60 protein-coding genes (1 of these 60 only partly in view) are annotated in these 57,671 nt (G+C 45.9%); 5 read left to right on the top strand and 55 right to left on the bottom strand.

Going from position 1 to position 57,671, the window contains the following annotated elements; genetic code table 11:
* A protein-coding gene (ulaG, locus tag IGJ26_RS00805) for an L-ascorbate 6-phosphate lactonase (RefSeq protein ID WP_005232716.1) crosses the window boundary here: on the bottom strand, positions 1-140 show its 5' end (the start). 925 nt of this gene lie to the left of the window's left edge; only the first 140 of its 1,065 coding nucleotides appear in the window; its start codon is at positions 138-140; the stop codon falls past the left edge of the window.
* 332 nt (positions 141-472) lie between these two features.
* Here ulaG and IGJ26_RS00800 point away from each other — a divergent pair, with 332 nt between their 5' ends.
* Positions 473-1,240 (top strand): DeoR/GlpR family DNA-binding transcription regulator, encoded by a 768-nt coding sequence (locus tag IGJ26_RS00800; RefSeq protein WP_005232717.1) that lies wholly within the window; start codon positions 473-475, stop codon positions 1,238-1,240.
* A gap of 165 nt (positions 1,241-1,405) precedes the next feature.
* On the opposite strand, the gene IGJ26_RS00795 is transcribed toward IGJ26_RS00800, so the two are convergent.
* The gene (locus IGJ26_RS00795) at positions 1,406-2,428 is read right to left on the bottom strand and encodes a YeiH family protein (protein WP_005232718.1); all 1,023 of its coding nucleotides are present in this window, start codon (positions 2,426-2,428) and stop codon (positions 1,406-1,408) included.
* A gap of 65 nt (positions 2,429-2,493) precedes the next feature.
* On the opposite strand from IGJ26_RS00795, the gene IGJ26_RS00790 reads away from it, so the two are divergent.
* Both IGJ26_RS00790 and uvrC read left to right on the top strand, forming a co-directional pair.
* Entirely contained in the window at positions 2,494-3,345 is an 852-nt protein-coding gene (locus tag IGJ26_RS00790; protein WP_194199371.1) for a LysR family transcriptional regulator, read from the top strand.
* Between the two features lie 232 nt (positions 3,346-3,577).
* Positions 3,578-5,368, top strand: coding sequence for an excinuclease ABC subunit UvrC (gene uvrC, locus IGJ26_RS00785; protein ID WP_194199372.1), 1,791 nt, complete (start codon positions 3,578-3,580; stop codon positions 5,366-5,368).
* A 74-nt stretch (positions 5,369-5,442) separates the two neighbouring features.
* Here uvrC and IGJ26_RS00780 read toward each other — a convergent pair whose 3' ends face one another.
* From IGJ26_RS00780 to IGJ26_RS00770, 3 genes are all read right to left on the bottom strand, one after another.
* Positions 5,443-6,183: a GntR family transcriptional regulator gene (locus tag IGJ26_RS00780; RefSeq protein ID WP_008376546.1), complete on the bottom strand. Its 741-nt coding sequence runs from the start codon at positions 6,181-6,183 to the stop codon at positions 5,443-5,445.
* Between the two features lie 186 nt (positions 6,184-6,369).
* Positions 6,370-7,650: a PTS sugar transporter subunit IIC gene (locus IGJ26_RS00775; RefSeq protein WP_005232725.1), complete on the bottom strand. Its 1,281-nt coding sequence runs from the start codon at positions 7,648-7,650 to the stop codon at positions 6,370-6,372.
* Between the two features lie 246 nt (positions 7,651-7,896).
* The gene (locus IGJ26_RS00770) at positions 7,897-9,285 is read right to left on the bottom strand and encodes a glycoside hydrolase family 1 protein (protein ID WP_371875328.1); all 1,389 of its coding nucleotides are present in this window, start codon (positions 9,283-9,285) and stop codon (positions 7,897-7,899) included.
* Positions 9,286-9,444: 159 nt separating this feature from the next.
* Here IGJ26_RS00770 and celB point away from each other — a divergent pair, with 159 nt between their 5' ends.
* Both celB and IGJ26_RS00760 read left to right on the top strand, forming a co-directional pair.
* Positions 9,445-10,716 carry a PTS cellobiose transporter subunit IIC gene (gene celB / locus IGJ26_RS00765; RefSeq protein WP_005226670.1) on the top strand — a complete coding sequence of 424 codons (1,272 nt, stop codon included), beginning with the start codon at positions 9,445-9,447 and terminating at the stop codon, positions 10,714-10,716.
* A 108-nt stretch (positions 10,717-10,824) separates the two neighbouring features.
* On the top strand, positions 10,825-11,541 hold the full coding sequence (locus IGJ26_RS00760) for a GntR family transcriptional regulator (RefSeq protein ID WP_005232731.1): 717 nt from the start codon (positions 10,825-10,827) through the stop codon (positions 11,539-11,541).
* A 73-nt stretch (positions 11,542-11,614) separates the two neighbouring features.
* Here the strand turns inward: IGJ26_RS00760 and IGJ26_RS00755 are convergent, their stop codons facing one another.
* From IGJ26_RS00755 to flgB, 50 genes are all read right to left on the bottom strand, one after another.
* On the bottom strand, positions 11,615-14,077 hold the full coding sequence (locus IGJ26_RS00755; protein ID WP_016619548.1) for a heavy metal translocating P-type ATPase: 2,463 nt from the start codon (positions 14,075-14,077) through the stop codon (positions 11,615-11,617).
* Between the two features lie 262 nt (positions 14,078-14,339).
* Positions 14,340-15,776 carry a glycoside hydrolase family 1 protein gene (locus tag IGJ26_RS00750; protein WP_005232733.1) on the bottom strand — a complete coding sequence of 479 codons (1,437 nt, stop codon included), beginning with the start codon at positions 15,774-15,776 and terminating at the stop codon, positions 14,340-14,342.
* Positions 15,777-15,943: 167 nt separating this feature from the next.
* The gene (locus IGJ26_RS00745; protein ID WP_194199373.1) at positions 15,944-17,710 is read right to left on the bottom strand and encodes an ABC transporter ATP-binding protein; all 1,767 of its coding nucleotides are present in this window, start codon (positions 17,708-17,710) and stop codon (positions 15,944-15,946) included.
* On the bottom strand, positions 17,676-19,418 hold the full coding sequence (locus IGJ26_RS00740; protein ID WP_430599789.1) for an ABC transporter ATP-binding protein: 1,743 nt from the start codon (positions 19,416-19,418) through the stop codon (positions 17,676-17,678). The genes IGJ26_RS00745 and IGJ26_RS00740 overlap by 35 nt, the downstream gene beginning before the upstream one ends.
* Positions 19,415-19,855, bottom strand: coding sequence for a MarR family winged helix-turn-helix transcriptional regulator (locus IGJ26_RS00735; RefSeq protein WP_016611594.1), 441 nt, complete (start codon positions 19,853-19,855; stop codon positions 19,415-19,417). The genes IGJ26_RS00740 and IGJ26_RS00735 overlap by 4 nt, the downstream gene beginning before the upstream one ends.
* 165 nt (positions 19,856-20,020) lie before the next feature.
* A complete protein-coding gene (locus IGJ26_RS00730) occupies positions 20,021-21,772 on the bottom strand; it encodes a hypothetical protein (protein ID WP_194199375.1) in 1,752 nt (583 codons plus the stop codon).
* A gap of 165 nt (positions 21,773-21,937) precedes the next feature.
* On the bottom strand, positions 21,938-22,306 hold the full coding sequence (gene fliS / locus IGJ26_RS00725; RefSeq protein ID WP_008376567.1) for a flagellar export chaperone FliS: 369 nt from the start codon (positions 22,304-22,306) through the stop codon (positions 21,938-21,940).
* A gap of 13 nt (positions 22,307-22,319) precedes the next feature.
* Positions 22,320-22,649: a hypothetical protein gene (locus IGJ26_RS00720; protein ID WP_086316749.1), complete on the bottom strand. Its 330-nt coding sequence runs from the start codon at positions 22,647-22,649 to the stop codon at positions 22,320-22,322.
* A gap of 74 nt (positions 22,650-22,723) precedes the next feature.
* Positions 22,724-24,145: a flagellar filament capping protein FliD gene (gene fliD, locus IGJ26_RS00715; RefSeq protein ID WP_016611598.1), complete on the bottom strand. Its 1,422-nt coding sequence runs from the start codon at positions 24,143-24,145 to the stop codon at positions 22,724-22,726.
* A gap of 4 nt (positions 24,146-24,149) precedes the next feature.
* Positions 24,150-24,563 (bottom strand): flagellar protein FlaG, encoded by a 414-nt coding sequence (locus tag IGJ26_RS00710; protein ID WP_016611599.1) that lies wholly within the window; start codon positions 24,561-24,563, stop codon positions 24,150-24,152.
* A gap of 102 nt (positions 24,564-24,665) precedes the next feature.
* Positions 24,666-25,748, bottom strand: coding sequence for a flagellin (locus IGJ26_RS00705; RefSeq protein ID WP_005226642.1), 1,083 nt, complete (start codon positions 25,746-25,748; stop codon positions 24,666-24,668).
* 136 nt (positions 25,749-25,884) lie between these two features.
* Positions 25,885-26,805 (bottom strand): flagellar hook-associated protein FlgL, encoded by a 921-nt coding sequence (flgL, locus tag IGJ26_RS00700; protein WP_005226641.1) that lies wholly within the window; start codon positions 26,803-26,805, stop codon positions 25,885-25,887.
* Between the two features lie 3 nt (positions 26,806-26,808).
* A complete protein-coding gene (gene flgK, locus IGJ26_RS00695; protein ID WP_016619540.1) occupies positions 26,809-28,332 on the bottom strand; it encodes a flagellar hook-associated protein FlgK in 1,524 nt (507 codons plus the stop codon).
* 11 nt (positions 28,333-28,343) lie between these two features.
* A complete protein-coding gene (locus IGJ26_RS00690) occupies positions 28,344-28,700 on the bottom strand; it encodes a hypothetical protein (protein WP_016609029.1) in 357 nt (118 codons plus the stop codon).
* Positions 28,701-28,976 (bottom strand): flagellar biosynthesis anti-sigma factor FlgM, encoded by a 276-nt coding sequence (gene flgM, locus IGJ26_RS00685; protein ID WP_016619539.1) that lies wholly within the window; start codon positions 28,974-28,976, stop codon positions 28,701-28,703.
* A 95-nt stretch (positions 28,977-29,071) separates the two neighbouring features.
* On the bottom strand, positions 29,072-30,130 hold the full coding sequence (fliY, locus tag IGJ26_RS00680; RefSeq protein ID WP_016619538.1) for a flagellar motor switch phosphatase FliY: 1,059 nt from the start codon (positions 30,128-30,130) through the stop codon (positions 29,072-29,074).
* Complete coding sequence (gene fliM / locus IGJ26_RS00675; RefSeq protein WP_005232756.1) at positions 30,127-31,137, bottom strand: flagellar motor switch protein FliM; 1,011 nt, start codon at positions 31,135-31,137, stop codon at positions 30,127-30,129. Before fliM ends, fliY begins: the two co-directional genes overlap by 4 nt.
* Positions 31,138-31,154: 17 nt before the next feature.
* Positions 31,155-31,544, bottom strand: a complete 390-nt coding sequence (locus tag IGJ26_RS00670; protein ID WP_005232757.1) for a chemotaxis protein CheW — start codon at positions 31,542-31,544, stop codon at positions 31,155-31,157.
* 19 nt (positions 31,545-31,563) lie between these two features.
* Positions 31,564-31,926 (bottom strand): response regulator, encoded by a 363-nt coding sequence (locus IGJ26_RS00665; RefSeq protein ID WP_003129084.1) that lies wholly within the window; start codon positions 31,924-31,926, stop codon positions 31,564-31,566.
* 14 nt (positions 31,927-31,940) lie between these two features.
* Complete coding sequence (locus IGJ26_RS00660; protein WP_005226634.1) at positions 31,941-32,528, bottom strand: chemotaxis protein CheC; 588 nt, start codon at positions 32,526-32,528, stop codon at positions 31,941-31,943.
* Positions 32,525-34,576 carry a chemotaxis protein CheA gene (locus IGJ26_RS00655; protein WP_194199376.1) on the bottom strand — a complete coding sequence of 684 codons (2,052 nt, stop codon included), beginning with the start codon at positions 34,574-34,576 and terminating at the stop codon, positions 32,525-32,527. Before IGJ26_RS00655 ends, IGJ26_RS00660 begins: the two co-directional genes overlap by 4 nt.
* Positions 34,577-34,597: 21 nt before the next feature.
* Entirely contained in the window at positions 34,598-35,371 is a 774-nt protein-coding gene (locus IGJ26_RS00650; protein ID WP_005226631.1) for a CheR family methyltransferase, read from the bottom strand.
* A gap of 5 nt (positions 35,372-35,376) precedes the next feature.
* On the bottom strand, positions 35,377-36,387 hold the full coding sequence (gene cheB, locus IGJ26_RS00645; RefSeq protein WP_008376604.1) for a chemotaxis-specific protein-glutamate methyltransferase CheB: 1,011 nt from the start codon (positions 36,385-36,387) through the stop codon (positions 35,377-35,379).
* 15 nt (positions 36,388-36,402) lie between these two features.
* On the bottom strand, positions 36,403-36,912 hold the full coding sequence (locus IGJ26_RS00640; protein ID WP_008376607.1) for a chemotaxis protein CheD: 510 nt from the start codon (positions 36,910-36,912) through the stop codon (positions 36,403-36,405).
* On the bottom strand, positions 36,884-37,387 hold the full coding sequence (locus IGJ26_RS00635; protein WP_005232772.1) for a chemotaxis protein CheW: 504 nt from the start codon (positions 37,385-37,387) through the stop codon (positions 36,884-36,886). The genes IGJ26_RS00640 and IGJ26_RS00635 overlap by 29 nt, the downstream gene beginning before the upstream one ends.
* 18 nt (positions 37,388-37,405) lie before the next feature.
* Positions 37,406-38,701 (bottom strand): methyl-accepting chemotaxis protein, encoded by a 1,296-nt coding sequence (locus tag IGJ26_RS00630; RefSeq protein ID WP_194199377.1) that lies wholly within the window; start codon positions 38,699-38,701, stop codon positions 37,406-37,408.
* A gap of 154 nt (positions 38,702-38,855) precedes the next feature.
* Entirely contained in the window at positions 38,856-39,566 is a 711-nt protein-coding gene (locus IGJ26_RS00625) for a cell division ATP-binding protein FtsE (protein ID WP_005232774.1), read from the bottom strand.
* Between the two features lie 12 nt (positions 39,567-39,578).
* Positions 39,579-40,361, bottom strand: a complete 783-nt coding sequence (locus IGJ26_RS00620) for a flagellar hook-basal body protein (protein WP_139959983.1) — start codon at positions 40,359-40,361, stop codon at positions 39,579-39,581.
* A 10-nt stretch (positions 40,362-40,371) separates the two neighbouring features.
* Positions 40,372-41,073 (bottom strand): flagellar hook-basal body protein, encoded by a 702-nt coding sequence (locus IGJ26_RS00615; protein ID WP_077453119.1) that lies wholly within the window; start codon positions 41,071-41,073, stop codon positions 40,372-40,374.
* Positions 41,070-41,777, bottom strand: a complete 708-nt coding sequence (locus IGJ26_RS00610; RefSeq protein WP_005226623.1) for a sigma-70 family RNA polymerase sigma factor — start codon at positions 41,775-41,777, stop codon at positions 41,070-41,072. The genes IGJ26_RS00615 and IGJ26_RS00610 overlap by 4 nt, the downstream gene beginning before the upstream one ends.
* 30 nt (positions 41,778-41,807) lie before the next feature.
* Positions 41,808-43,883, bottom strand: a complete 2,076-nt coding sequence (flhA, locus tag IGJ26_RS00605; protein WP_086372512.1) for a flagellar biosynthesis protein FlhA — start codon at positions 43,881-43,883, stop codon at positions 41,808-41,810.
* 34 nt (positions 43,884-43,917) lie between these two features.
* Positions 43,918-44,970 carry an EscU/YscU/HrcU family type III secretion system export apparatus switch protein gene (locus IGJ26_RS00600; RefSeq protein WP_430599786.1) on the bottom strand — a complete coding sequence of 351 codons (1,053 nt, stop codon included), beginning with the start codon at positions 44,968-44,970 and terminating at the stop codon, positions 43,918-43,920.
* 30 nt (positions 44,971-45,000) lie between these two features.
* A complete protein-coding gene (gene fliR / locus IGJ26_RS00595; protein ID WP_005232781.1) occupies positions 45,001-45,750 on the bottom strand; it encodes a flagellar biosynthetic protein FliR in 750 nt (249 codons plus the stop codon).
* Positions 45,751-45,762: 12 nt separating this feature from the next.
* Entirely contained in the window at positions 45,763-46,026 is a 264-nt protein-coding gene (gene fliQ / locus IGJ26_RS00590; RefSeq protein WP_005226613.1) for a flagellar biosynthesis protein FliQ, read from the bottom strand.
* A 25-nt stretch (positions 46,027-46,051) separates the two neighbouring features.
* Positions 46,052-46,816, bottom strand: coding sequence for a flagellar type III secretion system pore protein FliP (gene fliP, locus IGJ26_RS00585; protein WP_005232783.1), 765 nt, complete (start codon positions 46,814-46,816; stop codon positions 46,052-46,054).
* Positions 46,813-47,178 carry a flagellar biosynthetic protein FliO gene (locus tag IGJ26_RS00580; RefSeq protein WP_008376622.1) on the bottom strand — a complete coding sequence of 122 codons (366 nt, stop codon included), beginning with the start codon at positions 47,176-47,178 and terminating at the stop codon, positions 46,813-46,815. Before IGJ26_RS00580 ends, fliP begins: the two co-directional genes overlap by 4 nt.
* Before the next feature lie 14 nt (positions 47,179-47,192).
* Positions 47,193-47,696, bottom strand: coding sequence for a flagellar basal body-associated FliL family protein (locus IGJ26_RS00575; protein WP_430599785.1), 504 nt, complete (start codon positions 47,694-47,696; stop codon positions 47,193-47,195).
* Positions 47,697-47,707: 11 nt separating this feature from the next.
* Positions 47,708-47,905, bottom strand: a complete 198-nt coding sequence (locus tag IGJ26_RS00570; protein ID WP_005226609.1) for a flagellar FlbD family protein — start codon at positions 47,903-47,905, stop codon at positions 47,708-47,710.
* Between the two features lie 35 nt (positions 47,906-47,940).
* Positions 47,941-48,837 (bottom strand): flagellar hook-basal body complex protein, encoded by an 897-nt coding sequence (locus IGJ26_RS00565; protein WP_005232786.1) that lies wholly within the window; start codon positions 48,835-48,837, stop codon positions 47,941-47,943.
* A 78-nt stretch (positions 48,838-48,915) separates the two neighbouring features.
* Entirely contained in the window at positions 48,916-49,278 is a 363-nt protein-coding gene (locus tag IGJ26_RS00560; protein ID WP_005232787.1) for a hypothetical protein, read from the bottom strand.
* Positions 49,275-49,706 carry a flagellar hook capping FlgD N-terminal domain-containing protein gene (locus tag IGJ26_RS00555; protein WP_061053553.1) on the bottom strand — a complete coding sequence of 144 codons (432 nt, stop codon included), beginning with the start codon at positions 49,704-49,706 and terminating at the stop codon, positions 49,275-49,277. Before IGJ26_RS00555 ends, IGJ26_RS00560 begins: the two co-directional genes overlap by 4 nt.
* Before the next feature lie 12 nt (positions 49,707-49,718).
* Positions 49,719-51,056, bottom strand: a complete 1,338-nt coding sequence (locus tag IGJ26_RS00550) for a flagellar hook-length control protein FliK (protein ID WP_005232788.1) — start codon at positions 51,054-51,056, stop codon at positions 49,719-49,721.
* A 64-nt stretch (positions 51,057-51,120) separates the two neighbouring features.
* Positions 51,121-51,540, bottom strand: coding sequence for a flagellar export protein FliJ (gene fliJ / locus IGJ26_RS00545; RefSeq protein ID WP_005232789.1), 420 nt, complete (start codon positions 51,538-51,540; stop codon positions 51,121-51,123).
* 22 nt (positions 51,541-51,562) lie between these two features.
* On the bottom strand, positions 51,563-52,915 hold the full coding sequence (gene fliI, locus IGJ26_RS00540; RefSeq protein ID WP_008376625.1) for a flagellar protein export ATPase FliI: 1,353 nt from the start codon (positions 52,913-52,915) through the stop codon (positions 51,563-51,565).
* The gene (locus IGJ26_RS00535) at positions 52,912-53,670 is read right to left on the bottom strand and encodes a hypothetical protein (RefSeq protein ID WP_005232791.1); all 759 of its coding nucleotides are present in this window, start codon (positions 53,668-53,670) and stop codon (positions 52,912-52,914) included. Before IGJ26_RS00535 ends, fliI begins: the two co-directional genes overlap by 4 nt.
* A complete protein-coding gene (fliG, locus tag IGJ26_RS00530; protein ID WP_005226586.1) occupies positions 53,654-54,658 on the bottom strand; it encodes a flagellar motor switch protein FliG in 1,005 nt (334 codons plus the stop codon). The genes IGJ26_RS00535 and fliG overlap by 17 nt, the downstream gene beginning before the upstream one ends.
* A gap of 10 nt (positions 54,659-54,668) precedes the next feature.
* Positions 54,669-56,291: a flagellar basal-body MS-ring/collar protein FliF gene (gene fliF, locus IGJ26_RS00525; RefSeq protein ID WP_050790974.1), complete on the bottom strand. Its 1,623-nt coding sequence runs from the start codon at positions 56,289-56,291 to the stop codon at positions 54,669-54,671.
* A 27-nt stretch (positions 56,292-56,318) separates the two neighbouring features.
* Positions 56,319-56,642, bottom strand: a complete 324-nt coding sequence (fliE, locus tag IGJ26_RS00520) for a flagellar hook-basal body complex protein FliE (RefSeq protein WP_005232801.1) — start codon at positions 56,640-56,642, stop codon at positions 56,319-56,321.
* Between the two features lie 7 nt (positions 56,643-56,649).
* The gene (gene flgC / locus IGJ26_RS00515) at positions 56,650-57,066 is read right to left on the bottom strand and encodes a flagellar basal body rod protein FlgC (protein WP_005232807.1); all 417 of its coding nucleotides are present in this window, start codon (positions 57,064-57,066) and stop codon (positions 56,650-56,652) included.
* A 21-nt stretch (positions 57,067-57,087) separates the two neighbouring features.
* Complete coding sequence (gene flgB / locus IGJ26_RS00510) at positions 57,088-57,447, bottom strand: flagellar basal body rod protein FlgB (RefSeq protein WP_034872092.1); 360 nt, start codon at positions 57,445-57,447, stop codon at positions 57,088-57,090.
* Positions 57,448-57,671 lie beyond the last annotated feature (224 nt).

Here is a 57,671-nt window from a genome sequence, read left to right as displayed (position 1 = left end):
CCCGTACAGCCTAGCCACCACATGGAAACTGTGCCTTCTTTCACAAGCTCATTTTCGATCTCTTCGTTCAAATAGGTCCCCCATTCTGGAAACGTATTTAAAAGCCAACTCTCTTTCGAAACATCATTTACATGTGCCATTCTTATTCCTCCCTTGCTTATTTACACTTTGATTCTAACATATAGAAAAACGCTTTCAATCTAGTTTTATGTTAATTTAGCTTATTATATGTTAATTAACCCATAAATAAATGTGATTATTTAATATATATGGTAATGTATAGGAGATATGTTAAAATGAGTTCGAAAGAAGAAACAACAAACACATCGTTGCTTCTCAACAAGTGGTGTGGGATCATCACTTGAACTTGCGAGAAGGAGGCGAGAAGGTTTTTGCTATGCAAAGGCAATCGCAATCTGGATAAACGATGAAAGACAAGAATAGAATAAAGCGCATGTAAGGAGGAAGTATCGTGAAACGTTCCAATGAAGAAGTGAGGCAAAGGAGAAAACAATTGATCGATCTGATAAAAACATCTGGTTTTTCTGATGTGAAGACCCTCAGTCATCAGTTGGGAGTATCAGAGATGACGATCCGCAGAGACTGTACCGTACTGAGTGAGATGGGTCAGATCAAACAAACCCACGGAAAAATCGAATACTGTGAAGCTTATGAAGATGAAGCGCATCCCACCGACTCGATCGAGTACATCAAAGATCGACTGGCCAAAGAAGCGGCTCGCCAAGTAAAAGATGGCGATACCCTTTTCGTCAATACGAGTACTAGCGCCGCTCAAACGTTGCGCCATCTCACAGACAAACGAATCAGTTTGTTGACGAACAATACAAGTGTGATCCAAATGGAACACCATCCAAAATCAACGATCGTTTTAAGTGGCGGCGAAATACGCTATCCTAAAGCGGCCTTGTCAGGGGATATCGCCGTGGAGTCGTTTTCTCATGTTCGTTCTGATGTTACGATCATTGGTTGTAGTGGGTTAGATTTACAGACCGGCATTTCCACTTCAGTGATCCACGAAGCCAAAGTCAATGCGAAAATCATCGAAAATTCTGGCAAGTTGATCGTTATCGCGGATTATCGCAAAATCGGTAAGCAATCCAATTTTACGATTGGCGCAATTGCGGCTATCGATCTGCTGATTACCGACCATTATTCTGATCCCAAAGTCATCGACTTGATTGAGCAACAAGGTGTTCAAGTCATCCAAGTCCCCGTCTAACCATCTTTGTCGCTAAAAAAAGCCCGACAGTTGATCTGAAAAGCCACGCCTTGCTGCCTCTTCCAACAGAAACACCAAAGCGTGCCCTTCGATCAACCGTCGTGGCTTTTTTCGTTAAACAATCGTACGCTTCAAACGTGCTTTATGGGATGTGCCTCGTGTGAATCAGAGCCGCAGCAACCAAATCAACGCAACAGCACCCACGGTTTGGACGGCTCCAACGGAAAGACCATAGAATAAAAAGCGCGGTCCTTCTTTTAAAAACTTGCGGAAATCCAGGCGCAAACCGATGGCTGCCAACGCCGTTGTTTCAAACCACGTACTGATAAAATGAGCACCCTCATTCAACCAGCTAGGCAGCGGCAAGAAGCTGTTCAAGATACAGATGGTCAAGAAGCCCAACACATACCAAGGGATTGGCAGCCGTAGCTTACCTTTGCCTTTGGTTTTGGTGGGGGTCTTTGTCGTCATTCGTTCAAAAACAATGACGACGACTGCCAACATGATGATGCGCGCGATTTTAAAGAGCATCGCGTATTTGACGGTGTCGGCATCAATCAAACTAGCCCCCGCCACGACTTGCCCGACGGATTGCAGTGTGCCGCCAAGTAAGGCACTTTTTTGCAATAGATCATCGCCGTATAAGGCCAAGCCTAAAAACGGCAGCGTCAGCATCATCACCGTTCCTAAAAGATTGACCAAGGTGATGATCTGCCCTTTTTCTTCATCATCGGCATCAATGGCTGGTGCGATCGCCGCAATCGCAGAGGACCCACAGACAGCATTGCCGCCTGCCATCATCAGGCTCATCTTTTGATTAAAGCCCAATTTTTTCCCTATCAAATAAGCAGCGGTAATGACCAAGCTCATCATCAGCAAAATAAAGAGAAAGCCCCGAAGACCCATTTCACTGATAGTCTGGAAAGTGACGGTAAAGCCCAGCAAAACCACCGAATATTCTAGGAGACGACTTTCCGCAACCTTCGTCCCGACTTGATAGCGTTCTTGCTTGAACAGTGTATTTCCTAAAATGATTCCTAATAAAATAGCAAGGGTTGCTCCCCCTAATTTTGGCACAGCCAAAGCCATGATTCGGGCGATGACGGCTACCGAAAAGGACAGGAACAAACCGGGAAGTATCAAAGCTGTTTGTCGTTGCTTCATTGCTTTCATCCTTTCATATAACATCCATTATACACAGATTGACCGATCAGTAGGATTTATTGGTATAATAGTTATAATTGAATTTTCTAATGGAAGGGATTGCAATGTTAAAATTACTGGAGACCTTTAAGATGGTCTATGAAACGAAAAATTTTTCGAAAGCTGCCGAATTGCTATTTATTTCGCAGCCCACGGTTTCTGCTCAAATCAAGCAGTTGGAACAAGACCTGGATACACCGCTTTTTTTACGCAATGGTCGCAAAAACGTGATCGCCACGCCCCAAGCAGAGTACCTTTACGAAAAGGCACTGAATTTATTGGATGAGTGGTCGACGATCGCCAGCGAGATCCATACCAACACACAGCATCAAAGCCACTGTGCCCTAGGCATCTCTCATACCTATGCGATGGCCTTGATGCCTGACTTGATGATTGCTTTATACAACGCCTTTCCCACGGTGCATTTTCGGGTATCGATGATGAACTCCGCTGAAGTCTTAACAGCGCTTGAACAACATCAACTAGATTTAGGGATCATTGAAAAACCCTTATCTGCACCAAGTATTTTGCGTTTCCCGATTTTGAAAGATCAGCTCGTCTTAGCCGGTGATCCCCAAGCCGGTCCTTGGCTCGTCCGTGAAGCGAGTTCTGGTGTCTACTATTACACTAAACGCTATCTGGAGGAACAGAACATTCAAGGACCGATCATCGAGATCGCCAGCAATGAATTGATTGTCGCTTTGCTGAAACAAGGCTTCGGCTGTTCGATCCTTTCCAAGCGAGCCGCCCACGGCATTGGCTATCAACTGCTGGATAAAAACTTTGAGCGCCAATTTTACCTCATCCAGCGCAAAGTAGTCACAGAACCAGCCATTGAGGGATTGCGGGCCTTCATTCAGGAGTGGTCGCAAAACGATCCCTCACAGGTGGCAAGCGTATAAAAACAAACTGATTTTTTTGGGGAACCACCGCCTCGTGGGATTTCTTAACCTTTTCTTACGATTACGCTTCCTCGCTGCCGATCTGGTCCGATTGATTGTTTCTTAAGAAATTTGTGCTAAAATGAGGAGTACTGGCTATGGGCTCTAACGTTCCCCTTTTTGAGGGAAACTTAGACCGCCCTTTGACTACTTATGCAGTTCGTGAAGCAAACCAGTAAGAAAGGATCTTGAAATGAACGAACAAATCAAGAACAAATTAGCGCTGCTTCCTGATCAACCTGGTTGTTATTTAATGAAAGATAAAAATAACAAAATCATCTATGTTGGGAAAGCCAAAATTTTAAAAAATCGTGTCCGTTCGTATTTTACCGGCAGCCACGATACGAAAACCGAACGGCTCGTTCAAGAAATCAATGATTTTGAGTACGTCGTTACCGAATCAAATACGGAAGCTTTATTGCTGGAAATCAATTTGATTCAAAAAAACAAACCAAAATACAATATCATGTTAAAGGACGACAAGTCGTATCCTTTTATTAAAGTGACCAAAGAGCGCTATCCGCGTCTGATCATCACTCGTAAAGTTTTAAAAGACGGGGCTTTATATTTTGGCCCTTATCCTGATGCACGAGCAGCCAACGAAACCAAACGGGTGCTGGATCGTCTCTTTCCTTTGCGAAAGTGCGGTCCTTCTCAAAAGCGCCCTTGTCTTTATTATCATTTGGGTCAATGTGTCTGTCCTTATGTCAACAATGTAGACCCCAAGGATTATCAGAAGATCGTTGATCAAGTGAAACACTTTTTCCACGGCGGTCACGTCGATATTTTGAAAGATCTGAAAGAGAAGATGGGCGAAGCCATTGAAACATTAGAGTTTGAGCGAGCGGCTGAGCTGCGGGATCAGATCCAAGCGATCGATACCGTCATGACGCGACAAAAAATGACCCTGACCGACCTGATGGACCGTGATGTCTTTGGCTACAGTGTCGACAAAGGCTGGATGTGTGTCCAAGTATTCTTTATCCGTCAAGGAAAGCTGATCGAACGAGAAGTCTCTTTGTTTCCTTTCTACAATGAAGCGGATGAAGATTTCTTGACCTTCGTCGGCCAGTTTTACCAAAAGAATGAACACTTCATTCCCAAAGAAGTCTTTGTTCCGCAAAATGTCGATGCTGACCCATTAGAAGCGCTGTTGGAAACCAAAGTCCTGCAGCCCCAACGAGGCGACAAAAAGAAATTGGTCGATTTGGCCAATAAAAATGCCCGCATTGCCTTGGCCCAAAAATTTGCGTTGATCGAGCGTACTGAAGAACGGACGATCGGTGCTGTGGATCGTCTAGGCGATGCCATGGGGATCCCGACACCTTATCGGATTGAAGCCTTCGATAACTCCCACATCATGGGAACCGATCCGGTTTCTGCAATGGTGGTTTTTGTCGACGGGAAGCCGTTTAAAGATGATTATCGGAAATATAAGATTCGTACCGCACAAGGCGGCGATGATTATGGCTCTATGCAAGAAGTCATCTACCGCCGATACTCTCGTGTCCTAAAAGAAAACCTGCCTTTTCCTGATCTGATCATCATCGATGGTGGGAAAGCCCAAGTCGGTGCCGCCCAAGAAGTGCTGCATAACCAGCTAGGTTTAGATATTCCCGTTGCCGGATTAGTGAAGAACAACAAACACAAAACCAGCGAGTTGATTTTCGGAGAATTTTTAGATCCGATCCAGCTGGAACGCAATTCTGTCGAATTCTTTTTGCTGCAACGGATCCAAGATGAGGTCCATCGTTTTGCGATCACCTTCCATCGCCAACTGCGCAGTAAAAACAGCTTTTCTTCCAAGCTAGATGAAATTCCTGGCTTAGGACCAAAACGCAAGCAACAGCTCATGAAAACCTTCAAGTCGTTAAAAAACATCCAAGCAGCTTCCGTGGAAGAGATCCAGCAAGCTGGTATTCCCAAAGCCGTTGCGGAAACTATCTTAGCCAAACTAGGCGATCAAAACCAACCCACTTCTTAAGTCAAAACAAAAACGCTCCATAGCCAACAGTAGCTATGAAGCGTTTTTTCGTTGAAGAACCATTTTGTAAGCCGTTACTTTTTGCGGTGCTGTAACAGATCAGGCTTCATGTCTAACATGGAATAGCCACGAACATCATACCGATTGCGGCTGCAGGAATAGTCCACTGGACGTCCCGATTCTAAATAGATGATCTGTTCTAATTCCAATACTGGATCATCTGCTTGGCACGCTAAATAGGTTTGATCGTATTCATCACTTTTGGCAGCCTGAAAAGTCCGATAAGCACCAGCAAATTTGTAGCCTAAATCTTGCAACAGATAGTCATAGACGGATTCTTCCAAGATCTCTTTCGTCAAACCGCTGACCAGATCCAACGGCATATAGGAATGCTCGAGTATGTATGGATTGCCTTCTAAGATCCGCAAACGGATCACATGATAGATTGGTTGTTCGGCAGTGATCTGAAGCATCTCTTGAATTCTTGTTGTAGGAAAACAGACTTCAAAGGTGATGACTTGGCTAGTCAACGTCCGTTTTTCTTGTTTCATCTGATAGCTCAGGCCTTTGTATTCTGTCACCGATGAGGTATCTTTGCCCCAAAAGGAATGATTCAAAACTTTGGTCCCTAAGCCGCGCTTTGTCAGCAGCAAGCCTTCCATAATCAGGATATTCACCGCATTTTTAATCGTCATTCGGCTGACGCCAAACTCTTCCACTAACTCTGTTTGATAAGGTAAAAGACTGTCTTTCGGATAAGTTCCGTCCTTGATTCTTTTACGCAGAACATCTGCGATCTCCATATATTTGGGCATTTTGCCACCTCCAAAACGTGTGTTGTATTGATTGAAAAACGAGAAAAGAACCGGCCAAACGAAAAGAGTGTCATCACACCACTGCACCTTCCAATGAAGCAGTGTGATAAGGGGTATTGCACTCTGATCGCGGCCGGATAAGGTCTATTACGTTTGGCGCTTGTTTCTAATCGACTCGATCAGACATTACGCATTTTTTAAACGGCGTGTTTCTTGAATTTGCGCCATTTTCACGAACGGCAAGTAGATAACGATCGACAAGATCAAGTTAACAGCTGCCAAGATTCCGCCAGCAATACTTTGTGTCGACAAAATACCGCCGATGATTGGTGGCGTCGTCCATGGTGCGATGACGGTACTTGCAGGAACTAAGCCAGTTGCAGTTGCAAAATAAGCAGTCGTGACTAAAACAAGTGGTGTCAACACATATGGGATGAACAAGATTGGGTTCAAGACAACGGGTAACCCAAACATCACTGGTTCATTGATCATGAACACACCTGGTGCAACGGATAGTTTTGCGACAGTCATATACGCTTTATGATGACGAGCAACTAAAAAGATCGCAATCAAAAGACCTAGTGTCGCGCCTGTTCCGCCGATGTTCACGAAAGAATCAAAGAATGGTTTGTTGACGATATAAGGCAAATCTGTGCCTGCTTCTAATGCTCGTGCGTTTGCTTCGATCGCTGGCACATTGATCGTTTGCATGAACGGGTCGATGATGTTGGCACCATGCAAACCAAAGAACCATAAGAATGCAGAGATAAAACCTAATAGCAAAGCAGCTGGATAAGAGTTTGCCAAGCCCATGAATGGTTGTTGCACCAATTCATAGAAGGACAATACGATACTTGTCACACCAAATGCTTGGAAAATTGCTGTAAACAAAGCAAAGATCGATACGGTGATCATTGCTGGGAATAACGCAGCAAATGAACGTGATACTGCTGGTGGTACGCCATCAGGCATGTTGATGACTAAGCGTGGGTTGCCAGCTAGACGACGGAAGATCTCAGTAGAAATGATCGATACGATTAATGCTAAAAATAATCCTTGAGAACCAAGTCCGGCAGCTGTTAACAAACCATCTGGGCCTGTCGCCATTGCACCTAATGCGAAGAAACTTGCAACTGAGATCGCCCCAGCACCTAATGCGTCTTGATTGTAGCTTTTAGCTAAATTATACGCTACTGTGAAAGCGATTAACAGACCAAGTATTGAAAAAGTACCTGCTGACAAGTTGTTCCCAAAGGCTTGCCATGTCCCTTCACCAAAAATGCCATTCATAAAATCAATATAGGCAGGAATTGGTAAGTTGTTGATCAATACCCCAAAAGAGCCTAAGATCATCAACGGCATCGTTACGATAAATCCGTCACGAATGGCCACTAGATGTCTTTGAGAGCCTATTTTAGAAGCGATCGGAATAAAGTGCTTCTCCATAAATCCAATAAATTTATCCATTGTTTTTTCTCCTTTCAAACCCTAAACAAAATAATGAAACCGATTTCTACTAAAGAATACCACGAGAACGTTTCCATGTCTAGTCTTTTCTTTATCAAAACTGTGCTTTTGTTTAACCCAGCTTATCATTTGCAAAAACAGGTGGTTTTTTAATAGAGAATGCCCTTCGGAACAAGACAGAAAAATCCGCGATTTTACACAAAAAAAGCAATGCTGATCCCTACAGCATTGCTTTTTTCATTGTTATTAAAAGCCGTTATTATCTGAAACTTCTTTAAACCAACGACCTGATTTTTTCACTGTTCGTTTAGCATCATTTGCTAAGTCAACGGAGATAAATCCGTAGCGGTTCTTGTAAGCATTGGTCCAGGACCAGTTGTCCATGCAGGTCCACATATGGTAGCCAACACAATTGGTTCCTTCTTGGATCGCTTGGTGGACATACTTTAAGTGGTCAGAGACAAACTCGATGCGGTAATCATCTTCGATCACGCCATCAGCATTGACGAAACGTTCTTCTCCTTCGACACCCATGCCATTTTCAGAAATGTAGCACTTGATATTGCCATAGTTTTCTCGCGTGTTTGTCAAAATATCATAGATCCCTTTTTCATAGATTTCCCATCCACGATACGGGTTCATTTTCTTGTTCGGCATATCATAGTTATCAAAGTAATCATCAGGCATTGGACTTTTCGCTTGATCGATCGGCGATTCTTTCTTCATGATACGACGAGGTTGGTAATAATTGATCCCTAACAAGTCGATCGTATTTTCGCGAATCGTTTGTAAATCATCAGCTTCCATCGCTGGTACCATATCTAATTCCTTGACGATGGTCACTAATTCTTCTGGGAACGTGCCTTTGACCGCAGGGTCTAAGAAAGAGCGATTAAAGAAGGCATCTGCGATTTGCGCTGCTTTGACATCCTCTGGATCGTTCTCATCTCTTGGATAGCTTGGCGTCAAATTCAAAATAATGCCGATCTCCCCACCAAGGTTCATCTCATGATAGACTTTGATGGCTTTAGCACTCGCCAACGTTTCGTGGAACCCAACTTGGACTGCATGTTTCATGTTGATCTCATTTGGATAATGGAATTGGTAAAGATAGCCGCCTTCAACAGGGACGATCGGTTCATTATGAGTGAACCATTTCTTGACACGATCACCAAATAACGTAAAGCAGGTTTGCGCAAACGCAACATAGGCATCCACGGTCTCTCGGTTCAACCAGCCGCCTTTTTCTTGCAGCGCCATTGGCATATCGAAGTGGTATAAATTCATGAAAGGTTCGATCCCGTTGGCGATCAACTCATCAATGTAGGCATTGTAAAAATCAACGGCTTTTTGATTGACTTCTCCTTTGCCTTGCGGGAAGAGACGACTCCATTGGATCGACGTCCGAAACGTCGTATGGCCGGTTTCTTTCATGAGTTGAATATCTTCTTGATAGCGTGTGTAGACTTGCGAGGTTTTTTCAGGACCTACCCCATTGAAAAATTTCTCTGGTTCTTGCTGATACCAGTAATCCCAGATGCTTGCCCCTTTGCCATCACCTTCAAATACACCTTCTGTTTGTGGGCCACTAGCGGCTGACCCCCACCAAAAGCCTGCTGGAAATTGATAATCCATCTTCATTCACTCCTCGTTTTTTCTTTGCTGCCCTAATCATAAAGGAAGCAGTTACAAAAATCAATCTTTTTCAAAATAAATGTATAGACATTTAAAATAAAACATGATACATTATCAATGTAATCGATTGCAAAAAGAAATTTAAGGAGTGAACTAATAATGAATGGTTTTATGGACAAGTTATCTGAAAAGATTTTGCCCTTGGCGAATGCCTTAGGACAAAATCGCTACCTGACCGTCTTGCGGGACGCGTTTATGCTTTCGTTCCCAATCACTATGTTTGGATCGATCGTGGTCGTTTTAAACAACCTGCCCTTCTTCAGTGATGCCACTAAAGGAACATTAGGAACGCTGTTTGGCAATGGGCAAAATGCAACAATGAGTATCATGACTGTTTTCGTTACTTTCGGTATCGGCTATTATTTATCAAAATCATATGATGTGGAAGGGATTTTTGGCGGCGCCGTTTCTTTTGCCAGCTTTTTGATCTTAACTCCTTTCTTTATGACTACTGAATCTGGCGAAACGATCTCCGGCGTGCTGTCTCTTGATCGTCTTGGCGCAAAAGGGATGTTTATCGGGATGATCGCAGCATTTTTAGCAGCTGAAATCTATTGCCGCATCACAAAACGCGGCTGGCAGATCAAAATGCCTGATGGGGTGCCACCAGCAGTTTCTAAATCTTTTGCCGCTTTGATTCCAGCAATTATCACCTTAACGGTATTTTTAGTGATCAATGCCATCATGACGGGTGTCTTCAATGCCAACTTGCATGACTTGGTTTATGAATTGATCCAAAAACCATTGACTGGACTAGGCAGCAGCTTGCCAGCAACTCTATTGGCTTTGTTCTTTGTCCAATTCCTTTGGTTCTTCGGTCTACATGGTCAAATCATCGTCAACTCTGTGATGGACCCGATTTGGAATACATTAATGTTAGACAACTTAGAAGCGTATCAAAATGGGGATGCACTGCCGCATATCGTCACAAAACCATTTATGGAAACATTCACCGTTGGATTAGGCGGTTCTGGTATGACGTTAGCCGTTGTTATCTTGATGGCTTTTGTATTGAAGAAAAAACAATACCGCGATGTGGGTCGTTTGGCTTTAGCACCAGGGATCTTTAACGTTAACGAACCAGCAATCTTCGGTATGCCGATCGTCTTGAATGCGACGATCCTGATTCCTTGGGTCGTGGCACCTCTTGTGGTAACGACCTTCAACTACTTAGTGATGGCGGCTGGACTTGTTCCTGCACCAACTGGTGTTTCTGTTCCTTGGACCGTTCCAGTGGTCTTCAGTGGTGTCTTAGCAACCAACTCTTGGTTAGGTGGTTTGCTGCAAGTCATTGACGTGGTGATCGTCGGCTTAATCTGGTATCCATTCTTACGTGTTTTAGATCGTCAAGCAGAACCATCGATCGATTAAGCGCAACGGCTGGCTGAATTTTTTCAGTCAGCCGTTCTTTTTATAAAAAAACCAAGGTTTGATTGTCGAAACCGCTTTTTTCAGCTATACTTCTTGCGAGGTGATCAGATGCCAAAATACCAAGAAATTGCCAATATTTTACGCACACGTATCAAAAACAAAACGTATCCGCCTGACAGCTTACTGCCGAATCAAACTGATTTAGTCGAAGAATTCGGAGTCAGCCGGATGACCGTCAAAAAAGCCATCGGTATTTTAGCCATGGAAGGACTGGTTTATTCTCAGCGGGGCGCTGGAACAAAAATATTGAACCACCCATTCTTAAAAAAAGACACCACTGCTTTAACGGTCTATGAAGGCTTGTCAACAGAAATGGGCAAAGCTGGCCGCAAGCTAGTCAGTCAGGTCATCGATTTTCAAGTCGAATTTCCTGACCAAACGATCCAAGAAAAGTTGATGTTGACGGAAGAACAGCCAATCTATAGTATTGTCCGCTTGCGGATTCTTGAAGACCAGCCGTTTATTTTAGAATATACCTATATGCCGGTCCATTTGGTGCCCAATTTAACTCGTGGCCATTTAGAAAGTTCTATCTACCGCTATGTCAAAGAGGAACTAGGGGTCCAGTTTGCCGGCGCTTACCGCACCATTGCCGCTGATAAAAGCACCGCGTACGATCAACGGTATTTGGACTGTAAAGCCGATGATCCGGTTTTAGAGATCGAACAGATCGTCTATCAGAAAAATGGCTCACCTATCGAATTTTCCCGTAGTCGCAACCGTTATGACGTGCGGGCCTACTCTTATTTAGATGTCCAGCACTAAAAAGACCTATCCACGGTTTTCTTCCATCAGAAACCGTGGGCATGTCTTTTTGTTGTTGCATTCGTTGCTTCGTTTATTTTTTTGCTGAGGGTTGGAATCGTTTCAGCCGCAAGGCATTTAATAAAACGGATACCGAGCTGAAGCTCATGGCCGCCCCGGCGATCATTGGATTGAGCAAGGGGCCGCCGAAAAGATGCAACACACCCATTGCGACAGGAATGCCTAAGACGTTATAAGCAAAAGCCCAGAAAAGATTTTCTTTGATGTTTTTGATGGTTGCACGACTTAACTCGATCGCTGATGGGACGTCCATCAGATCGCTGCGCATCAGTACGATGTCTGCCGATTCGATGGCGACATCGGTACCAGAGCCAATCGCGATCCCTACATCGGCTTGGGCTAACGCCGGCGCATCATTGATCCCGTCACCTACCATCGCAACCTTTTGGCCTTTGGCTTGCAGGCCGGCTACTTTGGCGGCTTTATCTTCTGGCAAGACGTCACTGATTACTTCATCGATACCGACTTGTTTGGCGATGGCTTGGGCTGTCCGAGCATTGTCGCCAGTGATCATTGCTACGTACAAGCCCATTTGATGCAGACGTTCAATGGCTTTTCGACTGCTTTCTTTGATAGTATCTGCCACAGCGATGATCCCGATCGCTTCGCCGTCTTTGGCAACATACATCGGTGTTTTCCCTTCGTGAGCCAATTGTTGGGCTTGCTCGATCAGGCCATCGATGGCAACGTTTTGTTTTTCCAGCCATTTCTGGTTGCCTAATAGGACTGGACTGCCAGCAATCGTGCCTTGAATCCCATGCCCCGGAATCGCTTCAAACCCGTCAACTTCTTGCAGGGCGAGGGCTTGCGTGCGGGCTTCGATCACAATGGCTTCGCCTAATGGATGTTCTGAGCCTTTTTCAACAGAAGCCGCCAGTTGCAGCAATTCCGTCGGCGTGTGGTTGCCGGCAGGCAGGAGATCGGTTACGACTGGTTTGCCTTCTGTGATCGTGCCGGTTTTATCAAAGACGATCGTCGTTACGTTTCTAGCTGTTTCTAACGCATCGCCGCTTTTGATCAAGACGCCATTTTCTGCCCCTTTGCCCGCACCCACCATGATGGCGGTCGGTGTCGCTAATCCTAAGGCACACGGACAAGCAATCACTAATACAGAAATCGTAATGGTCAATGAGAAGATCCAGGTTTCTTGTCCTAAGAAAAACCAGGCAAGTCCTGCAAAAACCGCCAAGACCATGACGATCGGGACAAACACACCCGAAACTTTGTCAGCCATGCGGGCAATCGGCGCTTTGGAGCCTTGGGCATTTTCTACTAACTGAATGATTTGCGCCAACGTTGAATCTTCTCCCACATTGGTGGCTTCGTATTGAAACGAGCCATTTTTGTTGATACTGGCGCCGATCACCCGATCACCGACTTGTTTTTCGATAGGTAAGCTTTCTCCGGTGATCATTGATTCATCGATGGCAGAGCGTCCTTGGGTAACGATCCCATCCACAGGAATCTTTTCACCAGGTCGTACGACTAAGATATCGCCGGCTGCGACTTCTTCAATACCCACTTCGACTTCTTCGGCTTGATTCCCGCTGCCGCGAAGCACACGGGCTTTTTTCGGTGCGAGATCCAACAACTTCTTGATGGCTTCGGAGGTTTTGCCCTTTGAGACCGACTCAAGGTATTTTCCTAAGGTCACTAATGCCAAAATAACGGCGGCCGTTTCATAGTACAAGTGCATCGCATAGTGGGTCGTGCCCAGGTAGACCATCACGGTCCCATAAATACTATAAAAGAAGGCAGCACTGGTTCCCAATGCGACGAGGGAATCCATGTTAGGATGGCCTTTCCAAAGCGCTTTGAAACCAGCAATGTAAAAGGCGCGACCGAGGACCATCACCGGTAAGACTAAAATCAATTGAGTGGTAACGAAATTGACTGGATAGGCCATTGGATCTAAAAAGCCAGGGATCGGCAAACCGATCATTTCCCCCATCGTCAAATAGAACAAGGGGATCGTAAAGAGCGCCGAAAGCCAAAACCGTTGCCATAAAGCACGAATCTCTGCCTGTTTTGAATCCGCCTTGTCGGCAGAAGCGGTCGGCAGCTGTGCGTCATAGCCCGCCTCTTTCACGGCAGCTGCGATCTTCGCGGCGGACACTTGGTCTTGTTGATAGCTGACCGTCAGTTTTTCTGTCGCCAGATTGACGGAGGCTTGCTCCACACCCGCTAATTTTTGGACAGCTTTTTCTACTGTTTGGGCACAAGACGCACAGGTCATGCCCGAGATGGCAAAGGTCTCTTGTCTTTGAGAGCCGATCAGTTGATAGCCCGCTGCTTTGATGGCCTCAGCGAGTGTTTCTTCGGTGAGCTGCTGCTCATCATAACGAATATGTAATTTTTCAGTAGCCAAATTGACAGCTGCTTGGTCGACCCCCGCCAGCTTGCTGACTGTTTTTTCGACTGTCTGGGAACAAGACGCACAGGTCATCCCTTTTACCCCATAATTCTTTTCGATCATTGTTTCCTTCCTCCTTGCTTGCTATGCAAACCCATTCACCTTTTATGTTTACAGTTGTAATCTTCTTCTACTTTACAATTATCGTTTACACTTGTCAACGATAATACTCAAAAAAAGGACGTTCTCCTTTGAAGCGGCCCAAAAAGCGAGACTTTTGGTCTACCTTTGGGCGGTCGCTACAGGTGGAACGTACTTTTTTCTAAGAAACGATTACTGCCGTTGCAGGGGTCGTTTCGCTTATTCAGGTATTGGTTTTAGAAGGCTAGCACTCTTGCCCGTTGGTTTTGATCAGCTCTTGGTACCAGTAGAAGCTGTCTTTCTTGTAGCGTGCCAGTGACCCTTCTTGGGTTTCATCTTGGTCGACATAGACAAAGCCATAGCGTTTTTGGTAGCCGTTCAACCAGCTTAGCAAATCAGTGAAGGACCAGGTGCAATAGCCAAGAACTTCCGCGCCGTCGCTGATCGCTTCTTTGATGGCATGGACATGCCCTGCTAAATAATCGATGCGGTATTGGTCATGGATTTGGTGATCGTCTGTTAGTTTATCGTATTCACCAAGTCCGTTTTCCGTAATGATCACAGGCACCCGATAACGGCTAGTGATTCGGCGTAAAGCGATCCGCAGCCCTTGAGGATCGATCTCCCAATCCCAATTCGTCCGTTCCACAAATGGATTTTCAGCTTTTTTGAACATTCCTGGTGTCCCGGTTTCTTCGGAGCTACCTTTTTTCCCAGTGGTGTTCATTTTACCCGCACCGACACCATCTAATGGATTGTAGGCATTCGTTGCTGTTTGGTAATAGTTGATCCCTAAGAAATCTGGTTTTGCTGAACGCAGCAAGTCCATATCTCCTGGTTCAATCGTTGGTGCGATCCCTTGCTCGTTCAAGTAATTCATTGCGGCAATCGGGTATTCGCCCCATAGATAGACGTCTAACCAATAATGCGCCATCAAGTCTTCGGCATTTTCAGCTGCCAAAATATTTTTCGGGTCGCTGTTGATTGGGTAGTTTGGTGAATAGGCGAAACTTGGTCCGATTTTCCCTGGGATTTTCATCTCATGGAACTTGTTGATCACCGACGCATTTGCCAAATTAGCGATATGATTGACTTCATACATCCGTTTAGGATCGGTCACTCCTGGTGGATGGGCAGCTAAAAGATAGCCTAAAGAAGTAAAGATATTTTGTTCATTCAAGCTGACCCAATAGTGAACTTTGCCGCGAAAGGCTTCAAACAATACCGCCGCATAGTTGGTGAAATCTTCAATGATTTTGCGAGATTCCCAGCCGCCGTATTCTTCTTGCAACGTACGTGGCAGATCCCAATGGTACAAGGTCACCATCGGTTCAATCCCTGCTTTAATCAGCTCATCGATCAATGCTAAATAAAAGTCTAACCCTGCTTGATTGACTTCTCCTCGTCCTTCTGGAAAAATCCGTGTCCATGCAATGGAAAAACGATAGGTTTTCAATCCTTGTTCTTTCATCAAGGCAACATCTTCTTTGAAGCGGTGGTAATGGTCGACCGCGACATCTCCGTTCGTTGCTTTAAAGGTTTTGCCTGGAATGCGGACAAAATCGTCCCAAACTGAAGCGCCTTTGCCATCTTCTTGCCATGCGCCCTCTACTTGATAGGCTGCTGATGCTGAACCCCATAAGAAATCGTTGGGGAATTCTTTTAGTTGTTTATGATCCAATTGTTTCCCTTCTTTCTGTTTGATGATACCCCTTTCTTAAGTATACCGATAATTGCCTGATTTGTCATAAGAAGATTTTGTACCTGTGCCAAGAAAGCCGATGGCACACAAAAAACATCCGTACAAGCAGTGGGTTACTCCTTGTACGGATGCGGACTAGTTATGGATCATGCGTCAAATTGTGCCTGATAGAGTGCGGCATAACGCCCCTCTTTGGCTACTAACTCTTCGTGGGTCCCTTGCTCTACGATATTGCCCTGTTCCACCACGAGGATCGTGTCGGCATGTCGAATCGTGGACAAGCGATGGGCGATCACAAAGGAGGTTTTGCCTTTCATCAATTTGGTCATCGCTGCTTGGATCAGCAGCTCCGTTTGCGTGTCGACATTTGATGTGGCTTCATCAAGAATCAGCAGATCGGCATCTAACAGCATTGCTCGCGCAATCGTCAATAGTTGTTTTTGCCCTTGTGAAATACCGGTCCCGTCTTCAGAAATCAAAGTATCATAGCCTTTTGGCAGGCTCATAATAAAGTCATGGATATGGGCGGCTTGTGCAGCAGCTTGGACTTCTGCCATCGTCGCATTCGCCTTGCCGTAGGCCAAATTTTCAAAAATCGTTCCCGTGAACAGCCACGTGTCTTGCAGCACCATTGCATAGCTTTGCCGTAGGCTGCGGCGTGTCGCTTGGCGGATATTTTTACCGTCTAACCGAATCGCTCCTTGGTCAGGGTCATAAAACCGCATCAAGAGGTTCACGATGGTGGTTTTCCCGGCTCCGGTCGGTCCGACGATCGCGACCAAGCTGCCAGCCGGTACTTCCAACGAAAGGTCTTTGATGATGGGCTGCTGTGCTTGATAGCCGAAGGTCACATGATCAAAGGCGACCTCACCAGACACCTCGCGGTATTCGTAGGCTCCAGGAACATCAGAAACTTCCGGTTCTTCATCCAGCAAACGGAAGATCCGTTCTGCCGCCGCCAATGCCGATTGCAAATCGCTGAAGATGTTGGCTAACTCATTGATTGGTCCTGAGAATTTTCTGGAGTAAAGAACAAAGGAAGAAACATTCCCTAATGTCAGATGACCGAACAAAAACAGCAAGGCGCCAAACATACTGATCAAGGACAATGACAGATTGTTGATAAAGTTGATGGAAGGACCAGTCATACTGCCGTAGTACTCGGCATTGTAATAGGCATCCACCGCTTCTTGGTTTTTTTCGTCAAAACGGCTGATGATCGCTTCTTCTTGGTTATACAGCTTGATCGTTTGCTGACCAGAAATAATCTCTTCCACAAAGCCGTTCAGTTCGCCTAATTTGCGAGAACGACGGCGAAACAATGGTTGAAATTTGCTCATCAAAAAGCGGGTCAAAAAGATCGAAGCGGGAACCGTTACGACAAAAATCAGCACCAGCAGCGGCGAAATCAAAACCATCATCACAAACGAACCAATGATCGTCACAAGACTGCTGAGGACTTGAATGGCATCGCTGGCCAATGACGTATTGATGGTATCGACATCATAACTGATGCGGCTGATGATATCCCCAGTGGCGACTCGGTCAAAATACCCCACCGGCAGTTCGGTGATTTTATCAAAAATCGCCTTACGCATCGCTGCCACCACCCGCTGACTCAAGCGGATCATCATGAGCGAAATCAGATAACTAAGAAGGGAAGACGCAAGATAAAACAGCAGCATCAGCCCACAATAAAAGAAGACTCGGTCAAAAATGACCTTGCCGGGACCCGGTTGAATGGCATCAATGGCGTACCCGGAAAGCAACGGTCCCACCAAGGCGAAGATGTTGCTGACCATCATTAAAATAGCGGCTGCCAACAGGAGTCCTTTGTACTCGTAGAGATAGCTCCACAAACGGCGGAGTGTTTTCTTGCTATCCTGCGGTTTTTCCGTTTTTTTCTTCGGCATCATAGGCACCTCCTGTCTGACCTTGATAAATGGCTTGGTAGATCGCATTATCTGCTAGTAATTCTTGGTGACTGCCAAAGCCGTTCATTTGCCCGTTTTCCAGTACCAAAATTTTGTCGGCATGTTGGATCGAGCTGATCCGCTGCGCGATCAAGACCGTCGTCGTCTGTTGAAACTGCTGTTTCAGGACCTTGCGCAACTGAGCGTCGGTCCGATAATCCAGCGCACTGGCAGAATCATCCAAAATCAAAATTTCCGGCTCCCCCGCCAATGCCCGCGATAACAAGACCCGCTGCTTTTGACCGCCGCTTAAATTGCTGCCTTTGGCATGCAGTGGATGAGCTAAGCGCTTGGGCAGTTGATTGATAAACTCCTTGGCTTGGGCGCGAGCCGCCGCTTCTTCGATCTGCTCTTTGGAAAACCGCCGGCCAAAGGCGATATTTTCTTCAATCGTTTCCGCAAAAAGCACGTCTTTTTGTAAGACGACACCGAATAACTGATGCAACTCCGTCGGATCGATGGAGCGAATGTCGCGACCAGCGATGCGAATCATACCCTTCGTTGGGTCATAGAGCCGCAGCAGTAATTTGACGATCGTTGATTTTCCGCTACCAGTCGCACCGATGATCCCTAAGGTTTCTCCCGGCTGCAAGGAGAAATCGATGTCTTTCAGCACCCGGGTACCGTTAGGATAAGTGAAGGAAACTTTTTCAAAAACGATATGCGCCGACTCTTCTTTGACAGGCGCCTCAATGACTTGCATATTTTGCGGCAGGCGCAAGACGGATTGGATCCGATCGGCAGAAGCGAGCCCCTTCGACACGATTACAAAGATACGAGTGATACTGAGCATGGCATTCAAAATGATCGTAAAATAGGTCAAAAAGGCAATGATGACCCCTGGTTGGGTCAACCCTTGATTGACGCGAAAGGCACTGACGACGATCACTAGCGTCAGTCCGATATTCAAAAATAGGTCCATCAGGGGTGGTGTCGCAGCCATGGTTCGATTAGCAGTGGTTTCCGCAGCTACTACGTCTTGATTGACGTGGTCAAAGCGCTTTTTCTCGTAATCTGCTTTAGACAAGGCCTTGATCACCCGAGCCCCAGTTACATTTTCTCGGACAGTCCGCACCAACACATCCACTTGCTTTTGCAATGAGGCAAACAAGGGGATCCCCCGTTTTGAGATGGTGACTGCTGCCACTAAAGTGAAGGGCAAGACGCCTACTAAGACCAGTGTCAAAACGGGATCTAATGTAGCAGTGATCATGATTCCCCCTAATAACAGAATCGGGGCACGAATCCCCATCCGTTGGATCATCCCTATCGTTTGATGGATGTTGTAAGTGTCTGTCGTCAAGCGAGACACCAAGGAAGGGATCCCGACTTCTTCGACTTGCGGAATCGACAGATAGGAAACTTTTTCAAATAAGTCATGGCGTATACTACCAGTGGTATCGCGAGCAACACTGGAGGCCATCCGATTGGCGATGATATTGGTGACAACTGCGATGATGGAGCAGACCACCATCGCCCCGCCCCAAGCAAAAATCGCTGATACTTGCTTCGTGGGAATCACAGAATCGATGATATACGCCAAAATCCAAGGCAATAGCAAGTCCATCAATGACCCGAAGAATTTGATGCTGACGCCAAGGAAAATGCGGCCGATATAGGGTTTTAAATATTGAGTCAAAAGATTCATTCCATCGCCTCAACTTTCGCTAAAAGCCGTTGGGAATTTTCTTTGACGATTTCCAGATCAGCGATCAACTGCTGCTGTTGGGCAGCAGAAAAACCTGCTACGACTTGTTCATTCCAGCTTTGAAGCAGCTGTTGGATCTTTGGTTGGACAACAAGTGCTTTTTCGGTTGGATAAACCAGTAATTGTCGTTTGTCGGTGGGACTGCTGGTTCTAGTGACAAATCCTCGTTCTTCTAAGATCGCTAGTTGACGGGCAACATTGCTTTTATTAACAAAAATCTTCTTGGCTAAGGCTTCTTGACTGATCCCCGGTTGACGGCAAATGTTTAAGATATAGGTATGATGCATCCCACCTAAACCAAATTTTTTCAGTTCTTTTTCCCGATAAAGGGTGGCGAGACGGGCAATATGATTGATTGAGCGGATAATGGCTTCCATGAGCACTCCTGCCTTTCTTGGTTCTTCAAAGTGTCTTATCTATTATAAGGAATAATCGTTGCGCACGCAACGATTATTGTTTCTCTCGGAAAAAATAGGTACACTGTTGCTGATCAACAAAAAAAGAACTTCAGCCCTCTCGCTGAAGTTCTTTTCTGATTCATTTTATTCAGATTCTTTCAATAAAGCTTGTACGACCTTACGACGACGATACAGCTGTCTTGTTTTCCAGCTGATAAAGCCGATGAGTAAAGCGATCCAAGAAATGATCGTCAGCCATAAAGCTCCGTCGAAAAACCAAGGTGCGTCATAGTCAACGACTAAGACATTCTCCCCTGCTTGCTGTTGGACAGAAACGGCACCAATGGCACTCAAAGAGACATCTTTCTCAGTTAGTGGCTGCTGATTGAGGGTCAATTCAGTATAGCGGTAATTGATGATCGGTAACGCCTTCCACGCCTCTTGATCACCTTGCCAACGTAAAGTAAGTTTCCCGTTTTCTACGGTTTTTGCCACGGTATCATTTTTTTCAATGATTTCTTCCCCGTACAAATTGTACTTGTTCTTCTTGGTCTCTTGATAGAGGGGCAGATAATCTGGGGTAGAACGTTGATACAGCGCTAATGCTAAGGACTTGTCTTTACTAAAATAGGCTTCCTTCAATTGCGCTTCAGATTCCGCCGAGAGATAGGTGTGGTTTCGCAGTGAAACTGCCGCTTCATCGGAGTGCCAGTCCTGCATTTTGACCGTGTTTTGGATCAGGATTTGACCAACACTCAAAACTAAAACGAGGACGAACCAACGCGGATTTGCCAATGGCTTGCCCCGATAATAAGGAACCAGCAGGCACAAACCGACTAAGATCAAAATCGTGGCAGGAACAAAGAACCGAAAAGGGAATTGTAGTAAATTGATCACACCATTGTCCAGACTGCCTAGCCATTGCCAAGGAATAGCGTTCGATGATAAAACGAAAAAGACCGCTGCAGCTACTGTCATTAATTTGAAGCCGCCGGATAGACGAGGCCATACACGAATCGCACCGCAAAAGAACAAGGCACATAAGATTGGCAGCAGGTACGGAGTCGTCCACCAATAGCTGCTGGTTCCAGTAATGGTATTGTTCTGCATGTTGCGATTCACAAAAGGCGCGATCAACGTGTTACTCGTATAGAGATCCAACATCCCTAACCAAATATTGGCGGTCAGCAGCAAGAAAATCCCGATCGCTCCTGCTAAGCGCAGCACCAATTGTCGTTTTTCTTCGCCGGAAGTTCCAACAAAAAAGGCGCGTAAGAAAAAGGGCACATATAAGAGCACTAACAAGATGCTTGAAAACACATGGATTTGAAATAAGACCGCCACGGAAACCCCTACCGCAAAAGGCCGCAACCGTTTATGTTCCCCTAGTGCGATCAGTGGAATCAGACACAGCGGTAACACGGCTGCTCCCCAAGCAGAAAAGCCCTGCCGCTCAATCCAATACTGGACAGAATAGGTCGCCATAAACAGGATGCTCATCCCCACTGACAGCCAGCCATTGACTCGTAGTTTCTTTAATAAGCCAAACATCGAAAACCCTGCTAGCAGATAGAGCAGCCCATTGGCGAGCAGTTGGTAGGAAAACCACGAAGGACTCAGCAAGACCAGCAGACCTTGGAAATAGGCAAAAAAGGGCCCGTATAATGCATTGACGATACGAGCAGATTGCTGAAACCCGTAGATAGAAAGAAAATATTGAAAATTGCCCTCTTTGATCTGCTGGCTGGTCTCATAAAAACGATTGAAGTGAAAGACCACATCAGAGCCCAAAATCATGCCTTGGCCTAAGATCTGCGGTAATAAAAAAACACCACTCATTGCAATCAGAATCACCACTTGCCAGAAAAGCGGCTTTTGTACTATTTTTTGTTTCAAAAAAAAACCTCCTTGCACCTTTTCGGTACGCTCATAAAAAGAGTACCAGATAGGGACGAGGAGGGGAAAAAGAAAGCTTAGTGAAAAGGGATACATGGTAAAAATTTAACCAATTACTAAACTTTTCTAGGTTTTAGGTGGTCGTTTCTTTGCTTTTTCTCAAATTTATTGGGTGATCGTTTGCCAGCTTTCCAGTAGTTCGCTTAAAAGTGGGACGACCGTTTCTGCAGGGGCTGCCTCTTTTTGGACATTGGCACTGACCAGCTGATCGTACATATAGCCATAAAGCTGATCGAGATCTTCAGCAATAGCGCCGCCTTGCTCACGGTCTAAAGAGACCCGTAATTCCAATAAAATATTCTGCGCCTTGACAAATTGCTGATGGGCTTGGCTCAACTCTTCTTTTTCCAATGCGATCACTGCTAATTTGATGTTTTTGATGGCTGCTTGCAACAGCATTTCAATCAGTTTGTTGGGGGAGGCACTCATTACTTGGTTCTGCAGATAGTTGTTTTGCATTTTTTGATAATTCATCTTTTTTTCCTCACTATAAATCAAATTCGACGAAGGCGGCACTGTCTTCTTGCTGCAAATACGTTTTGACAAGATTGTTTTTGCGGTTCAAACGCCCCAATTCTTGTTTGATCTCTTGCTGCTGGGCTTTGACCTGCTCTAGGAACGCTTGATACGCTTGGATCACTTGTTGCGCCAATGCACTGGTTTGTGGACTATGGCTCTGTTCTTCTGCTTGCATGGCTGCTATGACCGCTGCATTGGCTGCCATCAAACGACCGGCTTCTTCGCTGTCGCCGCGCCATTTTGCAAACCCAGTTAAAATCTGATTCAAACGTTCATCTAATGATACGTGTGGCTCCATAGGTTGTTTCCTTTCTTGTTGACGAGGGTTTCTTATGCGAATGAAAAAATGACTGCTTTAATCGGCTATCCTGCCTAGTTTGACGTATTGGCAAACTGATTGCTTAGGTAGCTCAGCTGATTTTCAGCCTCCATCATCACGGAGTCTAATTTGGTAAACATTGTGATGTAACGCTCTTTTTTCATTGCTAAAATATCATCAAACCGTGTAATCTGTTTGTTCAAATCCTTGATGGTACTGTCATAGGTCGCAGATTTGGTGGCAATGATCCCTTTATTGGCTGAAGTATTGACGACATAGCTGTTGGCTAATTCTTTTAGCGCTAATGTATAGCCGGTCTCTTTCGTACTCGCAGTGCCATCGGCTTCTTTGGTTTTCGTACTTGCATAAAAGAAGGACTTCACAGCAGCGGGATCTTCCGCTAAGGCTTCTTTTAACTTTGTCGTATCCAGTCCCAATGTACCATCATTATCAACGGTGGAGATACCTAGCTTATTGGCGGTCAGCTTTGAGCCGCTGACGGCTGGAATGGTGATCAAATTTCGCAATTGGGTCTGTAGACGAGTCAACGCACTGTCTCCCACCAAGGTCCCCGTCTTGTTGTTTTCACTACTAGGATCTCCCACGGTCAAATTGTCGCCGATAAAACTCATCAAGCTATTGTATTGATCCACTAATCCTTGCACTGCATCAACGACTTTCGAGGTATCATTGGCTAAAGAAAGCGTCACATGCTCCTCGCTTTTTTTCGCTAACGTCAGCGTGACACCATCGATAACATCCGTCACACTATTGCTGTCGCGGGTGATCTCCATGCCGTCTAGTTCAAAAATAGCCGGTTGGCCTTGCGTCGTAGCCGCAGTTGAACCGATCCCTAATCCTTCGGCGGCATTGCCGTCGATCAAGAAGTTTTTGTCGCCCATTTTGGTATTCGTTAAAATCAAACGGTTATCCACGATGCTCGCTGCAACGAAGGTCGTCTTGCTTTGGCCATTGATCTTAGCTGCCACATCTTTTAAGCTGTCTTCGGCAGTGATCTCGATCGAAGCGGTGATCGGTTTGCCATCTTCATCGACTTCCGAACTGGTCAATGAGAGCTGACCACTGACATTTAGGGCCGTTTTGCTGCTTTGAGCTACTTGACTCCCCGTCACCTTCGTGGCTGTTGCTAGTTGGTTGACTTTTAGATCATAGGTGCCTTCTGGGGCTTCCGTTGTTCCTGCAATTGAAGCGATACTACTATTGGTGGTCGTCGCTTTTTTTGTTTGATAAGCATCATCTTTTTGTAACGCATCGACTTTTGACAAAAAGTTAGTCAAGCGAGTGCTGATATCACTCCATGCCGTTTTTTGTGCTTTAAGCGACGTGATTTTATTCTCAGCACGGGTCTTATTGATCGCATCTGCCGCCAATAATTTTTCAATATCTTCTGAAGTCACGCCAGAATAACTCCCTAGCGTTGTACTGATTCCTGAACTGCTGGTTACACTTGCCATAGTTTCATCCCTTTCGATCGACCGCAATGCCCATGTCATCCCATATTTTTCCAATCACATCTAGCATGTTGGCTGGTGGGATCTCTTTGATCACTTCGTTGGTCTGCATATCCACTAAACGCACCATCGTACGCCCTGTGCGCTCATGTACTTCATAAGCCAATTTCATATCTTTGCCAAGTAGTCGCTGATTCACTTCCTCCACGGAGGCTGCGATCTTGTGCTGATCGGCTACTGAAAAATAGTGGATCGGCGGTTCAGTGACCACTGTCCGTTCCTTTTTCTCCGCCATTTTCCCCTCTTGGTGTTGCGGCTGAAGGTTGGCGGTCTCTGGATCTAGGGATTCGATCGGACGTGCTTTAGCGACCGACGCAACGGCTTCGATCGGGTGTATTCCTGACATTGGCTGAATATCCATCAGAGCTTCCTCATTTCTAAGCGTTTTTGTGCTGCTATGTAAAACACAAGAACTGCGCTTCCCCTAGGCAGTCCTTGTGTCAGTGGTTCACTTGATCAAAAATTATCCTTGTAACAAGCTCAATACGCTGTTAGGCATTGAGTTTGCTTGTGCCAACATTGAAGTTGCTGCTTGAGAAAGGATGTTGCTCTTCGTAAAGCTCATCATTTCTTGGGCCATATCAACGTCACGGATACGTGAGTTTGCTTCAGATAGGTTTTCTTGTGTTGTACCTAAGTTGTTGATTGTGTGTTCTAGACGGTTTTGCGCCGCACCAAGATCCGCACGTTGTGCAGAAACTGCTTTGATCGCTTCATCGATTTTCGTGATTGGGTTGTTTTCAACGCTGACAGTTGCCGCTGCTGCTTTGCCTTCATCAGAAGCGGTAAATGTTGCTAAAGCATCATCGTATGTTTTTTGAGCTGTTGCTTTTGCTGTATCATCCGCAGCTGTATCGATGGCTGTTTGTAATTCAGCAACTGTTTTACCAGCTGCCGCATCAACTGTGCCGTCCGCTGCATATTTTGTTGTAGCATCTGCTTTGAAAGCAGTCGCTACTGCTTTATCTTTTGCTGCAGCAACAGCTTTGGCATCGCTTGTGTCAATGGCTTGTGTTAAATCTAAGCCTTTTACTTTCAATGCAGATGAGCTCATGTTGTTGATTGAAACGCTCATTGTTTGGTTTGCGTTGGCACCGATTTGGAAAGTGAATGATTTCGCATCATCGCCTTCACCAGTTAACAAGCTTTTTGTATTGAATTCAGTGGTATTGCTGATACGGTCGATTTCATCAGACAATGCGGTGTATTCTTTGTTGATCGCACTGCGGTCGTCATCACTTAACGTACCATTTGAACTTTGAACCGCAAGATCACGCATACGGCCTAAGATGCTGTGGGTTTCATTTAATGCACCTTCTGCTGTTTGGATCAATGAAATACCATCTTGTGCGTTGCTTTTTGCTTGTGACAAACCGCCGATTTGGCCTTTCATTTTTTCAGAAATTGCTAAGCCAGCTGCGTCGTCCCCAGCTTTGTTGATGCGTAAGCCTGAAGATAATTTAGACAAAGAATTGCTTTTAGAAGCATTTGCTGCCGTTAGGCGTGAGTAAGTATTCAATGCTGAAACGTTTGTATTGATTCTCATGTGTAGTTCCTCCTAATTTTTATTCGCTAAGGTTTCCCTCTGCTACTATTTATCGGAAGAAACCGTTCAGGGTTAAGCCTTTTTTCTAAAAAAAATAAAAAACTTTTGCTCTCAGCAAAGAACAAAAGTTTTTGGGTTAATTTAAATAATCTAGAATGGACATCTGCATGATCTTTGTTCCCATCGCTAGTGTTGAACGGTAGGCAGTCATTTGATTTTGATATTCCATATACTTTTCCGCAATATCGACGTCTTGTTTGTTGGACAGTGTTTCGGTCAAGTTCAGCTTTTCCGTCTCATTTCGATCAGCTGCCGCCTCCAAGCGATTGTAGAGGGTGCCGATCTGCGCCCGTACATTCACCACATTAGTGGCATGCTGGTCATGAGCGGTTAAAAGCTCGCCCCCTAAGGCATCTTTATCATCACTGCGCAATGCAGACAACAAATCATTGAAATAGGTGCTTAAATTTTGGGGATCCGCAGCGGTGCCCGTCTCGTTCATCAGACGATCACCGCTGGCTAACAGATCCACTGAGACCCCATTTGCGATTTCTCGCGGCAAGTCTTCGCTAGTGCCATTGTATTTGATACCGACGATGGCGTCATTTTCTTTGACGATCTCAAAAGGCGCCGTCGTCGTATTCGTTCCGCTAAATAGATAGCGGCCATCAAAGTTGGTGTTTAATGATTCAACGATGCCTTCGATCTCTTGCTCGATCTCTGAACGATTTGCCCCTAATTCCTCACTGCCAGCTGTCGCATTGGCAGAAGATTGAACCAACGAGCGAATCCGCAGCATCGAGGTACTGACGCTTTCTAAAGCAGAATCTTGGGCTTTTGTCCAAGAAATACTGTCTTTGATCGTATTATTGTAGGTTTTGTTTTGATTTAACGACACATTGAGATCCATGATTTTTGAAACCAGCAGTGGATTATCCGAGGACTTGCTGACTTCTTTCAAGCTCGATAGCTGATTCAACGTGGATTGGACTTTGGAGGCGTTGGTTCCTAGATTTCGTAAAAAATCATTGTAGGTGATTGAATTGGAAATACGCATGTTCTACACTCCTGTTCGATTGATCAATGTGTCTAACATTTCAGAAACGACCGATAATATGCGGGCATTGGCCTGAAATCCTTGTTGGAAACGAATCACATCTGACATTTCTTCATTTAATGAAACACCGGACACCGATTGATTTTTGTATTCTAGTTGATTCAGCAGCGACAATTGGGCACTGACCGTATTGTCGGCTTGCTGTTTTGAGATCCCGTTTTTGGTGACGATGCTGTTAAAATAACTGCTGACACTCATGCCGGATGCTGCATTAGCAAACGTCAATGTCTCAGAATCAAAAGAAGCGATCGTCTTTTCTGACAACGGGAAATCCAATTTGGCACTGCTGAGTTTGGCCATTGCAGCAGCTCTTGAACCATCTCCTGCTGCATTGCTCGTTCCGCCGGTCACCAGACTTGGGTTATCTAACAGTGCTTGGCTGACCCGAATCGTCGTCGCTGTGCCGGTATCATCTTGGCCGATCTCAAATAGTCCGCTTGTACGAGAAGCGCCGCCGGTAAAGACCATGTTCATGGCTTGCGCGATCGTCGTCGTAAAGTTGTTCAATTCCGTCAAGCGACTGCCGATTTCACTAGATGATGCTTGCAGGCCACCGATCGCCCCTTCTTTGATCGGCAATTCTGTATAGGCGGTGTCGCCATTGTCGGTGGTTTTCGTCAACAAGACGGTTCCAGCTGGATAAGACCCCGTGATGGTTTCGGCAGGATTCAAGGCGTTGCCGTCTTTGGAAACTAAGGCGCCTGTGTCGCTTTGTCCCACCACCACACTAAGGGTATTGCGTTCCTCCGCACTTAAAATCGTCTGTCCGCTCATAGATACAAACCCACGGCCATATTGATCGGTCTTGGTTTCGATCCCTGCTAGACCCGAGAGATCTTTCAACAGACTGTCTCGACGATCTAAGAGATCATTGGGTGTTTCACCACTTGTCGTCAACCCATAGATTTGTTCATTCAAGGATTGCAGCTGCTTGACCTTCTCATTGAAGTCCAGCGCGGATTTTTCGATGGTATCCAGCGTGTCGCTTTGCAGCTGCGTCATTTGTTTGCCCATTTGGTTGATGGTATCGGCAAACGTACTGCTGTTTTCCAGCACAAGGGTCTTAGACGTATCCAGTTCAGGATTGTTGGCTAATGCGGTCCAAGAATCAAACATCGTTGCCAGCTGTTTGGACAGTCCGTTGTCGGAAGGCTCATTCATTAAACTTTCCAGCTGTCCTAATATGTCTGCTTTTTGTTCATAATATGTATAGGTAGAATTGGCATTGCGTACTTGTCCAATGACAAAATCATCGACGATCCGTTCGACACTGCCGACTTTCACACCCATACCGATGCTGCCGACACCCGCTAGATGGTAAGACGCTTCGGCTTGCAAGTTGACTCGTTGTCTTGAGTAGCCGTCTGTATTGGTATTTGCAATGTTGTGGCTGCTGGTTTGCAACGCTGCTTGATTGGCGGTCATGCCCCGGGTTGCGGTGCCTAATGAACCGAATAGTCCTGTCATAGTAGTACTCCTTACATTTTTTGATCGATGATCGCTGTTGAGACTGCTTGTTTTTCTTGGTATTTCGAATACGTATTTGCCGGTGTCTTGATATTTTCTTTGACTGCATCCATCAAAACGGTTTGGAAACTAATGGCTTGTTCCGTCAGCAGGAGATTCTCGGCTTGCTGCACTTGGATCTGGCGGATGAGTTCTTTGATCGCCACTGAAAGAGTTCCTTCATACGTGGAAAAAACGGGTACGAAGGCGGTTTTTTTCTCGACGAGTTCTGGTAATTTTTCTGCTTGATTTTTGATCAAGCAGGTCTTTTCTTTTTGCAGCAACCGCAAGAACTGCTGTAGCTGACGCTCAAATTCCCGTTCTGTCATCTAGTCGACCTGCTTTTCATCTTGCTGCAGCATTTTATCGGCGATCGTTTCGGCAGATATTTGGTAGGTGCCTTCTTTGATCGCTCGTTTCAATTCTGCCACTCGTTCACTGCGACTGGCTGTTTGATTGGCACTCTTTTGAATGGCTTGAGCTGTTTCGGACAATTGAACATCGACGGTTTTTTCTGTCTGAGCAGCAGTTGGCTTTTCTTGTTTGACCGCTTCACGTTTGATAGCCTTGTCGCTGTATTCTGCGTAACCTCTTTCGATTTTCATAGGTTCTCCTCCGTTCTCATTCTTCTACCCTCTACTATCGGTCAAATCACAAAAAAGTTAAACCCATATGTTTAACTTTTTGCGATTTCTTCAAATTAATGCAAATTGTGGATGCGTTGTTTTTGCGAAAGAATGTTGGTGATCCGTACGCCGAAGTTTTCATTGATGACCACGACTTCCCCAGTGGCGATCAGTTTGCCGTTCAACAAAATCTCTAGCGGTTCATCCGTCAGTTTTTCCAGTTCGATGACGGACCCTGTATTGAAAGATAAAATGTCCTTAATGGTTTTTTTGCTGCGGCCTAACACGACACTTAGATCCAGTGGCACATCAAGAATCAAGTCCAAATTATCCCCATCGCTCACCCCGCTAGAGGCCAATGTTTGAAACGCCGGTTTGCTGACTTCAACGGGTTTTGATGTAGCCGCCGGTTCAGGGGTAGGCGCAGCAACGGGTGCCGTTGGCTGCGGTGTTGGTGTTTCTCGAGTAACGACAGTCGCTTCATCGGACAGCATCGCACTGGCGATATCGTTAACCACCGGATCCGTAAAGATCTGCATGATTTTGCTTTCGATCAGACCTTCGACGCGCAAAGAAAATGAGATACAATAAATCTCTTCCTCTGCCTCGATCCCGCTATACTCAATGTTTTCTGGTGTCTCCCATAGTTTGACGATCGGCGGTAAGATATCCACTTTACGGCTGATCATCGTCGCCATCGAAGTCGAGGCAGTCCCAATCATTTGGTTCATGGCTTCTGCCACAGCACTTAGCTCTAATTCCGTGAATTGGGTGTTGCTGGTTTCACCGGTTCCCCCCATCATCAAATCAGCGATCACGATGGCATCTTTGACTTCTAACAGCATCAAATTACTGCCTAAAAGGCCTTCTTTAAATTCAACTGTCGTTGCTACTTTTGGTGCAACGAGGTCGTTTAAGATCTCACCAAATTTGATTTTAGACACCCGGGGAGTCGTGATGCTGACCCGACGATCAAGAATGGAAGACAACGTCGTCGCCGCTTGCGACATGGAGATATTGCCAACTTCGCCGATAATGTCGACTTTGACTTGCTCTTCTAATCCTTGCGGCTGGGCTGGGGCACTTTGATTCAACAATGCATCGATTTCTGCTTGGGATAAACGTTCACTCATAGTTCTTGCTCCTCTTCTAACTTGTCTAATAATTCAATGGCTAAACGGTCCTCTTGCTTCCCAGGTTTTGCTCGGAAGTAAGGTTTTCCATCGATGAAGGTCTCTAATGGTTCAGTAATTTTTTTGTCTAGTTTGATGACATCGCCTTCTTCTAAGTGGAGAAACTCAGAAAGACTCATTTGAGCATGGCCCAGCAGAACTTCTAGATTCAATCCGACCCCATTCAAACTTTTTTGCAACTCGCGGCTATCGTCTTGGTTGACGGGCTGATTGCTATCAAACCAATTGCGGAAACTTAATTTATCAATGATCCCTTCAAAGAAGACATAGGGGATACATAGATTGATAAAATGTTTCACTTCAAAAATTTTGATAGTAAAGGTCACTAATACGACGGGTTCGTTGGGCGACATGTTTTGCATCAATTGCGGATTCGTATCGATTCCATCCAAAACCGAATCCAAGGCAACGATGTCCTTCCAAACATTTTGGTAGACCCGTACAAATTGTGCTACTACTTCTTCCAAGATCGCTGTTTCAATATCAGTAAAACTTTTTTTCTCGCTAAAATCCATTTCGATCGGCTTGTTTTGATAAACATCCAAGCCGCCGCACAACAACTCCACCAACATCATACACAGTTGCGGGTTCATCTCGATCATCTGGATCCCGCTCAAAGGCTGAGAATGAAAGAGCCCCAACAAAGTAAATTTTGGTATCGAATGGATAAATTCGTCATAACTGACTTGTTCGATAGCTGCCAACTGCAAAGAAACATTGGTCCGCAGTTGGGTAGAAAGCATGCTGCTGCTCATCTTCGAGAAATCCTCGAAGATCATGTGCAGGGTATTGACGTATTCTTTCGACAGCTTTGTTGGTCGGCGAAAATCGTAGGCTTTCACTTTGGCTTGTTTGTCTTCTATCTCAATAATTTCTTGATCGATCTCTCCGCTGCTCATCGCATTCAACAATAAATCAATCTCTTGCTGCGTCAATACCTGATCCACACTAATCCCCCATTTTTTTAAAAAATCATGTGATCGATTTGAATCACACTGGCTACTTTTTCACCGATCGTCACGACCCCAACGGCATGTTCTGTCTCTTGATTGCCCAGTTGGATATCGTCTTCAGTGATATCAAGTACTTCAATTACTTCTTCTACGAGGACCCCTTTGGTCTCCTCTTGCTTCTTCATGATCAATATGTTTTTTTCGTAGGCTGGTTCCATGATGGGAATCAATTTTGCCAAACGAATCACCGTTACGACAGACCCCCGCAGATTGATCAACCCTTCCACCCACTCTGGTGCTAAGGGCACCTTCGTAAAGGAAGGGGCATCAATGACCTCGTCCACCGAGTCCGCCGAGATCAAATAGTACTGCTGAGCCATTTTGAAAAGAATCATCTGCATGTCGCTATCCTCCTAGGCATTAGGCAAAGGCTTTGTCGATGGCAGTGATTACGCGGTCCGTGTCAAAGGGCTTCACGATAAAGTCCACCGCACCGGCGCGAATCGCATCCATCACCATTCCTTGTTGTCCCATGGCACTGCACATTACGACTTTGGCCTGCGCATCAAACGTGCGGATCATTTTTAATGCCTCTAAGCCGTCCACTTCTGGCATCGTGATATCCATAGTCACTAAGTCTGGTGTCGTTGCTTGGTATTTTTCAAAAGCCTCTTGGCCATTTTGGGCTTCCCCCACGACTTCATAGCCGTTTTTTTCTAAAATATCCTTTAATTTCATGCGCATAAATACCGCATCATCCACAATCAATACTTTTTTTGACATTGTATTTGCCCCTTTCAAATTCCTAATGAATCAAATATGTTTTCTAGTACACCGATTTCTGGAATCAAAAATAACGATGCCTCTAATGTTTCTTTGGCGTAGACGAACTCATTACGGATCACCATCACCTGCTCATCATACTGGGCCATCGCCAAATAGATGGAGCTGATCGCTGCGCCAAAGAAATCATAGCTGGCGCTTGGTAAAGACGCACTCAGCTGAGTTTCCAATAGTTGGCCGATCGCGATCAAAAAAGAATTGGTAAGAATGTTAGTCAACTCGTTGATGACCGATTGCTTCAATTCTTCAGACGGATCGCTTTCTTGGATCATCAACTGACGCAATTTTGCGGCGGATTCATCCGTTAAGACAAACAAGAAGATCCCTCGAAACGCCCCTTCGATCTGGCTCATTACCACATGAACTTCTTTGTCTTCCGCCATGATCTGCTGATACAGGTCCTCATAAGCTAGAATCTCGACTTCCGGTACCCGCATATCGATCGGTTGTTGGACGAGCTTTGATAAACTCGTCGCAGCGTGACCACCGCCGATATTGATCAGTTCTTTTAGGCCATCGATCTGCAGCGCTGTATAACTCATAAGCGGTCATCCTTTTTTTCCTGACAGATGGCATGAATGTCTAAGATCAGTGCAATCGAGCCGTTACCCATAATCGTTGCTCCTTGATAGCGATTCAGCTTTTGCAGCAGCGGATCGATTTTCTTGATGACGATTTCTTGCTGGCCGATCAGTTCATCTGCCAAAATGCCGTGAAATTGCTGGTCATTGTTGACGATGATGGCGAATTTTTTCTCAGATGGATCGCTTTCGATCGCTAAGAGTTGATCGGTCCGAACCAAGGGAATCAACTCCTCTTGAAAACGATAGACCTCATCCGATACCGTCTGGATGATCTCTTCTTCTTTGACCATCACCACGCGTTCGACGAGATTTAATGGGATCGCAAAGGTTTCTGCTCCGACACGAACCATCAACGCTTGAATGATCGACAGGGTCAATGGCAATTTGATCACAAACTGCGTGCCTTTATTCGGCTGACTCTTCATTTCGATCGTGCCCCCTAATTGGGTGATCTTCGATTGCACAGCATCCATCCCGACACCGCGCCCAGAAATATTGGTCACTTCTTGCGCCGTTGAAAAACCAGGATGGAAAATCAGCTGCTGCAACGCTTCATCGGAAAGGCCTTCCGTTGCTAAGCCTTTCTTTTCAGCACTTGCTTTGATTACTTGCGGATCAAGGCCTTTGCCATCATCCTCTAAAGTAATGATCACGCGATTGCCTTCTTGGTAGGCCGCCAAACGAATCGTACCCTTGCGCGGTTTGCCCAATTTTTCTCGAACATCGGGTGCTTCGATGCCGTGATCGACAGAATTACGCAATAGATGGACCAGAGGTTCACTCAACTCAGAAACCACTGTTTTATCCAATTCCGTTTCTTCCCCAAAAATGACAAGTTCCATTTCTTTTTGCAGTTCATTGGATAAGTCCCGAACCATTCGCGGAAAGCGACTAAAGACGACATTGACTTGCTGCATGCGGATCCGCAAGACCAAATCTTGCAGCTCAGAGGTCAATCGTGAAACTTGCTCTAAGGGGTCTTTGACTGCTTCGATGTTTTCCCGCTCACTGACATCCTCTAATTGATTGCGATAGACCACCAATTCGGACACGAGATCCAAGAATGAATCTAAGCGATTCAAGTCGACTCGGATCGATTGATTTTGGGCGGACGCATGATGCGCGGGCGCCGACGATTTTTCTTTCGTTTCTGTTGTCGCTTGCTGAAGGGCAGGAGTCTCTGACTCTTGGGTCGGCGCTGGTTGAAGTAACTCTTCTGCCTCCTCCAACACAGCGGCTGATGGATCAAAAGGTGCCACCACGAAGGCTTCGATCTCACTATTGCTGGCGATGTTTTGCTCGACATCAGCCAGTGTTTGCTGCGTCAAATACAGCAGTGAAAAATCTGATTCAAAGGTGCCTTCTTCGAGTGTTTGGGCATCTGGTTCTGTATAGAGAACATCCCCTGCTTGGCCCAGCTTTTCCATGATCAAGAAGGCACGAGCGCCTTTTAACATGGATTGGGCATCTAAGCGAACAGCAATTTGGACCGCTTGATAGCCATCTCCAGCCGCTTGCTCGATCACATACAGATCAGAAGGGTCGATCTGTTGAAGCTGTGGGGTTAATGCGCCCACTGCGGTGGGTTTTTGACTTGCTTCTGTCTCGGTTGGTAGGCCGCCAGAATGTTCTGTTTGGTCAAGTTCGGCCAATAAATCGGCAATTTGAGCTGGCTGCAGGTCACGTTCTTCCCGCAGATCCTCCACAAGTTCTGACAGACGATCTAGACATTTGAAAATCAATGAGATCGATTGCTGGGTCACTTGCAAGGTCCCTGTTTTAAATAACTCAAAAATATTTTCCATTTTATGGGTCAGCTGCGTCATGACGTCATAGCCCATCGTTGCCGCCATCCCTTTAAGGGTATGGGCAGAACGGAAAATATCATTCAGCAAGGCGCTATCTTTTGGATCGTTTTCCAATTGCAAGACATGATCATTCAACTGCGCTAAATGATCGTCTGTTTCTTCAAAGAAAAGGGTACGATAGACACTATTGTCATCCAAATGGGTCCCTCCTTTACAAAATTATACTTTTTGATAGATAAACGAATCGATTTTCTTGAGACCGAATTGTTCCGCAAAATTGATCGTTTCTGTCGCTCCCGTAAACAAAATGCCCCCTGGCACCAATGCATCGCTGAATTTCTGATAGACGGCATCCCGAGCATCACTTTTGAAATAAATCGTCACATTGCGGCAAACGATCACATCAAAAGGCCCATTGTACGGGTCTTTCAAAAGATCGTGTTGCTTAAAATGAACCCGCCGTTTGATTTCTGGTTTGATTTGAAACTGGTTCTTTTCTTTTGCATCAAAAAAACGGGTACGTTCTGCCGCTGAGACATTCCGCAATTCGTGGTCTCGATAGAGTCCTTGCTTGGCTTTTGCCAAAATTTGCGTATCGATATCAGTGGCCAAGACATTGGCTGCGGCAATTTGGTTTTTTTCTAGCAGCATGGCGATCGTATAGGGTTCTGCCCCAATCGAACATGCGGCACTCCAAATTTTTGGCAGCGTGGTTTTCGGGAGAACAATGGTTTTCAAGACGCGTTCAAAGGCGTCAAACAGTTCTTTGTTGCGATAAAATTCCGTTACGTTAATGGTGATATGGGCTAAAAAAGCCGCCCGCACCCCGTCATCTCCTTCGATCAATTGCTGGTATTCCCTCAACGTTTTTGCCCCGCTGTTTTCCATGATCGTAAGGATGCGGCGCTGCATTTGATTTTCTTTGTATGCGGCTAAGGGAATCCCTAATCGGCGATCCACCCACGCATTAAATAAGGCAAATTCTTCTTCCATCTTCTTCACCTGACCATCTGTGCAATTTTTGCTTCAATGCCCTGCAACGGCAGGACTTCATCCACGACTCCTTGTTCAATGGCATACCGCGGCATCCCAAAGACTGTACACGTTTCTTTGTCTTGAACGATCGTATAGCCCCCAGCCGCTTGAATCTGTCGTAAGCCAGCGGTGCCGTCTTTTCCCATCCCCGTCAAAACCACCGCCGCTAGTTGCGGGCCATAGTAGTCAGCTGCTGAGGAAAAAAGATAATCGACGGTTGGCCGCGTCCCATGTCGTTTTTCTCGCTGGTCCAGTTGCAAGTGCCCTTGTTTGACCGTCATGTGGTAATCCCCTGGACAAAGATACACTTGATTTTCGATCCGCATGCCATCGACTGCTTCTTGTACTCGGACGGTTGTCTCTGTGTCTAAGCGCTTTGCAAAGGAAGCCGTAAATCCCGCAGGCATATGCTGAACAATCAAAATGGGACAACGCAAACGCGCAGGCAAACGGCGGATTATCCCCAGCAAGGCACGCGGTCCGCCTGTTGAAGCACCAATGACTAGCGCATCAAGTGATACCGGCAAGCTGTTTTGCGTCAGCTTAGTGGGCTGGGCAATCGCTGGCATCAGGGTTTGAACCGTGCCGGCTTCATGATCCATCGCCAAAATTTTTTGATGAAATTCAGCGATCCATTCTTTTTCAATCATCGATAGACTGACCGGTTTTTCGACAAAATCTCGGGCGCCTAGCGCCAATGCCTCAATCGTGGTTTCTTGATTGGTTAATGAACTAAGCATGATGACGGGAATGGCTGATTGCTGTTTCATCCTCCGCAAGGTCTCTAATCCGTTCATCACAGGCATCTCCACATCCATTACTACCAAATCGATCGCTTCTTTGGTCAGATAGTCCAATGCTTGTTTGCCATTGCGGGCAGCGACGGTCACTTCGATATCAGGCAGCTGATTCAATAAATCTGTCACTACTTTCCGCATGAATGCCGAATCATCGACGATCATTACTTTTTTCATATCCCTGTACTCCTTTTACAAATAAACGATTTCTTGTTTGACTTGCCGAACCATGGTCTTGAAATCCTGAAGATCCACGATCATCGTTCGACCAGCACTGCCGCCAACATGTTTGGCCACGATCGGAATGTTTAGCCGAGCCAAGACTTCCTCGACGGCTTCAATATTGCGCTGACCAATATTGCTGGCAGCGTTAAGCGTCTGGAACTGAAACATATTGGCGCCGCCAACGATTTTCGCTTGAAAGCGAGGCCGACGGATCTTTTGTTCCAGCTCAGTCACCATCGCCGGCAATGCCAAATCCGCAAACTTCTCGGGCTTGATTTCCCGCTTGTGCAAAAAAGGCTGACTATCTGGCAGCATAATATGACTCAAGCCGCCGATATGACTGGCTTCATCGTAAATGATCGTGCCGATGCAAGAACCTAAACCCACCGTGATCAAACGCGTTGGCGCTTGGGCGATCTTATACTCCGAGATCCCCACATGCAGTTCCTCATTCACGGTCATCATTGTCATCGTCATTGGCGGCTGCCAATTCCTCTGTCTGATAGGCGTCTAACTCCGCCGTCATCTCAGCGGCTTGTTCATAGCTGAAGAGAAATGGCAGTTCCAATGCCAGCACAAGTTCATCGTCTTTTTCCAAAAAGGCTTCGATATAGTTTTGCTTGAGTCCTGACGTATTTAATTCCGCATTGCTGGGACTTTCAACTAGCGGTAAAATGCCGACGATCTCTTCCACGTAAAGGCCGATCGCTTGCTCTTGCCAGTGACACAACAAGACCACATTTTGCCCAGTTTCCGGCGTAAATTCATCAAACAGCTTTTTGCGGATGTCAATGATCGGAACCATTGCCTCTTCAAAAGGCTGGATCCCCAACACGAAATCCGCCACTTCCGGCAGCTGTGTAAAAGAAGCAGCCTCAATGACCCGTACCACATAGTCGATACGCAAGGCAAAGAGTTGTTGATGACTTTTAAATACAACGTATTGTTCCATTGGCGTCACTGCTCCTTTTTAGAATTTGAAACTATCCACTTGGAATTTAAGGATAGTGGCGATCGTTTCGATCTCTTGCACATTCCGCTCAAAGTCTTCGATGACTAAGTAGAAGTCCTCTAAGTTTGCCGTTACTTCTTGGGTGCCGGCAGAGGTTTCCGAAACAGCAGCCGAAATGTTGCTGACGGAAACTTGAACCATGTCTTTTTTCTCAACGATCCCGGTAATATGGGCTTCCACGGCTTGAATACTTGAAACCAATTTTTCGACAATATCAGAGATCTCATTGGCTGACTCGATCGCTTTGTTGATATTGTTGGTTTGTTTTTCGCCGCTTTCAAAGGAATCCGTCACTGCAGAGACCACTTTTTCCGATTTTTTGCGGATCGTTTCAATGATCGAACGAATGCTTTTCGTTGATTGACTGCTTTGTTCCGCCAAGCTGCGGACTTCCTCCGCAACGATGGCAAACCCTCGGCCCGCTTCTCCAGCTCGAGCTGCTTCGATGGATGCATTCAATGCCAGTAAGTTGGTCTGATCAGAAATGTCATTGATCAGCTGAACGATCTTACCGATGCTTTGGACATCTTCGTTCATGTCGTTCATGCTTTCCACTAATTCCGCTTGGTTTTGCCGTTCGATCTCCCAGCTTTCAAATACATGGAACATCATTTCTGAATTGTGGACATTGCTGCTTTGGGATTGACCCACATAGCCGTTCATCAATTCGATCTCTTTGTGGATCTCTTCGATACTTAAGGCTAGCTCGTCCATATCAAAGGAGGTTTGTTCCGCTTCGGAGGCTTGTGAACTAGTGGCATCTGCGATGGCATTCATCGTCTGACGCACATTTTCAATTGAATTTTTGGCATTTTTTGAGGTTGTCGTTAGGCCGCCTACCATTTTTTCCATTCGGCTGCTTTCTTCGTGCATGCCAACGATCACCGCTTTGAAGGTGTTTAAAACCCCTTGAAAACGATTTTGAACTTGCCCAAAAAGGGAATTTTGGTCGCTGCTGCCGATCTCATCGATATGCGACAGATCACCAGAACCAACTGCTTCTAGTTCTGTCAACAACGTATCCATGCCCGAGTGGGTCTCTTTTTTTACCAAATAGGTCATTCCTACTATCACTGCGATTTCTAGCAGCAATACGATCACTGAAAAAATAAAGAAACTTTTTGCTGCTTGTCCGTCTCCGTGGGTGCGGATCACGAAGAAATAGCATCCTAATAATACGATCAGGGTAAACCCTAGCGGAATCAACGCCGCCAAGCGGATTTTTTTGATGATAGCTTGTACCTTCTTCTTCATAACAGTATCCTTTCCTATGCAAAATGATCAGTCGTGCTGTTTATCAAGATTCGCTCTTCACTTGATAATCGTTGGGTCACTCCTTCTTTATCCGATTATGAAAACAATCTTCTAGTTCTTTAATCGGATCTTTTGCTAGAAAAGTTAAGCATCTTCACCAGACATATGTATCTTTTGGATCAGCAAAGCGCGTATAGCCGCCTTGGTATTCATCACGAACCAAGCGACCGTTTTGCAGCTCGACCACCCGATTACGGACCGTATTGACCATCGTACTGTCGTGGGTCGCCAAGAGGATCGTGGCACCGACTTGATTGATCCGCAAGAGTAGTTTCATGACTTCAACGGCTGATTTCGCATCCAGATTGGCGGTGGGCTCATCGGCGATCAAGACTGCTGGCTCTGTGACGATCGCCCGCGCGATCGCTACTTTTTTGCGCTGTCCCACGGAAAGCTCTTCAGGATAGTGATCCTTTTGAGGAAACATACCCACCAGTTGCAGTGCTTTGGCGGTTTTTTCCTGACGCAGCTTACGGGGAGTGCCAAGTACTTGCAGCGCATAGTCAACGTTTTTGGCAACCGTCAGATAAGGAAGCAAAAGGTCTTCTTGTCCGACGATACCGACTTGTCGTCGAATCATATAGAGATGACGGTCTTTGAGTTGTTCCAACAAGACATTGCCGACTTGGATAGAACCGGCCGAAAGCTCTTCTTCTTTCAAGAGCAATTTGAATAAGGTCGATTTGCCGGCACCACTGGGACCCACCACATAGATAAATTCTCCTTGAGGGATCGCAACAGAAATATCGGCCAATGCCAACGTACCATTGCTGAATTTTTTACTGACCTTGGTTAAGCGAATCATGTTCTTTCTCCTCTAATCTGTAAAACGATTGATCACGGACCACATCTCGTCAGCTGTCTGCATGGCTTTCGTATTCAATCCATACGCACGCTGGGTCGTTAACAAGTCTGTCATGGACGTCGCTAGATCCACCGTCGACTGTTCTAACTGTCCTTGCAACACGCTGCCAAAGGCTGCCGGATTGGTTTGCGAAGTAAGCAACGCTTGATCACCGGCACTGTACAGTTGGTTGCCCATTGGCGTGATGTTTTCTGTATTCGTCGGCTGATAAAGGGTCAGCTGTCCCAACACGCGAGTCTGACCATTTTCTTCCGTCGTCAACTGACCGCTGGCATCTATTGCGATTTGCTGCGCATCTGGCCACTGCGCGGTCGGTACGTTTGTGGTCATTGCCACAGGGTACCCTTCACTATTGACTAATTGCTTGTTCTCACTTAAATGAAAATTGCCTGCTCGACTCAGCAGCAATTGACCAGTTTGGTCCCGGACCCCGAAAAAGCCGTTGCCTTGGATCGCGAGATCTAATGGCTGAGCAGTGCCCGCCAGATTGCCTTGGGCAAAACTGGTAGTCGTAGTCGCTTTTGCCCCCATTGACGCACCATATTGGGCGGCGTTGCCATTAAATAGCGTTTCTTCTGCACCGATGGCATTTTCCATCAATGCTTGAAAATGGGTCGTTTGTGCTTGATAGCCATTGGTATTGACGTTGGCAATATTGTTGGCTGTCGTGTCTAAGTTTGTCTGCAAATGATTCAACCCAGAACGGCTGATTCCTAATAATCCACTGATATTCATTGACTCATCCTCAAATCTTTCCTAATTCGTTGACCGCTTTTTGCAATGTCTGATTCGTTGAACTCAAGACTTTCTGATTGGCTTCAAATTCCCGAGAAGTCTGGATCATCGCCACCATTTCATCGGCAACCGCTACATTGGCTTGTTCTAAGGCACCTTGTTGGATCACTGGTGCATTCACAGTGGTTCCTGCTGCGTTGCTAGTCACGTAGTTTTGACCAGCTGTAGTCAATGCTTCTTGGGGGAATGTTTGGATCTGAAAGTTCGCTGGTCCTAAGGCGCTGACTGCTTGTCCATTGGCACCCAAGACAAGATAGCCTTCTTGTGTCACGTATTGATTCTGCTGATTGACAGTAAAGTCGCCATTTCTCGTATACAACCGCTGACCCGCATTGTTTTGAACGACAAAGTAGCCTTCGGAAAGCAGTGCAAAATCACTGGCTTGTCCCGTCTGTTTGACAGCACCTTGGTCTTGACTGATCGTACTGCCTGCCAATTGGGTCCCTAAAGACAACCCACCGATATCGCGACGAGTATCCGCATTGGGCCCGCTTTGGTAATTATGCAGCGCCACTTCATCTAGCGCCGACTGGAACAAGGTTTTTGCTTGATACCCTGTTGTATTGACATTGGCAATATTGCCGCTCGTCGTCTCTTGTCGCTTTTGTAATAATGAAATGTTCCGTGATAAGACATCCAATCCTCGAATCATGCCAGTTCCTCCTCAATCAATGTGCGCAATTTGGCAATCGTTTTGCCGTGAATTTGTGAAACTCGTGGAATCGAGACTTCTAAGATTTCAGCGATTTCTTTTAACGTCAGTTCCTCGGTATAGTACAAACTTAAAATCAATTGTTCTCGTTCCCCTAATTTTTTGATGCACGCCACCAAGGCGGTGCGTTTTTCTTCAGCGACCAAGGTCTCTTCGACATTTTCGGCTGGATCCCGAACCATATCTTTTAAGGTCATGCCTTCTTCTTGGTAAGCAAACAAGGTATCTTCCAAAGAGACGCTGGCTAAGTAGTGCAGACTCTCATAAATATCCGCTAATTGACTTTGGTTGATTCCCAGCTGTTTGCAGATCTCGGTGTCGGTCGCTTCTCTTTTGAGGCTTTGCTCCAACTCTTGCCGTGCTTGATAAAACTGATTGACTGCCGCCATTTTGTATCGGGAGATTTTGGCGTGCTTGCGTACTTCATCAATAATTGCCCCTTTGATACGAATCGCTGCATAGCTTTCAAAAGGAACTTTTTTTGAGGGATCGAATTTCCGCAAGGCATCCATCAGCCCAATCACCCCAATATTGTAGAGATCGCCTGATTCATAATCGGCGGTTTTGATAGACAGGCGCTGAACCACCCGTTCCACTAGCGGCAGATACTTGATGATCTCCGCTTCTCGATCGACTTCATACATCGGCGATGCCCCTTCCTAAGAAAATTCTGCTTAAATGTCAATACTGCCCACCGTTTCGATCGCAATTTCATTGGGAATCTCATTCAGAGAAAGAACGGCGATATCTGGAAAATTAAAAACGATCATTTTTTTGAATGCTAACCGGATCTTAGGCGATGCCAGAATCACGAAATTGATATTTTGAGCGATCGCCGCATGTTGGATCCCACTGATGGAATCCAACAGCTTGGTCACGGTATCTGGTTTTAAGACCGGGTACGAGCCAGTTGCGGTTTTTTGGATACTTTGAGCGATGATTTCTTCTAGTTTCGGCTGGATCACCGCCACTTGCAGCTCGTGGTTCTCATTGGCATACTTGGCAGCGATCGTCCGTTTCAGTGCTTGGCGAACATATTCTGTCAAAACTTCTACGTCTTTCGTGACAACGCCGTAATCGGCTAAGGTTTCTAAGATCGTTGCTAAGTCATTGATGGGAATTTGTTCATCCAATAAATTTTGTAAAACTTTTTGGACCTCGCCGAGCCGCAAAATATCGGGGATCAATTCATCGATCACGACATTGTACTGCTCTTTGATACCCTCCAATAATTTCTTGACTTCTTGGCGACCTAACAGCTCTGGTGCATGGGCATAGATGATTTCTTTTAAGTGTGTTGCGATCACGGTCAACGGCTCGATAATCGTAAACCCTTGCAGATCCGCCATCTCCTTATCGGATTCATCGATCCACATAGCATCCAGATGAAAGGCTGGTTCTTTTGTTGTGATTCCTTGAAAAGGAAATGGCTCTTCATTCGGGCTGATCACCATGACTTTGTTCGGGTAAATATCGCCGCGGCCGACTTCGTTGCCGCGGATCTTGATCACGTAATCATTGGCATCCAAATAGAGATTGTCGCGAATACGAACGGGACTGACTAAGATCCCTAATTCTCTGGCACTCTGTTTACGGATCGCCACGATGCGGTTCATCAAGCTGTTGTCGATCGAACGATCCACGATAGGGATCAAACCATAACCGATTTCCACTGAGATTGGTTCCACTTGGAAGGAAGCCACGGAATCGTCTTCTTCCTGTGCTTCTTTTTTGCGTTCCAGTGCCAGTTTTTGTTCCCATTGTTTTTGTTCCACTCGCTGCTTTTCTTCTTTTTGCGTCACCAGAAAGCTGGCTGCGAAAAGGCCTAAGCCAATCAACACAAAAGGCACAAAAGGAAACCCGGGAACTAAGGCTAAAACGAAGAGAATCGCCCCCACGATCCGAAACAGTTGGGGATTACGCATCACATCTGCCGCAATATCCAAACCAAAGGAACTATCGTTATCGGAACGAGTCACGATCACCCCAGAAGCAATCGAAATCAGTAAAGAGGGAATCGAGCTGACCAAGCCATCCCCGATCGCCAGTTTCCCGAATTGGGCGAAGGCTTCCATGACGGTCATTTGTCCGCCCATGGAGAAAATGATCGCCCCACCAACTAAATTGATGACAGTGATCAAGATCCCTGCGATCGCATCTCCTTTGACAAACTTGCTGGCACCATCCATCGAACCAAAGAAATCAGCTTCTCGCTGCAGATCTTTTCGTCGTTTGCGGGCATCCGCTTCTGTGATCAAACCGGCATTTAGGTCGGAATCGATCGCCATTTGCTTGCCAGGCATCGCATCCAATGTGAATCGAGCAGTCACCTCTGAGACACGCCCTGCACCATTGGTCACGACGACTAGCTGAACCACCATGATGATCACGAACAAAATGATCCCCACGATATAATTGCTGCCGGCAACGACATTGGCAAAGGCATCGATCACGTGTCCGCCATTTCCTTGGGTCAAGATCAAACGAGTGGAAGATAGGTTCAAACCTAAACGAAACATCGTTGTGATCAGCAGCAAGGTTGGAAACGTAGTGAATTCCAACACTGATTTGGTAAACAGGGTGATCAGTAAAATGTTGATCGCAATCGTCAAATTGATAATGATCAAAATATCTAATAATGCACTCGGTAATGGAATAATAATCAAACCAATAATAGCTAGGACGATCACCGAGATTAAGATATCCGCCAGACCAATGCCTTTTTTCGGTTTTGAGGCAGCCTCATTCATTTTTGTTCCTCCTGTTTCCTTAAATCTTGCCGCGTTAGCTTTCTTCTAACTGATAGACCAAAGCGATGATTTCGGCAATGGCTTCATACATTTCAACAGGGATCAGATCCCCGGGTTCTACTTGACGATAAAGGGCCCGTGCCACTTCACGGTTTTCGATCTGTGGGATATTTTCTTTCAGGGCTTCTGCTTTCATCCGCTGCGCCAGCTGATCTGCCCCTTTGGCCAAGACCCGAGGCACCCCTTCACTGCTGGCATCGTAACGAATCGCAATGGCGAAATGGGTCGGATTGGTGATCAAAACCGTCGCTTCTTTGACGTTGGCGATGGCATTTTGGGTCATCGCACGGTACTTCGCTTTGCGCTGTGCTTTGACTTGCGGATCACCTTCCATTTGCTTGAACTCTTCTTTGACTTCCTGCTTGCTCATCATCAAGTTCTTACGATGGCTATAGCGCTGGTAGCCATAGTCGACTACGGCTAAAATGATCAAGAAAATCGAAATCTGTAAAAACAATTCTTTGGCCCGCAGCAGCATGAACAGGATCGTTTTTTCCAACCCCACTTCACTCAAACCCAGTAAAACAGGGACGGCGGCTAAAAATTGTTGATAGCACAAGTAGACGATCACGCCGAATTTCGCCAATGTTTTGCCTAAATTCATCAACGAGCGCAAACTGAATTGCTGCTTGATCCCGCTGATGGGGTTCAGCTTTTTAAAGTCTGGTTTGACGGCCTTGCCAGAAAACAACAGACCAACTTGGGCATAATTCGTGATAAGCCCGACTCCGAGCGCGACCAGAAAGACGGGCGCACACAACAAAAGTAGCAGCAAGATACTCTGCACCCCCAGTTTCGGCAGATCCGCCAAACTGGTTTGATAATCAGCCAGCTGCGCCAAACTTCGGGAAAAATAAGGCAAAAAAGAAGCGGCGAAAAACTGCCATAAAGACAGGATCAAAAACGAGAAGACCAATAGCGAAACAGCTGCTGCTAATTCCTGGGTCTTAGGGACCTCCCCGCGTTTGCGGGCATCCCGCAGCCGCTTGGCACTAGGTAGTTCGGTTTTGCCATCTTTTTCTGCCATCTTCTCACCTCCTGCTGGCTACCTGTTACTTTATTGAAAGGACTCGATAAACTCCTGCAAATAGCGGACCGTATCTGGCAAGTGTTTGCCTAAGTACGAAAGAACATTGGGTAGTAGCAAGAGAAACACCACAAAACTGATGGCGGTTTTCATCGAAAGACTCATCATCAAAATATTGATCTGGGGAATCGACCGAGAAATCACACCTAGCACCAGGTCCACCAACAGCAGCGCAATGATCATTGGTGCCGCAAGATTGACTGCCATCACCATCATTTGGCTGAAAAGTTTGACGATGCCTTCAACCGTCGTGCCTTGGATCACCACAGAGCCTAAGGGCACGATCCGAAAAGACAACAGCAGTGCTGTGATCAGTCGATGATGCAGATCAAGACCAAAAAACACAGCGATCGTCAGCCAATAGTACGTTTTGCCATACTGGGAAGAGGCGATTTGCAACGTCGGATCATAGGCTTGCGCCATCGAAAAGCCTACTTGAAAGTCGATCAATTGGCCCGCAATTTCCACACCGGTAAAGACCAGCTGGCTCAAATAGCCCATCGCCATCCCAAACAGTACTTCTTTGATGACGAAAACCGTCAGCATAAAGAGGGAAAGCTCGGGAATCGCAGGTGCCGTCGGCAGACATAGGACCGTCAACGCCATGCCGATCACGATTTTTGCCAGTGACGGAAAATTTTGCTGTGAGAAGATCGGACAAAGGACAACAAACGCCAATATTCGACAAAAAATCAACACCGTCGCTTGAATCGGCGCCATCAGGTTTCCTCCTTACATTGCCGCAATCATCTTGAAAATCATTTTGGTAAAATTCAACAAGAGATTCAGCATAAAATTCCCCGCCAAGATCAAGGTCAAAAAAATCGCTAATAGTTTCGGCACAAAGCTCAACGTTTGTTCTTGGATTTGGGTAGTAGCTTGAAAAATACTGATCACCAATCCAACGAGCATGCCGACCAATAAGGCAGGGCCAGATATCGCTAAAATTCGAAGAAAGGCTTCCCTTAGCACATCAAGTACCATTTCTACTGTCATTTCCTCTTGGCTCCTTTCTTAGCGGCTATTGAAAGCTCTTGATCAGCGACTCCACGATCAGATACCAGCCATCCACTAAAACAAATAGTAAGATCTTGAAGGGCAGTGAGATCATGATCGGCGACAGCATCATCATCCCCATCGACATCAAGATACTGGAGACGACCAGATCAATGATCAAAAAGGGGATAAAAATCAAAAAGCCGATACTGAAAGCCGTTCGTAACTCACTGATAATAAACGCCGGTACCATAACGGTCAGAGGAACATCGTCAGAAGAATGATACTTTTCGGTCTCCCCATCAGCTTCCGCAAACAAGGCAATGTCTTTTTCCCGTGTCTGTACCATCATAAAGGCCTTGATCCGTTTTTCTGAGCGGTCAAAGGCTTCGGCTTGGCTGATCTCTTGTCGATCAAACGGTTCGATCGCTTGCTGATAGACGTCGGTATACACAGGTTTCATAATAAAAAATGTCAAGAATAAGGCCAACCCGATCAACACTTGATTGGGCGGGTTTTGCTGTGTACCTAACGAACTGCGCACAAAGGATAAAACCATGATGATACGAGTAAAAGAAGTCATCATGATCAGCAAGACTGGTAAAAGGGAAAGCAGCGTCAGCAACAAGAAAGTATTGATCGTATCACTTGAGCCATTCCCATTCGACAATAAATTGTTGATGGTGGAACTGACGTCTTCCGTGTCTAACGCAAACGCTGTCTGCGGAAGCATCAGACTGCTGAAAAGGACCGCAGCCATGATCTTGATATCTCTGCCTTTGATCTTCATTTTTGCTTGCCTCGTTTTCCAGCAATTTCCGCCTTGGCTTTGTTTAGCCATTCAGAAAAATCTTTGCCAGCTTGCACTTGGGTGCTTTCTAGGCTTTGCTGTAAAAAAGCGGCCGTTTCTTCTTGCGTCAACTCTTTGATGATCTGATTTTGCTGTTCAGAAAAGCTCATGACGTAACATTTGTCCATGATTTGGACGATCCCGATCGAAGACGACTTGCTGACGGCGATTTTTTGCAAAATACGCAACTGGTGATTGTGCTGGTTCGTGTAACGATTCAAATATTTCAAACTAATGTTGATCAAATAAAGAATAAGCAGCAAAAACCCAATCATTTTGACCAGCGATAAAAATGTTTCCATCAACATGCCTCTTTCTATTGGATCACTAAATCCGTCACATAAACATCCTTGGCGATTTCTGATCCGTATTCCTGATTAATTGTTTCTTTCAATGCTTTTTTTAAATTCGGTACACTTTCGGCGGAGCTCAAAATACCGCTGGCCTTTTGTTGGCGCAATAAGTTTACGACGCTGTCACGAATGACAGCCACATTTTTCGTGGCTTCCGCGCTTTTTTCCTCATCCGCCACTAAAATCGATAAATTGACCTTCATGTATTGCTGCTCTTGGTTGCCTTCTTTTGCCAGATTGACTAAAAATTCATCCAATGCCACGATCGCTTCGTCTGAGGAGATTTTGCTGCTGTCTTTTGCTGTTTCAGCAACTGCTGTTTTTTCTCCCGTCAAAAAGTGATTCGTCACTAAGGTTCCGCCGATACTGCCGCCGACTACCACGATCAAGAGGATCGGCAGTAAAACAACCATGTTCAAGCCTTTTTTCTCTTTTTCTGCTTTTGGTACTTTTTCTTCTTTTGCCATCTTTCCCACCCTTACGTTTTCACTTGGTTCGAATGGATCACCGTATGATACTCGATCACCCGCTGCGCAACTTCTTGCGCAGCTTCCGTCACCACTAAGGTTTTGCCGTCTGTCAGTGTGATCAATGTATCCGGCATTTCTTCGATCCGATAAATCAATGTTGGATTTAAATAGAATGGCTTGCCATTCAATGCGGTCACTAGAATCATGGTCAAACTCCTCTCAACGATGAAGCGTCACGTTCTTAACGTTTTAGATTCAATAATTCTTGCAGCATTTCATCAGAAGTCGTAATACTTCTTGAATTTGCTTGATAGGCACGGCTCGCAATGATCATTTCGGTAAATTCTGTCGAAAGATCGACATTCGACATTTCCAAGGCACCTGCTTGCAGCGTTCCCGCTCCATTATTGCCGGGGCCTGCAACGATCGCATTTCCTGAGTTGCTGGTTTGGATATAGTTGTTGCCGCCGACTTTTTCTAAGCCTTCTGGGTTATTGAAGGTTGCGACACCGACTTTTCCCATCACAAAGGTTTGATTGCCGTATTTTGCCAACACTAAGCCATTGGCATCGATTGCCATGGAGTTATAGGTCAAGGTTTCCCCATTGACGGTCAGTGTGCTTGGGATCGACAAGGGAGATACCGCACCCTGTCCGCTCAATGCCGTGTTTTCATCAAAGTTGTCATCATAGACAACTGGTTGACCGCCATTGACTGAACGACCTAAGACTTGCATCCCATCACTATTGGTCAAGGTTCCGTTGCTGTCGCGAACAAATGCGCCATCTCGTGTGTAATAGGTTTCGCCATTTGCTCCTGGTCCTTGTACCATAAAGTAGCCTTGTCCGCTGATATAAAAATCCATGCTGCGGCCAGTCGATTGCGGGGCACCGACTGTATTGATGGTATCGATGGAGCCCGTCTGAACCCCTAAACCGATCTGCGTTGCATTGATCCCGCCTAAGCCGTTGCCTGGTGCAGTTGCGTTAGACATCGTTTGGCTCATCATGTCTTGGAAAAGGACTCGACTTGATTTGAACCCGACCGTATTGACGTTGGCGATATTATTTGAAACCACGTCCATTTTCGTTTGAAGATTTTTCATTCCACTGACACCTGAATATAATGATCGTAACATGCTTATTTTCCTCCTTATGGTTGGCGTATTTTCCTCTGTCATTCAGAAAATACTTGCAGCCCCTTTTCAGTCCAGCTGCTATTTGATAAATGTGGCGCTGTCAATATTGGTGACGGTGTGAAGCTCATTCATCCCCATCGCCGTAATGATGGTTCGTGAATGGACATCGGCGATCAAGCCCATATCTTTGTAAACAAGCAGTGATTCTTTGCTGCCTTTTTCCGCTAGCTCGCTAAGCGCCGTTGAAAGGGATTGGTAATCATCGTCTTGTAAGGTCAATTCCCTTGCGGTCAAACGCTTTTGCGCATGGTGCGAGACTTTGATGTCGTTTTGTTTTTGTTCAAGCATTGAAGAGAAGGCTTGTTTGTCCACGGCTTTGCGGGGATTTTGATAAGGCTCCCCGGCAACTTTTTGCAGCCCCTGTTGAATCGTCAAACTCATTTTGCTTCGCCGCCAATCTCTTGGATCGCACTCATACTGTATTCTTTGCCATTTACGACGATCGTGGCGTAGCCATTGGCAAAGCGGACCTTTTCGATGGTTCCTGACAATGTTTCTGTGCCGTCCATCAGAGTGACTTGTTTATTGATCAAGCTAAAAGCTTGCTGCTGTTGCTGTAAAATCACCGAGGTCGTCAACGTTTCGCTCAATTCATTCAAGCTCTCTAAGGTCGTAAATTGAACCAGTTGCGAGATATAGTCGGTACTACCACTACCAGAAGAATCGCTGCCTCCCATCGATGGGTTGCTCATAGATGCTGCTAAGATCTTCAAAAAATCATCCATGGAGATATCTGAAGATTTTTTTGTTTGCGTTAATGCCGATGTATTGGCAATACCGGCCGCAGCTGCTGTAATTTCATCTGCCATAGGTCTCCTCCTTTACACTAAAATACTGATCGCATGATCGATCGGTGCTAATTGCTGCTCTTCTTCAACCGTATTGCTTTGATGAAATGGCTTTTTGCTTTGTCCTTTTTGAGCCTGTAAAAAACGCTGTTGGTTTAACTGACTGTCACTTGCCATCATACTGCCGGCAAAGGATTGATTTGACAGCGGACCAGCCTGCTGGACAGAAGCTAACGTAGGTTCTTTGATTGCTAGGATCGGCTGCTCTTGCTTTTGCAAAACTTGCTCTAGCTCATGCTTGATGGACAGCAATAATTCTTTGGCTTGCGGCTGCTGAACGGTCAGTTCTAAGCGGCTGCCTTGGGCATTCGTTTCTAGAGAAAGCTGGATCGTGCCTAATTTCTCGGGAACGAATTGCAACGTGATTTTTTTCTCGCTTGACGTGCTGCTCGTTTGGACGAGTTGGGCAGTCGCTTTTGCTAAGGGCAGAGCCGCTTGCTCCATACTCGCTTTTGTTGGCGCTAGTCCTTGCTTGCTCAAAAGGGGAGAAACATCAAGCAGTTGCAGTGCTGGTGTCGCCATTTCATTGTCGGTTACTGCCGAAAAAGCAATGGCTTGTGCAGAAACAGCTTCCGTATTTTTGGCGACTGTTTCCTTCGTGCTTTGCAAGGTGCTAGTCGTATCCGTCGCTTGGTGGGTCACTGGCGACACTTGATCCAATGGTCCCGTTTGGCCCAATTGAGCGGTCCCTTCGGTGGACTGTTTCAGCTGTGCTTCTGTCGTCTGCGCAATCGCGGCTTTTGTTACTGAATCGATTTCCTTGAAAGTCGCGATCCCTTTTGCCGTGGACTGCTCTTCGCCTACTAAGTCTTCTGGCAAAGGCGTTTCAAGCGTTGGTGCTGCGGCTTCACTTCTGTCATTTGTCATCAAATCCAGACCTTCAAGCGTAGACTCGGAGGGGTCGATGACTGTGGTGGCTACGTCTATTGGTGCTAAAGCTGCTGTGGCGCTTGTTTGGTTCTGCTCCGTCGTTACCATTGATGCCTGTGCCGCTTCCTGAACCAAGCCTGCAAAAGGTGTCTGGCTGATCTGGCTCATTTCTGGCGCTTGCGTCGTTGCAGATTGTTCAGCTGCTGAAGTGATTTCTGACTCCTGCGGCAGATGTTCCATACTGCTGGCCGTACCCATTTCTGGTGCGGCGGCGATTTGCTCCGTCATCCCTGATGTTTCGATAGGGGCTGGCAGGTTGCTGCCTGCTTGAACTGTCAGCTGTCGCATCATCAAACTGAAGACCTCTGGTGACGCCTCCATCTTTTTTGATTTGCTACCGACAGGTACAGCGGTTGCGGCACTTGTTGTGATCTCTTTCATTGTTCACCTCCTCTCAGCTGATGCTTTAAAACCAAGGTCATCTCATCACTAAAACATTAGTTCTTTAAGAAAATAAGGCGCGATTGCCGAACTCATCCAATTGTTTTTGCTCTTCCAATTGCTGTTCATAGGTGTATTCAGCAAATTGTTTTTCTCGCAGTTTTTCCACGATCTTGCGTTCCTGCTGCGCTTCTACCACTACCGATAAAGACTCTGCCAATTCTTGCTTCACGTGAAACATTTTGTTCTGAACCTCATCGATGGTGGCATTCAAAGCAAGCAAATAGCGTTGCTGCACTTGCATCCGCCCAATGGTCATTTCATTGACATCAAAAAGCTGGGCTTTTTCCTGTGCCAGCGTGTTCAGGTGCTGTTCTTGCTGAATCAACAATTGCTGTTTTTGGGCGTACGCTCGTTTGGCTTCTTGCTCAATGGTTTTTCGGTGATCCAATACTTTTTCTAAGGAAAAGTGAAATGCTTGCATGGTTGCTCCTTTATGATCTGTTTTACATGGTCGAACGCTGGCGCTCGATCAGCGCTTCTTCACTGAACAAATGCGCCAATTCAAAAATCGTTTGTTCAAATGGGATCCGCTCATCCACTTTTTGCTGTAAAAACCGTAGGATGGGGTGATGCAACGCGATCGCTTGGTCGGTCAACGCATTACTGCCGCTTTTGTAAGCACCGATATCGATCAAATCCTTGGCCTCTGCATAAACGGCCATGTTTTCTTTTAGTTCCCCCGCATGTTCATGCTGTTCCTCAGAAACGAGGGTCTTCATCAAACGGCTGAGGCTGTTTTGAATATCGATGGCAGGATAATGATTTTGAGCGGCGATTTTCCGTGACAACAGAATATGACCGTCAAGAATCCCCCGCACCGCATCAGCGATCGGTTCATTCATGTCATCACCTTCTACCAAGACGGTATAAAAGGCAGTGATCGAGCCTTTGTCAGACATCCCACTGCGCTCTAACAACTTCGGTAAAGCTGTAAACACAGAAGGGGTATAGCCTTTGGTCGTCGGTGGTTCACCTGTTGATAAACCGATCTCCCGCTGCGCCATCGCAAAACGGGTCACCGAATCCATCATCAATACGACTTTCTTGCCTTGATCGCGGTAATACTCAGCGATCGCCGTTGCCACATGAGCCCCTTTTAGTCGTACAAGGGGTGGCATATCGGAGGTAGCACAGACAACGACCGACTTGCGGTAGCCTTCTGGGCCTAGATCATTTTCAATAAATTCTTTGACTTCTCGTCCTCGCTCGCCGATCAAGCCGATCACGATGACATCTGCTTCGCAATAACGAGCCAGCATCCCCAATAAGGTACTCTTACCGACCCCGCTGCCAGCAAAAATGCCGATCCGTTGGCCAAGGCCGACGGTCAAGAGACCATCGATCGCCCGGACACCTGTCGGCATGATCTCAGCGATTTTTTGACGACGAAAGGGGTCAGGAGAATCTTGACTAACTGGATATTCTGACGCAGTTTCCAGATCCAGCGCCATATCTAACGGTCGCCCTAGTCCATCTAAGGTGTGCCCTAGCAGCGTATCATCGATTTTTACCGTCAACGATTTGCCAGTTGGCCGCACTAAACAGCCCGGTCCGATGCCTTCTAGCTGATCAAGGGGCATCAGGAGCACGGTTTTTTTCACAAAGCCCACGACTTCGGCTAAAGCTGTATGTGTCTTGTTTTGCAGTGCGACTTCACAGATTTCTCCTATGAAAACCGACAACCCTTCGACTTTGATCAGCAGACCTACGACTTCGCTGACTTTGCCGTAAGTGGTAAAGAACGGCTGTGCTTGCGCTGTTTTGCGCAGCGCTGTGATCGGTAATTCAAACGTCATTCCTTCACACTGCTTTCTAAAAATTGGCTCAAAAAGCGAGCGATTTCTTCCCTCAGTTCAAAAACCACCAAGGCATTTTCAGATTCGATACAAAAATCGTGTTCCGCCAAGCCGTCATCTGCCATGAGTAAATAGCGAAACCCGCTGATCGTCTGTTTTTTGGTTTCCAACAATTCTCGCAACCCTGCAAGATGCTGCTCTTGGCTGCGAATAGTCACAAATTGATCGGGTTGTTCAAATTGCCATAGCACAGACTCCACAAAAGGCAGGAAGCCTGCTTGCTCGTCTGTAAAACGTTGATTGATCAAGGCTTCGGCGATTGCCGTGCCGTAAGCGATCATTTCTTGCTTTTTCTCTGAGCGAAAGGTGTTGATTTCAGAAACGGCTTCAGCGACATTGGCTTGGGCTTGTGTCATCAATGCTTGCGCGGCTTCTTTGCTGGCATTGAGTCCTTCTTGATAGCCTTGTTGAAAACCGTCTGCTTGTCCTGCTTGAAAGCCTTCCGTTCTCGCTTCTGCTAGAATTTGCGCCGCTTGCGCTTGTGCATCGGTCAAGATTTGCTGTTTCAAGGCTTCCATTTGCTGCAGATGCCGTTCCTGCTCCAACTGGCGTGCACGTCTAGCCGCTTGCAGTTCTGGGTCTAAGCTCGGTTTCTCAATCGGCGCTTTGATGGTCGTATCCGTCAAAATACTGCGAGCAGCTTCAGTCGTTTTGACCGCCTGCTGCTTCAATAAACTGCTATTTGACCACTGCATCTTGGTCGCCCCTTCCGATGTAGATCTCACCGGTTTCATCTAGCCGTCGAATCACAGCCACCACACTTTGTTGGGCTTCTTCTACAGCAGACAAGCGGGTAGGACCCATAAATTGAATTTCTTCTTGCAGATTTTCCACCGCCCGTGATGAGAGGTTGGAGAAAATAAAGTTCTTGATGTCGTCGGTCGTGCCTTTAAGCGCTAAGACTAAGACATCGTTTTGAACATCTCGCAAGACTTTTTGAACATCCAAGCGATCGAGGGTCACGATATCCTCGAAAGTAAACAAGCTTGATTTCACTTCGTTGGATAGTTCCGGTTGCCGCTTTTCCAAGTCGTTCAAAATGTTCTTTTCAGTACTGCGGCTGACTGAGTTCAAGATTTCTACCAGTGTATGCACACCACCGACATTTTCCGTATCGTTCTCAATGTAATTCGAGAATTTGTTCTCGATCACTTTTTCAATCCGTTCGATCACCAAAGGCGACGTACTGGAGATCGTCCCGATCCGTTCAGCGATCTCCACTTGCAAATGATCGGGAAACTGTGACAAGACGCTGGCCGCTTTGTCCGGCTGCATGTAGCACAAAATCAACGCTACCGTTTGTGGATGTTCGCCGATCAACAGATTGGTCAACTGTTGAACATCGGCTTTGCGAGCGATATTAAAGGGCCGTTCCCGCAGCTGAATCTGAGTCAATACGTCAATGACTTCTTTGGCTTTTTGAGGGCCTAATGCTTGGTTCAGCAAATTTTTGGCATAATCGATCCCGCCGTCTAAGACATATTTGCGGGCCGTTGCGGTATGAGAAAATTCCTCCAACACTTGATCCCGCTCTTCGGGACTGACAAAGTCGATGTTGGCGATCTCATAGCTCACTTTTTGTATAAATGATTCTGGCAGCAGCTTCATGATCTTTGCAGAGGTATCTGATCCTAGAGAAATCAGAAGAATCGCTGCTTTTTTTACCCCGTCTATTGTATCCATGGCTGCCCCCTTATTTTTCTTTCATCCAAGCTTTGATCAATTCCGCCGCTACTTCAGGATTGCTTTCGGCATAATTTCTAGCCGTTTGATCCAATGTTGGTTCTCCTGTATGTTCTGCTGTGGCTTCTTGTGTGGATGCTTCTGGCACCGCTGGTTTCGTTTCAGCAGACCGGTTACCGACACCGCCAAAAACGACTTCTTGTGCAACTGGGTTACTCGCTCCGATGCTAGCAGCGGACGGTTGTGCAAAAGTGACCATTTCATCCGTCACATCCACTTCCAACTCGTCTTCTTTGCGTCGGCGTCGGATCACGCCAACGATCATTAAGATCACCAAGAACAAGGTCAACACGATACCGCCGATGATGGCATACTTGACATAACCTTTGGCAGCTGCAATCTGTTCATTCCCTTGAGGATCAGCGGCTGGATCAACCTCTGCTTGGGCAAAGTCAAACCCTTGGATCGCAATTTGATCGCCACGGTCATTGTCATAGCCGACGGCGCTAGCAATCAACTGCTGCAATTCTGCTTGATCCGCTTGCGAAAGGTTCGCATTGATCACGATTGAGCTGGTCATTCGCTCGATCATGCCAGGAGCCGTAATGGTCGTAGTGGTCTCGGTATCCAATTCATTTTCAACGGAGCGACTGTAGGAATTGTTCCCCTCTCCGTCCGTGCCCGTCACATTGGAGACATTGTCATCCACAGTCCCTGTTTGGGCTTCTTGGACGGTCCCTTGCGAACCAGCAGCCTGCACTGTTTCACTCTTGATCTCTGGGTCATCATAAGTGACTTTCTTCCGCTCGATCGAATCAAAATTCAAGTCTAAATTGATCGACACTTGGAATTTGTCTGCACCATAGATCGGTGTCAGCAACTTCGCTACTTTTTCTTCTAGCGTTTTTTCATAGGAATCTTTGATGGCAATGTATTTATTGTTTAAGCCACTTAATTGACTGGCTTCATCTTCGGTTCTAGTCAACGTATTGCCCGCGCTATCAACGACTTTTACATTTTCAGGCTTCAGCTTTTCCACTGCGCCGGAAGTCAAGGTAACGATCCCTTGCACGGACTCGTCTGAGATTTGCTGATTTTTCAAGGACAACACGATAGAGGCCGTCGGCGCACTTTCCTCCGAAGAAAAGACACTTTCTTCTGGCATCACGAGTAAAACTTTGGCGGATTTGACCGCATCGATCGACTCGATTGCTCGCTGTAGTTCGCCCGTTACTGCCCGCTGATACATGATTTTGCGATCTTCATCCGTTGTCATCATGTTGGCATCATCAAATAATTCAAAGCCTGTACTGGTATTTGGTAACTTATTGTCCACGGCAAGATTGATGCGGTATTCATCGACTTGGTCCTTATCGATCAAAATAGTCGTCCCATTGTCGGCTAATTTGTAGGCGATCTGCTGTTCATCCAAATCCTTGCTGATCGTTCCCGCATCGGCATCGCTTAGATCCGTAAACAAGATACCGTATTCAATTCGCGTATTTAAATAATAAACAGCTGCTGTGATTCCGAGAACGCTGATAACGGAAAGAACAACGATCATTTTCTTTAAAGAGCTTTGCATTTGCCAACGGTCTTTGAGTTGTTCTGTCCATTCTTTCACTTTATCCATCATTTATTCTTATTCCCTCACCCACTGCTAAAACTGCATATTTTTCACGTCATTGTAAGCTTCTAAACACTTGTTTCGTACTTGAACGGCTGTTTGTAGCGCCAATTGCGCCTCCGTCATGCGAATCATCACATTGCCTAGATCGCTTTCATCGCCGGTGATCAAATTGACAGTATCTTGATCCATGACCGCCGTTTTTTGATTCAACTGATCGACCGCATTGGTCAAGTAGGAAGAAAACTGGTTTTCCTTGGTGCCCACAACACTAGTCTCGTTTGAAGCAGCCCCCGTGCCTAGTGTCCGCAAAACGTTTTGGTAGTCTGTTAATCCTGTCGTTAAAAGTCCATCCATTTTCTCGTTACCCCTTTGATATTTCTAATGCTTTTTTCAAGATTGTTTTATTCATTTCTGAAGCAGAAACATTGGCTTCGTACGTTCGAACCGCTTGCAACATTGCCACCATTTCATCGGCAATATCCACATTTGATTGACCGACATATCCCTCAGCGTTGGCAGCGGGATTGGTAGGATCATAGGTCAGTTTTTCCGTCTCATCGGCAGCGATCCCCGTCACTTTGACACCGTATGTAGCCGGTGTTCCTTCACGACTATTTTTTAAATTTTCTGAAAAAAGAATACTCTTTTTTTGATAAGCCGCGGTTGTTTGTGTTTGATTTGTATTTACATTTGCGATATTGCTGGAGATTGTATCTAGTTTTAACCGTTCCAATGCTAGACCGCTCGCGTTGATCGTTAGTCCGTTAAATATACCCATTTGTTTTTCCTGCGCTTTCTATCAATTACTCAAGACAAGGTTCATCATTTGCAAGCGTCCGTTGACTTGTGCGGTCAATGCACTGTAATACAACCCATTGGCTGCTTGATCCAACATCTCTACCTCAAGATCCACGTTATTGCCGTTGTCTTTGATACTGGTAGTTGCATTTTCAGTGATTTTCGGTTTTACTTGAGAAACTGACGCTTCTGTTACAGCGTCGGTCCCTGACGAAGCGAGTGCCTGCTTTAATTCGCTTTCAAACACGATGCGTTTTGCTTTGTACCCATCCGTGTTGACATTAGCGATATTAGACGAAATCAATTCTGCGCGTTGTGCAGAAACGTTCATAGCTGTTTTTAATAAATCATAGGTATCCAACAATAATTGCTCCTTCCACCTTCTGTACCAAACGTTTTTTTCATCGATGGAACAGAAACAAATATATTTATTTATTTTTTTGTTATAGATTAAAAAAACAAGAAGACGTGATGTCATTATAGTAGAATTATTTTTATTTTACAATTTGATTTTTGCAACTTTACGGATATGACATTTAAGTTACAGACGTGTTATGTTATTTGTTAAACACTGTTTCATCGCAA

Source organism: Enterococcus sp. AZ095a (assembly GCF_050546735.1).
Taxonomy (GTDB): domain Bacteria; phylum Bacillota; class Bacilli; order Lactobacillales; family Enterococcaceae; genus Enterococcus_D; species Enterococcus_D entomosocium.
The sequence above is the reverse complement of the archived record's forward strand: the minus strand, read 5'-3'. Positions and strand labels throughout refer to the sequence as shown.

Bases quoted from the DNA above. Each gene is read 5' to 3' on its own strand.
- IGJ26_RS00795 (WP_005232718.1), bottom strand. From the start codon at position 2,428: ATGTTATATGAAAGGATGAAAGCAATGAAGCAACGACAAACAGCTTTG.
- IGJ26_RS00790 (WP_194199371.1), top strand. From the start codon at position 2,494: ATGGAAGGGATTGCAATGTTAAAATTACTGGAGACCTTTAAGATGGTC.
- uvrC (WP_194199372.1), top strand. From the start codon at position 3,578: ATGAACGAACAAATCAAGAACAAATTAGCGCTGCTTCCTGATCAACCT.
- IGJ26_RS00780 (WP_008376546.1), bottom strand. From the start codon at position 6,183: ATGCCCAAATATATGGAGATCGCAGATGTTCTGCGTAAAAGAATCAAG.
- IGJ26_RS00775 (WP_005232725.1), bottom strand. From the start codon at position 7,650: ATGGATAAATTTATTGGATTTATGGAGAAGCACTTTATTCCGATCGCT.
- IGJ26_RS00770 (WP_371875328.1), bottom strand. From the start codon at position 9,285: ATGGATTATCAATTTCCAGCAGGCTTTTGGTGGGGGTCAGCCGCTAGT.
- celB (WP_005226670.1), top strand. From the start codon at position 9,445: ATGAATGGTTTTATGGACAAGTTATCTGAAAAGATTTTGCCCTTGGCG.
- IGJ26_RS00760 (WP_005232731.1), top strand. From the start codon at position 10,825: ATGCCAAAATACCAAGAAATTGCCAATATTTTACGCACACGTATCAAA.
- IGJ26_RS00755 (WP_016619548.1), bottom strand. From the start codon at position 14,077: ATGATCGAAAAGAATTATGGGGTAAAAGGGATGACCTGTGCGTCTTGT.
- IGJ26_RS00745 (WP_194199373.1), bottom strand. From the start codon at position 17,710: ATGCCGAAGAAAAAAACGGAAAAACCGCAGGATAGCAAGAAAACACTC.
- IGJ26_RS00740 (WP_430599789.1), bottom strand. From the start codon at position 19,418: ATGAATCTTTTGACTCAATATTTAAAACCCTATATCGGCCGCATTTTC.
- IGJ26_RS00735 (WP_016611594.1), bottom strand. From the start codon at position 19,855: ATGGAAGCCATTATCCGCTCAATCAATCATATTGCCCGTCTCGCCACC.
- fliS (WP_008376567.1), bottom strand. From the start codon at position 22,306: ATGAATTATCAAAAAATGCAAAACAACTATCTGCAGAACCAAGTAATG.
- IGJ26_RS00720 (WP_086316749.1), bottom strand. From the start codon at position 22,649: ATGGAGCCACACGTATCATTAGATGAACGTTTGAATCAGATTTTAACT.
- fliD (WP_016611598.1), bottom strand. From the start codon at position 24,145: ATGGCAAGTGTAACCAGCAGTTCAGGAATCAGTACAACGCTAGGGAGT.
- IGJ26_RS00710 (WP_016611599.1), bottom strand. From the start codon at position 24,563: ATGGATATTCAGCCAATGTCAGGAATACACCCGATCGAAGCCGTTGCG.
- IGJ26_RS00705 (WP_005226642.1), bottom strand. From the start codon at position 25,748: ATGAGAATCAATACAAACGTTTCAGCATTGAATACTTACTCACGCCTA.
- flgL (WP_005226641.1), bottom strand. From the start codon at position 26,805: ATGCGTATTTCCAATTCAATCACCTACAATGATTTTTTACGAAATCTA.
- flgK (WP_016619540.1), bottom strand. From the start codon at position 28,332: ATGACAGGACTATTCGGTTCATTAGGCACCGCAACCCGGGGCATGACC.
- IGJ26_RS00690 (WP_016609029.1), bottom strand. From the start codon at position 28,700: ATGACAGAACGGGAATTTGAGCGTCAGCTACAGCAGTTCTTGCGGTTG.
- flgM (WP_016619539.1), bottom strand. From the start codon at position 28,976: ATGAAAATCGAAAGAGGTTACGCAGAATACAGCGACAAGGCTATCAAA.
- fliY (WP_016619538.1), bottom strand. From the start codon at position 30,130: ATGAGTGAACGTTTATCCCAAGCAGAAATCGATGCATTGTTGAATCAA.
- IGJ26_RS00670 (WP_005232757.1), bottom strand. From the start codon at position 31,544: ATGCAGATGATTCTTTTCAAAATGGCTCAGCAGTACTATTTGATCTCG.
- IGJ26_RS00665 (WP_003129084.1), bottom strand. From the start codon at position 31,926: ATGTCAAAAAAAGTATTGATTGTGGATGATGCGGTATTTATGCGCATG.
- IGJ26_RS00660 (WP_005226634.1), bottom strand. From the start codon at position 32,528: ATGAGTTATACAGCGCTGCAGATCGATGGCCTAAAAGAACTGATCAAT.
- IGJ26_RS00650 (WP_005226631.1), bottom strand. From the start codon at position 35,371: ATGGAAGAAGAATTTGCCTTATTTAATGCGTGGGTGGATCGCCGATTA.
- cheB (WP_008376604.1), bottom strand. From the start codon at position 36,387: ATGAAAAAAGTAATGATCGTCGATGATTCGGCATTCATGCGGAAAGTA.
- IGJ26_RS00640 (WP_008376607.1), bottom strand. From the start codon at position 36,912: ATGACGATGACAATGATGACCGTGAATGAGGAACTGCATGTGGGGATC.
- IGJ26_RS00635 (WP_005232772.1), bottom strand. From the start codon at position 37,387: ATGGAACAATACGTTGTATTTAAAAGTCATCAACAACTCTTTGCCTTG.
- IGJ26_RS00630 (WP_194199377.1), bottom strand. From the start codon at position 38,701: ATGAAGAAGAAGGTACAAGCTATCATCAAAAAAATCCGCTTGGCGGCG.
- IGJ26_RS00625 (WP_005232774.1), bottom strand. From the start codon at position 39,566: ATGATTCGCTTAACCAAGGTCAGTAAAAAATTCAGCAATGGTACGTTG.
- IGJ26_RS00620 (WP_139959983.1), bottom strand. From the start codon at position 40,361: ATGAATATCAGTGGATTATTAGGAATCAGCCGTTCTGGGTTGAATCAT.
- IGJ26_RS00615 (WP_077453119.1), bottom strand. From the start codon at position 41,073: ATGATTCGAGGATTGGATGTCTTATCACGGAACATTTCATTATTACAA.
- IGJ26_RS00610 (WP_005226623.1), bottom strand. From the start codon at position 41,777: ATGTATGAAGTCGATCGAGAAGCGGAGATCATCAAGTATCTGCCGCTA.
- flhA (WP_086372512.1), bottom strand. From the start codon at position 43,883: ATGAATGAGGCTGCCTCAAAACCGAAAAAAGGCATTGGTCTGGCGGAT.
- IGJ26_RS00600 (WP_430599786.1), bottom strand. From the start codon at position 44,970: ATGGCAGAAAAAGATGGCAAAACCGAACTACCTAGTGCCAAGCGGCTG.
- fliR (WP_005232781.1), bottom strand. From the start codon at position 45,750: ATGGCGCCGATTCAAGCGACGGTGTTGATTTTTTGTCGAATATTGGCG.
- fliQ (WP_005226613.1), bottom strand. From the start codon at position 46,026: ATGACAGTAGAAATGGTACTTGATGTGCTAAGGGAAGCCTTTCTTCGA.
- fliP (WP_005232783.1), bottom strand. From the start codon at position 46,816: ATGAAGATCAAAGGCAGAGATATCAAGATCATGGCTGCGGTCCTTTTC.
- IGJ26_RS00580 (WP_008376622.1), bottom strand. From the start codon at position 47,178: ATGGAAACATTTTTATCGCTGGTCAAAATGATTGGGTTTTTGCTGCTT.
- IGJ26_RS00575 (WP_430599785.1), bottom strand. From the start codon at position 47,696: ATGGCAAAAGAAGAAAAAGTACCAAAAGCAGAAAAAGAGAAAAAAGGC.
- IGJ26_RS00570 (WP_005226609.1), bottom strand. From the start codon at position 47,905: ATGATTCTAGTGACCGCATTGAATGGCAAGCCATTCTATTTAAATCCA.
- IGJ26_RS00565 (WP_005232786.1), bottom strand. From the start codon at position 48,837: ATGTTACGATCATTATATTCAGGTGTCAGTGGAATGAAAAATCTTCAA.
- IGJ26_RS00560 (WP_005232787.1), bottom strand. From the start codon at position 49,278: ATGAGTTTGACGATTCAACAGGGGCTGCAAAAAGTTGCCGGGGAGCCT.
- IGJ26_RS00555 (WP_061053553.1), bottom strand. From the start codon at position 49,706: ATGGCAGATGAAATTACAGCAGCTGCGGCCGGTATTGCCAATACATCG.
- IGJ26_RS00550 (WP_005232788.1), bottom strand. From the start codon at position 51,056: ATGAAAGAGATCACAACAAGTGCCGCAACCGCTGTACCTGTCGGTAGC.
- fliJ (WP_005232789.1), bottom strand. From the start codon at position 51,540: ATGCAAGCATTTCACTTTTCCTTAGAAAAAGTATTGGATCACCGAAAA.
- fliI (WP_008376625.1), bottom strand. From the start codon at position 52,915: ATGACGTTTGAATTACCGATCACAGCGCTGCGCAAAACAGCGCAAGCA.
- IGJ26_RS00535 (WP_005232791.1), bottom strand. From the start codon at position 53,670: ATGCAGTGGTCAAATAGCAGTTTATTGAAGCAGCAGGCGGTCAAAACG.
- fliG (WP_005226586.1), bottom strand. From the start codon at position 54,658: ATGGATACAATAGACGGGGTAAAAAAAGCAGCGATTCTTCTGATTTCT.
- fliF (WP_050790974.1), bottom strand. From the start codon at position 56,291: ATGGATAAAGTGAAAGAATGGACAGAACAACTCAAAGACCGTTGGCAA.
- fliE (WP_005232801.1), bottom strand. From the start codon at position 56,642: ATGGATGGACTTTTAACGACAGGATTAACAGACTACCAAAACGTTTTG.
- flgC (WP_005232807.1), bottom strand. From the start codon at position 57,066: ATGGGTATATTTAACGGACTAACGATCAACGCGAGCGGTCTAGCATTG.